This window comes from Amycolatopsis sp. M39 (genome assembly GCF_001651785.1).
Taxonomy (GTDB): domain Bacteria; phylum Actinomycetota; class Actinomycetes; order Mycobacteriales; family Pseudonocardiaceae; genus Amycolatopsis; species Amycolatopsis rubida.
Genome location: NZ_LWSF01000024.1, coordinates 148782 through 205817, shown reverse-complemented (window position 1 = coordinate 205817; position 57036 = coordinate 148782). Strand labels below are relative to the sequence as shown.

Genomic DNA, 57036 nt, shown 5'->3' with positions numbered 1-57036 from the left:
CCTCGCGCACCTCGATCAGCTTCGGCCGCTGGCGGTGTTCCTTGGCCTTGGCCGCGAGCAGCGCGTTGGTGAAGCGCGAACCGTAGATCGGGACGTCCGGGCGCAGCCGGAGCAGGAACGGGACGGCTCCGATGTGGTCCTCGTGCCCGTGGGTGAGCACGAGGCCGTCGATGTCGTCGAGCCGGTCCTCGATCGCGCGGAAGTCGGGCAGGATCAGGTCGACGCCCGGCTGGTCGTCCTCGGGGAAGAGGACGCCGCAGTCGACGATCAGGAGCCTGCCGTCGTATTCGAAGACGGTCATGTTGCGCCCGACCTCGCCGATGCCGCCGAGCGCGACGACGCGCAGGGCTCCCTCGGGAAGGGCGGGCGGGAGGTGCGTCGGGCCGGGTCCGGCGGGAAGTGAGGTCACCGGGGCATTGTCCCAACGCTGGTGTGCGAGGTGGGGGCGGTGTAGGCCGCCTGCGAATCTGCTTGTGCCACCCGTGCACCATGCCAGTCCGAGGCCGCGCTGTCCTCCAGCGGCACGCCGCCCTGGGCGAGATCGGCCGCGATCTGCTCCAGCTGGTCGTCGAACGGGGCCACGATCGGCAGCCGCGGGTCGCCGATGTCGAACCCGCGCAGGCGCAGCGAAGCCTTGCTGAACGCGACGCCGCCGACGCGCGACATCGCCCGCAGCACCGGCAGCATCCCGCGGTGGTTCGTGCGCGCGGTGGACGTGTCGCCCGCCTCGTAGGCCTCGATCATCGCGCGGATCCGGCCCGCCACGACGTGCCCGACCACGCTGACCACGCCGACCGCGCCGACCGACAGCCACGGCAGGTTCAGGCCGTCGTCGCCGGAGTAGTAGGCGAGGTGGGTGTTCGCGATGACCTCGGAGCCGGCGATCAGGTCGCCCTTGGCGTCCTTCACCGCGACGATCCGCGGGTGCTCGGCCAGCCGCTGCAGCGTGTCGACCTCGATCGGCACGATCGAGCGCGGCGGGATGTCGTAGAGCATGACCGGCAGCTCGGTCACGTCCGCGACCGCGGTGAAGTGCGCGTACAGCCCGGCCTGGCTCGGCCGCGAGTAGTAGGGCGTGACGACGAGCAGGCCGTGCGCGCCCGCCTCGGCGGCGGCGTGCGCCTGCTCGATGCTGTGCGCGGTGTTGTTGGTGCCCGCCCCCGCGACGACGGTCGCGCGGTCGCCGACCGCCTCGACGACGGCGCGGACCAGGGCGGTCTTCTCCTGGTCGGTGGTGGTCGGGCTCTCGCCGGTGGTGCCGTTGACGACGAGGCCGTCGTTGCCGAGGTCCACGAGGTACTCGGCCAGTTCCTGGGCCCGCTTCACGTCCAGCGCCCCGGCCCGGTCGAAGGGGGTCGCCATCGCGGTGAGCACGCGGCCGAACGGACGTCCGGGCGCGGCGGCAGGTGAGGTGGACATGGCCACGACGGTACCTCGTCGAACCGCCGAACCCGGCCTCGACCTGGTGTGGCATGCGGCAACTTCGGAGAATTTCCGCCGCCGCGCCGGTTCGCCCGGAACTTCTCGCGCGGCTACTTGACCTTGGCGGTGATCTGCGCCGGGATCTGGTCGTTGTTCGAGCGCGAAAGGACGCAGTAGACCTCGCGCTCCGGCCCGCCGCTGCTGTCGCTCTCCGGCTGCAGCTGCCACTCCTGCTGGGTCGGCACGATCGCCCGGTAGGTCAGTCCCGCGCGCTGCTGCTCGGGCACCACCGCGGAGTGGAACGCCGCCGCACACCGCGCCTCCGCCGCCTTGGCGACCACGTCGAGCCCGGGGTACGGGGCGACCGCCGAATCGGAGTCGCTCCAGCTCTCCAGCGGAATCGGATCCCCGCTGGCGTAGATCTCGAGCGTGTGGTTCTTCTTGCAGTCGACGTTGTTGTCCGAGCTGATCACGACGCCCGGCTGGACCACGGCGTTGTAGCAGATCGAGGAGGAGGAGATCGACGTCTTGAGGTAGCCGTCCGGACCGTAAGTGACGGTCTCGGCCTGCTGCTCGTCCTTCTTCGGCGACCACACCGGCTTGCCGAGGAAGAACCCGCCGGCCAGCGCGGCGATCACCAGCACCGCGATCGCGCCCGCCCACCAGCCGCGGCGGATCTTGCTTTCCGGCTTCGCGGCCGTCCGGGTCGGCTGTCCGCCGACGCGGGTCTCCTGCTGCGGCAGCACCGCGGTGGCCGGACGTTGCTGCGGACCGGTGGCGTGGGCGAGTTGCGCCCGCGCCTGCGTCGCGGTGAGCCGCGCTTCCGGGTCCGCCACCAAGAGGCCGAGGATGACCGCGCCGAGCGGCCCCTGCACGCGGGTCAGGTACGGCACTTCGGTCATGATCGCGTGCAGCGTGGCGGCCGTGGTGGGGCGTTCGAACGCGACGATTCCCTCGACCGCGAAGTACAGCGTCGCGCCGAGCGACCACAGGTCCGATTCCGGCATCGCCTCGCGGCCTTCGACCCGCTCCGGGGCCATGAACGCGGGCGAGCCGACGATCATCCCGCTCGTGGTGAGCCGCGGGTCGTCGATGGCGTGCGCGATGCCGAAGTCGGTGAGCTTCACCCGGCCGTCCGGCGCGACCATGATGTTGGCCGGCTTGACGTCGCGGTGCACGATCCCGGCGGCGTGCGCGGCCTGCAGCGCCGACAGCACCCGCTCCCCGATCACCGCGGCCTGCTGTTCGGGCATCGGGCCGTACGCGCGCACGAGGTCGGCGAGAGTGGGCGCCTCGACCAGTTCCATCACGATCCAGGTGGTGCCCTGGTCGGTGATGACGTCGTAGACCGTGACGACGGCCGGGTCGTTGAGCCGTCCGCCCGCACGCACCTCGCGGAGGATCCGTTCGGAAAACACCGCGGCGCCTTCGGCTTCGGGCAGCCGCAATTCCTTGATCGCGACGTGCCGCCCGATCACCTGGTCCTGCGCGCGCCACACGATGCCCATGCCGCCGCGGCCCAGTTCGCCGAGCAGCAGGTAGCGGCCGGCCACCACGCGGCCGGCGGGGGCCGTGCGGTTCGGGTCGTGCGGGCGGGTCTGTTCGTCGGTCACGGGGTCGGGCTCCTCGGTCGGCTTCGCGCAGATGCTAGTCCGACCGTCCGGCAGCCTCGCCGGTTCCGTCCGGCCGGGACTGCTTCAGCCGGTGAAGGTGAGCACGATCAGCACGACGTTGAGCAGGATGATCACCGCCGCGACGACGGCGGCGAGCACCGTGGTGATCCGGCGGTTGACGTCCGGGCCCATGACTCCGCGGTCGGCGGTGAGCCGGATCAGCGGCACGAGCGCGAACGGGATGCCGAACGACAGCACCACCTGCGAGACCACCAGCGCGGCACTCGGATCGGCGCCCAGCGCCAGCACGACAATCGCCGGGGCGAGCGTGACAAGCCGACGCACCACGATCGGAATCCTCTTGCGCAGCAAGCCTTGCATGATCATCGCGCCCGCGTACGCACCCACGGATGTCGAGGCCAGCCCGGAGGCGAGCAGGCCGATCGCGAACAGCAGCGCGACCCCTGGCCCGAGCGCGGCGGCGACCGCGCCGTGTGCGCCTTCGATGGTGTCGACGCCTTGCTGGCCTTGGAGATTCGTCGCGGCCACAAGCAGCATGCCGAGGTTCACCGCGCCGGCGAGCAGCATCGCGAACCCGACGTCGTAGCGGGTCGCCCGCAGCAGCCGCCGGCGCTGCCCGGGTTCCGGTTCGCCGTGCCGGTCGCGGACCAGCCCGGAGTGGAGGTACACCGCGTGCGGCATCACCGTCGCGCCGAGCATCGCCGCCGCGATCAGCACGCTGTCGCCGCCGCTGAAGCGTGGGATGAGGCCGTTCGCGATCCCGGCGGCCGACGGCGATTCGACGAACAGGCTCGCCAGGAACCCGACCGCGATCACCACCAGCAGACCGGTCACGACGCGTTCGAACGGGCGCTGTCCGCCGCGGTCCTGCACCGCGAGCAGCACCAGCGACACGAGCCCGGTGACGAGCCCGCCGGCGACCAGCGGGAGTCCGAAAAGGAGGTTGAGCGCGATCGCGCCGCCGACGACCTCGGCCAGGTCAGTGGCGACCGCGACGATCTCGGCCTGCGCCCAGTACGCGAGCCGCGACCGGCTGGACAGCCGGTCGCGCAGTGCCTCCGGCAGCGACTGGCCGGTGACGAGACCGAGCTTCGCCGACAGGTACTGCACCAGCACGGCCATCAGGTTCGCCGCGACGATCACCCACACCAGCAGGTAGCCGTAGCGCGCGCCGGCGCTGACATTGGCCGCGACGTTGCCCGGGTCGACGTACGCGATCGCGGCGACGAACGCCGGTCCGAGCAGCGCCCAGCCCGCCCGCAGCCGGGCCACGCCGCGCGGACGTGCCGCTTCCGCCACCGCCATGTGCGCCCACTCCCTGATATCGGTAACCCCAACTCGAAGTTTAGGCATGCCGAACTTTACCGGGCAAGGGTGTGCTGCACCACGCCACTCCTGCGGACGGTCAGGCAGGCAAGAGCACTTCGTGACCGGCTTCGCGGAACGCCGCCACCGCGCGGTCGAGGTCGTCCGAGCGCACCAGGATGTGGTCGGTGTCGAAGGTGGACAGCGAGAACAGCGCGACGCCCGCCGCCGCCAGCTCCGAGGCGAGCGCGGAAATGATGCCGGTGAGAGTGAATGCCAGCGGCCCGCGCACGGTGAACAGCCGCCATCCGTCCTCGACGGTGCCGCCCTCGGGCTCGCGGCCGGTCGGGCAGATCACCGACAGCTCGTCGGGCGTGCGGGTGACCGAGACGAGCGCGGGCTCGCCGGGTTCGAGCAGCTCCGCGGGAACGGCGGCGTCGGCGGGCAGCCGCACGACCGAGAACGGGGCGGGACGGAGGTCGATCGTCAGGTGTTTCATCAGTGCGTTGTCAGCCTTCCAGCACTTTCGGGCTCGACGCGATCTCGGTGCCGTCGGGCAGGGTCGAAATCGTGAAGTCGGCGAACACGTTGGCCGCCGCCTTGTGCAGCTGCCGCAGGCATTCGATGGCCAGCGAACGGATCTCGACGTCCGCGTGCTCGGTGGCGCGCATCGCGATGAAATGCCGCCAGGCGCGGTAGTTGCCGGTGACGACGATGCGGGTCTCGGTCGCGTTCGGCAACACGGCGCGGGCCGCCTGGCGGGCTTGCTTGCGGCGCAGGGTGGCGCTGGGCGTGTCCGCGAACTTCTCCTCCAGCCCGGCGAGCAGCTCGTCGTACGCGGCCGCGCTCGCCTGCGTGGCCTTGACGAATTTCTCGTGCAGCACCGGGTCTTCGGCGATGACGTCCGGCTCGACGAACTCCGCGTCGCGCTCGGGAACGTAGCGCCGGGACAGCTGGGAGTAGGAGAAATGCCGGTGCCGGATCAGCTCATGGGTCAGCGAGCGGGAGATCCCGGACAGGTAGAAGGTGACCGATCCGTGCTCCAGCACGGCCAGATGGCCGACGTCGATGACGTGCTCAAGGTACCCGGCGTTGGTCGCGGTCGCGGGATTCGGCTTCTCCCAGGACTGGTAGCAGGCGCGCCCGGCGAACTCGGCGAGCGCCTCGCCTCCGTCGGCGTCAGTGGACCAGGGCACGTCCTCGGGCGGGAAGAACTCGGTTTTCGCGATCAGCTGCACCTTGGGCGGCACCGGTCTCGCTCCCCTCATGTCGGCTCCGCCAGCCTAGCCCGGCAGCATGGGTGACATCACCGTGCCTTGACGTGACGTCACCGGTGACGCCATAGTGATGTCATGGACTTGACGCCGTATATCGCGAACCTTCGCGAAGACCTCGCGAACACGGCCTCCGCCGGGGACGAGCAGACCCGGCGGGCGGCCGCACTGCTGTCGTCTGCTCTGGAACCGGCAGTCCGGCTCACGCTGATGAACGCGCTGGCCGACCTGGCGGCCGAGGTGACCGCCGCACTGCCCGGCCAGGTCGTGGACGTCCGGCTCGACGGCCGGGACGTGCGCGTGGTCGTGACCGGCGGCGAGGACCGTTCTTCGTCCGCGCCTCCCCCGCCGCCGGTCCCTCCGATCGACGGCGGCGACATCTCGCGGATCACGTTGCGGCTGGTCGAGCAGATCAAGGGCCAGGCCGAGCAGGCAGCGGCCGCGCAAGGGGTTTCGCTGAACACGTTCGTGGCGCAGGCCGTGCAGGGGGCGCTCGGCCAGGCGCAGCAGCACCAGCAACGGCACCAGCGCTGGCAGGACAGCGGCAGCGGCGGGGGCCACACCGAGACCAAGCTGCACGGCTGGGTCGAAGGCTAGGAGGGGGCACCACCATGGGCGAAAACCGGGAAGACCAGGGGAAGAACACCGAAGGCCGGGTTGGGGAAGCTGGCTTCGGGACGGAAGGCGCAGGCGGGGCGGACGCAGGGGCCGTGGCGGACGGAACCTCCGCCGGAGCGGATGCCGCGGCAAGCGGAACCCCTGCGGGAGCGGATGCCGCGGCAAGCGAAACCCCCGCCGGAGCGGACGCCACGGCAAGCGAAACCCCTGCGGGAGCGGACGCCACGGCAAGCGAAACCCCCGCCGGAGCGGACGCCACGGCAAGCGAAACCCCCACCGGAGCGGACGCCGCGCCAGCGGGCACCAGGCACGGCGGAGGTCCCTCGGGGTCCGCGTCCGCGTCGAGCGAGGCAGGCAGTGAAGCTGGATCCGGCGGTGCCGAGTCCGCTTCGGACAGCTCGGCGGCCCGCTCCAGCGCTTCGGCAAGCAGCGGTTCGGATTCCGCGGAACCGGGTCCGTACGTGCGGCTGCAGGACTTCGCGGCGGACGGTCCGGTCGAACTGGACCTGGGCGTCACGATCGGGCGGGTCGAGGTCGTGCTCGGGCGGGAGTCCGGGGTGACGGTGCGGCTGCAGCACGACGCGGGCGAACAGCCGTCGTGGGTGAACGGGGTCAGCAGCCTGCTGTCGTGGGTCGGCGAGAAGTTCGGGGACCAGTTCGGCGGCGTGCCGGAGTTCTCGGTCGCCGACGCGGTGCGTCAGGCGCGGATCGAGAAGACCGGCAACCGGGTCGTCGTGCGGGCGGCGAAGGCGTGGCAGCTGCGGAATGTTCCGGTGGCGGTGACGGTGCACGCGCCGGCCGGGTCGCATCTCGAAGTGCGCGCGGGTTCGGCAGACGTCGCGGTGACCGGTGCCGCGGGCCGCGCGGACATCCTCACCGGATCCGGGGAAGTGTCGCTGGAACGCGCGGACGGCGCGGCCACCATCCGGACCGGCACCGGAGCCGTGAAACTCGGCCCGACCCTGGCCGGACTTCAGTTGCGGAGCGGAAGCGGTTCGGTCGAGGCGGCGTCGATCGCCGGACCGGCGACGCTCGGCACCGGCACCGGAAACGTCTGGCTGGGCGCGGTCGAGGGCGACGTGATGGCCCGCACCGGCAGCGGCGACCTGTCGGTGGCCGATGCGGCGTCCGGCTCGCTCGAACTGATCACCGGCTCGGGCGAGGTGCGAGTCGGCATCCGCAGCGGGGTGCGGGCGGAAGTGGAACTGGCGTCGGCAGCCGGGCGGGTTTCGAGCGAGCTGGCCGTCTCGGACACGCCGCCGGAGGACGCGGTCGCGCTGAAAGTCCGCGCCCGCACCGGAACCGGCAACGCGGTGGTCACCCGCGCGGCCGGCTGACGCGGGACCATCCCGTCTGCTCCGGCCTGCACACCCGTTACTCCGCTACCCCGGGTGCGCCGAGCAGACGGATGCAAGGGGGAGGCGGCGGGCCGCACCGGGAATTCCGGGTGGCCCGCCGCTTCGTGCGGTGGCCGGGAAGGCGCTTCGTGCGGTAGCTGGGAAGCCGCTGTGCGCCATAGCAAGTCGTCTCGGCGCGGATTTCCCGCACGCCAAATCACAGCCGCCGCAACGACTTCCCCACGCGCCGAACCCCTCACCGCCCCCGCGCGCGTCGTGAGTGACGATGCCGGTACTAACCGGCACAGGCACTCACGAGCCCCGCTCACCTCACCGCACGCCGCAACGCCCGGGCCAGATCACCTCGCTCCCCCACCACGACGCCGCCCAGCCCCTGCCATTCCGCCATCGTCCGCAGTTCCCCGGCCAGCTCCGCCGCCACCCGCGGCTGGTCGACGCCGGGCTCGGCGAACGCACCCTGCACCCGCAACACCCCGGCCGCCCGGTCGGACTTCAGGTCCACCCTTGCCGACAGCGCCCCGTCCAGCAGGAACGGGAACACGTAATACCCGTGCACCCGCTTGGCTTCCGGGACGTAAATCTCGATGCGGTACCGGAAACCGAACAACCGCTCGGTCCGCGCGCGTTCCCAGATCAGCGGATCGAACGGGCACAGCAAAGCCCGTCCGGACACTGCCCGCGGCGTCCGCGCTTCGGCGTGCCGGTAGGCGACCGCGCGCCAATCGTCCACCTGGACTGGCTCCAGGACGCCTTCCTCGACCAGCTCCTGAACAGCCTGCCGGGAGACGGCCGGGCCAAGGCGGTAGTAGTCGCGCAGATCGGTTTCCGTTGCCACGCCCAGTGCCCGTGCCGAGCGGTCGATCAGGCCGCGGGCGCCTTCCTCCGCGGAAACCTTGCGGGACAGCACCTCCGGCGGCACGACTCGCTCCGTCAGGTCGTACAGCCGCTCGAAAGACCGCCGCGTTCCCGTGCTCAGCTGGCCGACGCCGAACAGGTACTCGCACGCCTTCTTCACCACCGAGCGTTCCCACCACGCACCCGGCCCGCGCCGGACCGCCTCGCTCTCCAGTGCTTTCTCGATCGCCCCGGCGCCGATCGGACCGTGTTCTTTCACCACCGCCAGCACGTCGTCGAGCAGGCCGGGCACCGTGTCGACCACCCGGGTGTAGTTCCGCCACCAGCCGTCCCGCTTGGCCCCGGACCGCAGCAGCGGCCAGTCTTCGACCGGCAGCAGGCTGGCCTCGTGCGCCCACGACTCGACCAGCAGCCGCGGCCGCCGTGCGCGGTGGCTCCACGCGGCGTCGTCGACCAGCGCCGGGTCGTACGCGCCCAGGCGCGAGAACAGCGGCATGTAGTGCGCGCGCACGGCGACGTTGACCGAGTCCAGCTGCAGCAACTGGACCCGGGACAGCACCTTGGCGAGGTGCCGCCGGGTCGGGTCGGCGGAGGGCCGGGGGTCGGCGAACCCCTGCGCGGCCAGAGCGGTGCGGCGGGCGGCGGAAAGGCTGATCGTCTGCATGATCCCGCCATGGTGCCAGCCACCCCCGACAGTTTCGGTACATTGCCCGCGTGAGTGCCGCCGAAGTCCGTCCCGCGAACCCGTCCGACGCCGCGGAGATCGCCCGCATCCAGCGGCTGACCTGGCGAGCCGCCTACGCCGGTCTGCTGGGCGACGAAGCCATCGACGACCTCGACCGGGCCGACCTCGAAGGCACCTGGGCGGAGACGATCGAGTACCCCGATTCCCGCGTCTACCTGGCCGCCGAGGGCTCGTTCACGGTCGGCTACTGCGTCGCGGGCCCGGCCCCGCGGGACGAAGCCGCCGCGGCCGACGGGTCCGCGCCCGAGGACGCTCCCGGCCTGATCGCGTCGCTGGTGGTCGAGCCGCGCTGGGGCCGTCGCGGGCACGCGGGGCGACTGCTCGCGACCGCCGCCGCCGACCTGCGCGCGAACGGGCTCAGCCGCGGCATCACCTGGGTCGCGCAGTCCGACCACGCGACCCTCGGCTTCTACCGTCGCACCGGCTGGTCCCCCGACGGCACCGTCCGCACCCTCGACACCGGCCGCGGCACGCTGCGCGAGGTCCGGCTCACCGGCACACTGGAACTAGAACTCACGCACTGACCGGCTCTTCGCGCTTCGCGAACACCACCCAGCGCATCACCGAGTACATGAACACGCCCTCGCCCGCCCCGGCGATCAGCCGCGACAGGTGGTACTCGACGCCCAGCGCGGCCAATCCGGCGCCTAGCCCGAGCAGGAACACCACGTAGTTCACCGCGATCGCCGCCACGTACAGCACCGCCTGGCGGCCCACCGGCGCGTGCGAACGGAAGTTGAGCGCGCGGTTGAGCACGAAACTCAGCCCGAACGCGACCAGGTACGCGACGCTGATCGACAGCCACACCGGCCACTTGAGCCCGCCGTGGAACACCGTCAGCAGCACTAGATCGACGCCGAAGGTGAAGCCGTTGATCACCGCGAAACCGAGGAAACTCGGCGCGACGATCCGGGACAAGCCGAACGGCAGCACGCGCACGACGGCGGCGCACAGCCCGGCGAAACGGTCGGCGATCGGCACCTCGGGCACGGGTTCGAGAGTGGCAGCAGAAGGTGTCCGAGACCGGTCGGCCAGGTGATCTTCTGGGGTTGGCGCCAGGGAAAAGAGTGGGGTTAACCCCCGTGATCTTTTCGTGATGGCTGATAGCTTGGAGTGAGCACGGACACGGAGGGGGTGACGCAATGGGATGGGTGCTCATCACCCTCGGCGTCGCCTTCGGCTCGGCGATCGTGCCGCTGGTCAATGCCGAGCTCTTCGTCATCGGCCTCTGCGCGAGCCAGCACAGCGTGCACTGGCTGTGGCTCGGCGGCGCGGTCGCGGCCGGGCAGATCGCCGGGAAACTGCTGTACTACCTGGCCGCGCGCGGCTCGATCCGGCTCCCGAAGTTCCTGCACGACCGGCTGCACCGCGAACGCCCGCTGACGCCGCGGCGGGTCCGCTGGCAGCTGCGCACCAAGGTGATCCGAGGCAAGATCGAGGCGCTGCGCGAACGCTGCCAGCGCCATCCGCACTGGATGACCGGCACCTACGGGGTCAGCTCGCTCGTCGGGCTGCCGCCGTTCATGGCGACGAGCGTGCTCGCCGGGATGGTCCGGATGCGGCTGTCGACGTTCCTCGCCGCGGGCCTGGCCGGGCGGTGGGTGCGGTTCAGTCTGCTGGCGGCTTCGCCCGCGATGTTCGCCGGCTGGCTGCAGTAACCGGCTAGAAGTCCATGAGGGGAACTCTGCGGGAATCTGCTTCCCGCAGAGTTCCCCTCACGGACCTTTGTCCAGCGCTACTGGCGTTCGGCGGCTTCCAGCTCGATCGCCTTGCGCATGGTCGCCCGAGCCCGCCGCCGGTCGCCTGCGATGTCGTACGCGTAGGCCAGCCGGTACCAGGGCCGCCAATTTTCCTGGTCCGCCTCGACTTCCGCGCGGCGTTCGTCGAACCACGCGTCCGCGGCGTCGCGGTCCACGCGGCCGGACGGGCGGCGCGGCAGCTCCGACACGTCCGGCAGGCCGCCCTCGGCGTCCAGTTGCCGGGACAGCCGCTGGATCTGCATGCCGGAGCGCCAGGTCACCACGACGATCCACACGCCCAGCAGCGGCAGCAGGAACACGCCGATGCCCAGCGCGATCCCGGCCGGCGTCCCGGTGCCGAGCAGCGCCACGGCCCGGTCCGCCAGCAGGACCAGGTACACCACCAGCGCCGCCGTCATCAGCAGCGCGAAATTACGGGCTTTCACAGGTCGAGCACGTTCTCCAGGCCGACCGTCAGGCCGGGTCGCGACACCACCGAGCGCACGCCGAGCAGCACGCCCGGCATGAACGACGTCCGGTCCAGCGAATCGTGCCGGATGGTCAGGGTTTCGCCCTCGCCGCCGAACAGGATTTCCTCGTGCGCCACCAAGCCCGGCAGCCGGACGGAGTGCACGTGGACGTCCTCGACGGAAGCGCCGCGGGCACCGTCCAATTCGGCCGTCGTGGCGTCCGGGCCGGGCGTGACGCCAGCGGAAGCGCGCGCGGCGGCGATCATCCGCGCGGTGTGCGCGGCGGTGCCGGACGGGGCGTCGGCCTTGCGGTTGTGGTGCAATTCGATGATCTCGGCCGAGGCGTAGAACTTCGCCGCCTGCGCCGCGAACCGCATCGCCAGCACCGCGCCCAGCGCGAAGTTCGGGGCGATCAGCACGCCCACCGACGGCTTGTCCGCCAGCAGCCCGCGCAGTTCGGCCAGCCGTTCCTCGCTGAAGCCGGTGGTGCCGACAACCGCGTGCCGGTCGTGCGCGATCAGCCAGCGCAGGTTGTCCATCACCGCGTCCGGGTGCGTGAAGTCCACGACCACCTGCGCGTTCTCGAGCGCGGCGAAATCGTCGCCCGCGTCCAGCGCGGCCACCAGTTCCTGGTCCGCGGCGCCATCCACGGCTTTCACCACGGTGGCGCCCATGCGGCCGCGTGCGCCCAGCACGCCGACGCGGATCGGGGACTCGGTCATGACGCGATCACCTCGTGCAGATCGTCCGGCAGGTCGTCGGCGTGAGCGTACGGCCCCACCACCGCCGCGGACGACACCCCGCCGGGACGCCGCAGCAGAGTGCGAGCGAGCGCACACACGTCTTCGGTCGTGACCGCGTCGATCCTCGCGATGGTGTCGTCCACGCCCAGGTACCGGGCGTAGTTCAGCTCGTTCTTGCCGATCCGGGACATCCGCGACGACGTGTCCTCCAGCCCCAGCACGAGCCCGCCGCGCAGCTGTCCCTTGGCCCGCGCGACCTCGGCGCCGGACAGCCCGTCCGCGGCGACCGAGTCGAGCACCTCGCGGATCACGCCGGCGACCTGGCCCAGCCGCTCCGGCTGACAGCCCGCGTACACCGACATGTGCCCGAGATCGGCGTAGCTCGCCACCGACGAATACACCTGGTACGCCAGGCCCCGGCGCTCGCGGATCTCCTGGAACAGCCGCGAACTCATGCCGCCGCCGAGCGCCGCGTTGAGCACCGACAGGGTGAACCGGCGCTCGTCGTGCCGCGGCAACGCGCGGAAGCCGAGCATCACGTGCGCCTGCTCGGTGTCGTCCGGGTGCAACGCCAGCTTCGGCACCGTCTTCAGCCGCGCGCGGCCGGACCTCGGCGCGACCGGCGTGGCGGTGCCGCCGAGGCGGTCCTTCAGCGCGCGTTTGACCAGGCGCAGGACCTGGCCGTGGTCGACGTTCCCGGCAACTGCGAGCACCATCCGCGGCAGGGTGTAGCGACGGCGGTAAAAGCCGCGCAGCGCGACCGGCGACATCTCGGTGATGGACTTTTCCGTGCCCAGCACCGGACGGCCCAGCGGGTGGTCGCCGAGGATCGCGCTGACGAATTCCTCGTGCAGCAGGTCTTCCGGATCGTCGTCGCGCATCGCGATCTCTTCGAGGACGACGCTGCGCTCCATGTCCATGTCGCGGTCCGTGCACTGCGCTTCGAAGACCACGTCGGTGACGAGGTCGAGCGCCAGCGGCAGATCCGCGTCCAGCACCTGGGCGTAGTAGCAGGTGTGTTCCTTGGCGGTGAAGGCGTTGAATTCGCCGCCCACCGCGTCGATCTCTTCCGCGATCCGGGTGGCGTCGCGGTGGGCGGTTCCCTTGAACAGCAAGTGTTCCAGGTAGTGCGCCGCGCCCGCGACCGGCGACGGCTCGTCCCGCGAACCGACTCCGACCCACAGCCCGACCGTCGCCGACCGGGACGCGGGGACGTGCTCGGTGATCACCCGCAGGCCGCCGGGAAGGACACTCCGCTTGACGACCGCACCGTCCGAAGTGGACTCCAGCGTACGGGTGGTGCCGACGGGCTGCTCGTGCCCGGAAACCTGCCGTGCCAATGAAACCTCTGTGTTTGAGTGCGCCGGCTCTGCCGTCGCGGCGGGATCGCCGTCAAGTCGGCGATCCCGCGGTTCGCTTGGGTGAGCGGCGAAGCGCCGGGGCGGGCTGGGTCGCAGCGAGGGCCTCCTGCCCGGGTTCGGGTCAGGAGGCCCTCGATGGAACTGCGGGGCGAACCTTACTTGGCTTCGGCGGTCTCGGCCGGAGCGGCGTCGCCTTCGGCGGGCTTCGCGTCTTCTTCCTTGACGACGATCAGGCTGATCTTGCCGCGGTTGTCGATGTCGGCGATCTCGACGCGGATCTTGTCGCCGACGTTCACCACGTCCTCGACCTTCGCGATCCGCTTGCCGTTGCCCAGCTTCGAGATGTGCACGAGGCCGTCCTTGCCCGGCAGCAGCGAGACGAACGCGCCGAACGCGGCCGTCTTCACCACGGTGCCCAGGAAGCGCTCGCCGACCTTCGGCAGCTGCGGGTTGGCGATGGCGTTGATCTTGCCGATCGCCGCCTCCGCCGACGGGCCGTCGGCCGCGCCCACGTAGATCGTGCCGTCGTCCTCGATCGAGATGTCGGCGCCGGTCTCCTCGGTGATCGAGTTGATCATCTTGCCCTTCGGCCCGATGACCTCGCCGATCTTGTCGACCGGGATCTTCACCGACGTGACGCGCGGGGCGTACGGGCTCATCTCGTCCGGGCCGTCGATCGCCTCGGCGATGACTTCCAGGATGGCGAGGCGAGCGTCCTTCGCCTGCTTCAGCGCGGCCGCGAGCACCTCGGACGGGATGCCGTCCAGCTTGGTGTCCAGCTGCAGCGCGGTGATGATGTCCTTCGTGCCGGCGACCTTGAAGTCCATGTCACCCAGCGCGTCCTCGGCGCCGAGGATGTCGGTCAGCGCGACGTAGCGCGTCTCGCCGTCCACCTCGTCGGACACCAGGCCCATGGCGATGCCCGCGACCGGAGCCTTCAGCGGCACGCCGGCGTTGAACAGGCCCATGGTGGACGCGCAGACCGAGCCCATCGAGGTGGAGCCGTTGGAGCCCAGCGCCTCGGAGACCTGGCGGATCGCGTAGGGGAACTCGTCCCGCTTCGGCAGCACCGGGACCAGGGCGCGCTCGGCGAGCATGCCGTGGCCGATCTCGCGCCGCTTCGGCGAACCGACGCGGCCGGTCTCGCCGGTGGAGAACGGCGGGAAGTTGTAGTGGTGCAGGTAGCGCTTGTGCGTCTCCGGGGAGAGCGAGTCGATCTGCTGCTCCATGCGGAGCATGTTCAGCGTGGTGATGCCCAGGATCTGGGTCTCGCCGCGCTCGAACAGCGCCGAGCCGTGCGCCCGCGGGATCACCGCGACCTCGGCCGAGAGCTGGCGGATGTCGGTCAGGCCGCGGCCGTCCATCCGGATCTTCTCGGTGAGGACGCGGGTGCGCATGATCTTCTTGGTCAGCGCCTTGAACGCACCGCCGACCTCCTTGTCGCGGCCTTCGAAGGCTTCGCCCTCGCCGAGGCCGAGCTTCTCCAGGACGGCCGCCTTGACCTCGTCGGTCGCCTTGTCGCGGTCCTGCTTNTCCTGCTTGCCGGCGATCTGCAGCGCCTTGGCCAGCTCGTCGGACGCGATCGCGGCGACGGCCTCGTAGATGTCCGGCTGGTAGGCCGGGTACACCGGGAACTCGCCGGTCGGCTTCGCGGCGTCGGCGGCCAGCCGTTGCTGCGCCTCGCACAGCACGCGGATGAACGGCTTCGCGGCCTCAAGGCCCTGCGCGACGGTGATCTCGTCCGGCGCGGTGCCGCCGTCGGCGATCAGGTCGAGCGTGTGCTCGGTCCCCTCGGCCTCGACCATCATGATCGCGACATCGTCACCGACGATGCGTCCCGCGACCACCATGTTGAAGGTGGCCTTCTCCAGCTGCGACCAGGTCGGGAACGCGACCCACTGGCCCTCGATCAGCCCGACGCGCACGCCGCCGACCGGGCCGGAGAACGGCAGGCCGGCGATCTGGGTGGAGGCCGACGCGGCGTTGATCGCCAGCACGTCGTACGGGTCGTCCGGGTTGAGGCTCTGGACGGTGATGACGACCTGGATCTCGTTGCGCAGGCCGTCGGCGAAGGACGGACGCAGCGGGCGGTCGATCAGGCGGCAGGTGAGGATCGCGTCGGTCGACGGGCGGCCCTCGCGGCGGAAGAACGCGCCCGGGATGCGGCCGGCGGCGTACATCCGCTCCTCGACGTCCACGGTCAGCGGGAAGAAGTCGAAGTGCTCCTTCGGGTGCTTCGACGCCGTGGTCGCCGACAGCAGCATGGTCTCTTCGTCCAGGTACGCGACGACGGCGCCGGCGGCCTGCTTGGCGAGCCGGCCGGTCTCGAACCGGACGGTGCGGGTGCCGAACCGGCCGTTGTCCAGAACGGCTTCGGTTTCGAACACGGTGACTCCGGTGGAGTCGGTCATATGGTCAATCTCCTCTTTGGTTCCATCGCAGCAGCGCGAGTCTCCCACTGTGGGACCCGGTTCGCCCGAGGACGCTTGAGGAGGTGTGAGGCCGGTCTTCGATCGAAGCCCCCGGGTCCGTTGCCCGGGAACCACTACCGAGGACCGGCGAGATCGTTCCTCCAGCGCGCTCGCGCCGTGTGGGGGGGGTGTGCTTGCGGCGAGGGGGAGCGGCCGGAGCCGCTCCCCCTCGTCAGCACGCTATCGGCGCAGGCCGAGACGCTTGATCAGGTCCCGGTACCGCGCCACGTCCACCTTTTCCGTGTAGTTCAGCAGCCGGCGGCGACGGCCGACCAGCAGCAGGAGACCGCGACGGGAGTGGTGGTCGTGCTTGTGGGTCTTCAGGTGTTCGGTGAGGCCGATGATCCGCTTGGTCAGCAGCGCGACCTGGGCCTCGGGGGATCCGGTGTCCGAGTCGTGCAGCCCGTACTCGGCGAGGATCGTCTTCTTCTCATCGGTGGACAGCGCCACTGGTGGTGCTCCTTGTGCATCTAGTGCCGTGAGGCCCGCACCGCGCCACGCGGCCGGGTGAGACGGTCGCGGCCGCCACGGACTGCAGCCGGACCCGATTACCGAGGTTACCAGCCGGTTGAACTGCGGCTTCAGCCGCGTGCGGCTACCCGGGCGGCATCGGCTCACGCGCGGCGCAGCGGCCAGGACGCCAGCGTGCGATACGGGCTGCCGCCGCCCAGCAGCTCGACCCGGTCCGCGGTCCAGACGCGGCTGCGGAAACCGGCGAGCTGTTCCGTCCACGCCGTCGGCGGTCGCGTGCGGGAGCATCGCGCCAGTGTCAGGTGCGGGCGGTAGGGGCGCTCCTCGTCGGGGCCCGCGGCCGCGGCGAGCGCGGCGAGGTCCTCCCCCGCCACTCCCAGCCACAGCACTCCCGGAAATGTTCCCGAACTCCGGAGCTGGACGTCAACGGCTTTTCGCCCGTCCAGCGCCCGGTCGAGGACCGCACTGCGTCCGGCGGGGTCCGCCTCGCCGTAAAAGGCCAGCGTGATGTGCCATCCGGCCGGATCGGACCAGCGCAGCAACCGGTCCCGGGCGCCGAGCGCGTCGGCCACTTCCGCCGCGACGTCGGCGGGCGGGCGCAGCGCGGAGAACAGCTGCATCGGCTACTGGCCCGAAGCTCCCGCGCGGCGGAGCAGGTCGGCGATCGCCGGGAAGTCCTCGTCGAGCAGCTTCGCCGCTTCGGCCAGGTTCTCGTCCTCGGCGGTGTCCCGGATGCCCGCGAGCACGATCTTCTCGTCCGAGTTGACCGGGATGTTGTCGCGGCCGACAGTGGGCCGCGAATCGCGCACGTCCTCCAGCGCGGCCTGCATCGCGTCGCGGTCGCCCGCGGCGACCTCGGGCACCAGGATCTTGCGTTCGAGCATGATCATCCGGGCCAGCACGACCGGATTGCCGATCTTCGCCCGCCGCCCGCTCATCACCTGGCTCAGCATCGGCGCGCTGATCCCCAGCACCTCGGCCAGGAACGCCTGCGACACGTCGAAGGCCACGACCAGCCTGCGCACCCGATCGCCCAGCGGCTCCCCGTACCACTCCCGCTGCAGCGCGATGTTCCGCTGGACGATCTTGTGGTCCTCCACCTGGCTCCGCTCCCCTAGCGTGTCGTCCGGCGGCTCCGGCCGCGGGACCTTGCTCCTCCGGCCCGGTGCCGCCGGCCCATCTTGCCACTCCGGACGCCCCCGGCGGGCCGGAACGCCCGATTCGCCCCGGGCCCGGCCTGCCCCGGCGCCGGGTCCGCTCAGCTGTCCGAGCCGAGTGCTTCCCTGGTCCGGGCCACGTCCTCGTCGATCTTCCGGACGAGATCGGCCGACCCGCCGAACCGCGCCTGATCCCGCAACCGGGTGACGAAGTCCAGCGCGACGTGCTGGCCGTAGAAGTCCTCGTCGACGTCCAGCACGAACGCCTCGACGGTGCGTTCGCGGCCGGAGAACGTCGGGTTCGTGCCCACCGACACCGCCGCGCGCAGCCGCCGGTCCGGGTCGGACAGCCGGGTGAACCAGGCCGTGTAGACGCCGTCCGCGGGCACGGCGGCGAACCGCGCGGTGGACAGGTTGGCGGTCGGGTAGCCGAGGTCGTGGCCCCGTCCGTCGCCGCGGACGACGATGCCCTCCAGCCGGTGCGGGCGGCCGAGCGCGTCGGCCGCGGCCACCACGTCGCCCGCGTCGATGCACGAGCGCACGTAGGTCGAGGAGAAGGTGATGTCGTTGGCGCCGCGGTCGTCGTCGAGCGAACGGCCCTGCAGTTCCGCGCCGTAGGCGACGAACCCGAAGCGGCGGCCGAGTTCGCGCAGCAGCGCGACGTTGCCGGCCGCCTTGGCCCCGAAGGTGAAGTTGTCGCCGACCAGCACGGCCGCCGCGTGCAACCGGTCGACCAGCACCTCGTGCACGAACTCGTGCGGGCTGAGCCGGGACAGTTCCAAGGTGAAGGGCAGCACGCAGAACACGTCCACGCCGAGCCCCTCGACCAGCTGGGCCTTGCGCCGCAGGGTGGTCAGCTGCGCGGGATGGCTGCCCGGGCGCAGCACCTCGGACGGATGCGGGTCGAAGGTGAGCACCACGCTGGGCACGCCGCGTTCGGCGGCCGTCGCCACGGTGCGCTTGATCAGTTCCTGGTGCCCGCGGTGCACGCCGTCGAACACGCCGATGGTGACCACGCACCGTCCCCAGCCGCCCGGGAGGTCCCCGAGCCCACGCCACCGCTGCACTGTTGTCAACTCTCCCCGAGCGAGGTGCCTTTGCCTCCCACCCTATGCGGGCAGGAGGACCACCACCGAACGGGTCACTCCCTCGGCGTCGGAGGCCAGCGCGAGCACGTGGCCGTCCGGCGCGAACAGGCCGTACGTGCCGGTGATTCCGGCGGCCGGAATGCGCCTGCCGTACTGGACCGCCTTGGCGGTGGCGGCGTCGAGATCCCGGCGCGGGAACGCGGCGGCGACGGCGGCATCGAGGTCAAGCGACAGTTCCGGCTTTTCTTCGAGCTGGTCGAGCGTGCGCGCGCGGGCGAGCGTGAACGGCCCGACTGTGGTGCGGCGCAAGGCTTTCAGGTGCCCGCCGACGCCGAGTCCGGCGCCGAGGTCGCGAGCCAGCGCCCGGACGTAGGTGCCGGACGAGCATTCGACGATCGCGTCGAGTTCGATCCGGTCGTCCTCGCGGCGGAGGCCGAGAACGTCGAACCGGTGCACGGTCACCGGCCTCGGCGGGAGGACGACGTCTTCGCCCGCGCGCACCCGGGCGTAAGCGCGCTTGCCGTCGATCTTGACCGCGGAGACGGCGCTGGGCACCTGCTGGATGTCGCCGGTCAGCGCGGCGATGCCGCCGGCGATCTGCTCGTCGGCGACGGCGGCCAGGGTTTCCGGCGCGGCATCGGTTCCGGAGAGCGGTTCGCCTTCGGCGTCGTCGGTGGTGGTGGACCGGCCGAGCGACAGCGTGGCGAGGTAGGTCTTGCGGTCGAGGGCGAGGTGGCCGAGCAGTTTGGTGGCGCGCTCGATGCCGAGCACCAGCACGCCGGTCGCCATCGGGTCGAGCGTGCCGGCGTGGCCGACCTTGCGGGTGCCCATGATCCGCCGCGCCCGCGCGACCACGTCGTGCGACGTCATGCCCGCCGGTTTGTCGACGATGAGCAGTCCGGGAGGAGGGGCGGGACGACGCGGTTCTTTCGGGCGGGACACGGCGGAAACCCTACCTAGGACGGGATTCGCGGGCGGAGCCTGGTTCGGGAGGGGCGGGTGCGGGCGGGCTTGGTGCCGGACAGGTGCGGCGGGCGGGAGGGCTTGGTGCCGGACAGGTGCGGCGGGCGGGAGGGCTTGGTGCCGGACGGGCACCGGACGGGCACCGGACGGGCGCTCGTGAGTGGCTGTGCCGGTTAGAACCGGCACAGCCACTCACGAGCAGCGGGAGCGGTCAGGCGGCCACGGCCTCTTCCGGGGCGCGGTCCCAGCGGTGCCGCCGGATCCGGACCGGGACTTCTTCCCCGCGGGCCGCCGCGGCGAACACGTGGGCGCGGGCGCGCCGCCACCACACCAGCATTCGCGACGCGCCTGCCGCCAGCACGGCTACGACGACCAGCAGCGCGATCCGGAAGTTGCCGCCGGTGGCCTGGAGGAGGATGCCGATCAGCAAGGCCGTCACGGTGGTCGCCAGGAAGCCGCCGACGTTCACTACTCCGGTCGCGGTGCCGACGCGGGACAGCCGGTTGTAGTCGCGGGCGATGGCGAAGCCGATCATCGACGCCGGGCCGCCCAGGGTGAGGAACCCGAACGCGGGGACGAGGACGCCTACCGGGACGTGGCCGTTCCAGCCGAGCAGCACCGCCCACACGATCGCCGCTCCGGCGAGGTAGCCGATGACCAGCGGCACCCGCAGCGCCGGGGCACGGCCGATCACCGCGCCCAGCAGCGGGCCGCCTGCCATGGAGCCGAACACGAAGACGGTCAGCAGCGCGCTGGCGGTCGCCGCGGGCAGGCCTTCGCCTTGCACCAGGAAAGGCATGCCCCACAACAGGGTCAGCACGTTCGGCGCGAACATCGTCGAGAAGTGCACCCAGAATCCCAGCCGGGTGCCGGGAGTTCGCCAGGCCAGTTTGACCTGCCTGGCCAGTTCCGCCGGGCGCACGGGTTCGCGCTCGCGTTCCGGCACGCCGCCGGGAGTGTCGCGGACGCGCAGCGCGACCGGCACCGAATAGAGCACCGTCACCGCGCCGACGGCGAGGAAGGTGACTGTCCATCCTGGACCGTCGAGGAGCAGGGTGAGCGGGACTGTCGCGGCGAGGTTTCCGAGGTAGCCGACGCAGGAGGTGAAGGACGCGAGCAGCGCGTACCGGTGCGCCGGGAAATGCGCCGCGACGAGGCGCAGGACGCTGACGAAGGTGAGTGCGTCGCCGAGGCCTAGGACGCCGCGGGCCACCAGGCCGAGTGCGTAGGTGTCGGCGAGTCCGAGCAGCAGCTGCCCGGAGCCGAGGATCAGGACGGCGGCGGTGAGCACGCGGCGCGGGCCGTAGCGGTCGACCAGCACGCCGGTCGGGATCTGCATGGCCGCGTATACGCCGACCTGCAAGACGGTGAAGATGCCGAGCGCGGCGGACCCGACGCCGAAGCGTTCGGCTGCCTTCAGCCCGGCGACGCCGAAGGAGGTGCGGTGGAAAACGGCGAGCAGGTACACCGTGACCGCGGTGAGCCAGATGAGCCAGGACCGGACAGGGGCGCGGCCGGCGGGCGTCAAGAGTTCCTCCAGAAATCAGGCGAGCGTCGGACAGCGGAGGACGACGACGCTGCCGCCTCGATACTTGTATCGCCTCAGCAACCTCGATACATAGCCGTAACCGGGGTGTGCTTCACCACAGGTCCGCTTCGCCCCGGATGCCGACGACCGTTTCGCCGCCGACCCACACGTCGTCGCCGTCCCGTTCGACGTGCACCCGCCCGCGCCTGCCGAGCCGCGTGCCCTGCGCCGCGACGTACGACTCGGGCGCGAGGCCGTCGCCGATCAGCCACTGGCCGAGCGCCGCGTTGAGGCTGCCGGTGACCGGATCCTCGACGACGTCGCTGAACGCGCGGACCTCGAAAGCCGTGTCGGATCCGGCCGGCTGCGCACCGGCGACGCCCGCCTTGTACGAGCCGAGCGCACCGAAGTCCGGCTCGATCGCGAGGACGGTCGCCGCATCGCGCAGCAGCAGCGCGATCCAGCCGGGGCCGTTGTCCGCCCAGCGCGCGTCGAGGACGTCGGCGTCGCCGAGATGCAGGCCGCGTTTCACCGCGGCGAGGTCGGCGTCGTCCACCGGACCGCCGCGGCGCAGCGGAGGCGCGGCGAACGCCAGCCGGCCGCCGTCGCGGCGCACCCGGACCAGCCCGGCCCCGCATTCCTGCACGAGATGCCCGGCGTTCGGCTCTCCCCCGGCGGCCAGCCACGCCCGCGCCGACCCGAGCGTCGGATGCCCGGCGAACGGCAGCTCGCCGTGCGGGGTGAAGATCCGCACGCGGTAGTCGGCGGCCGGGTCGGACGGCTCCAGCAGGAACGTGGTCTCGCTGAGGTTCGTCCAGCGAGCGAACGCGGCCATCCGCTCGTCGGACAACTCGTCCGCGGCGTGCACCACAGCGAGCGCGTTGCCTCGGGTGAGCTCGCCGGTGAAGACGTCGACCTGGGTGAACTTCGGCATGTGCCCACCCTCGCATCCGCCGGGCGCCGGCGGCGAGCGGGTTTCGCCGTTATGCCATCACGCCTCCCGCACCGCGCCGACCACGGCCCACCGCCCGGACCGCCACCGCGCCACCACGGCCGCCAGCCGGAACACCATGAACAGCGACAAGCCGCTCCAGATCCCGATCAACCCCCAGCCCAGCGCCAGCGACAGCCAGATCAGCGGCAGGAAGCCGAGCCCGGCACTGACGAGCGTGGCGGTGCGGAGGAAGGCGGCATCGCCCGCACCGAGGAGAACACCGTCGAGCGCGAACACCACGCCCGCGATCGGTTGCAGCGCCACGAAGAACCACCAGGCGTGCGGGATTTCGCCGAGCACTCCCGGATCGGACGTGAACGCGTGCGGCAGGACGCTCCACAACGCCGCGAACAGCACGCCGAGGAAACAGCCGAAAACCAGGCCGTATCCGGTGATCTGCGTGGCCACTCCGCGTGCCTGCCGCGCCGCTCCGGCACCGAGCGCCGCGCCGACGAGCGACTGCGCGGCGATCGCGACCGAATCGAGCACCAGGGACAGGAACGTCCAGAGCTGCAGGACCACCTGGTGCGCCCCGACCGCCTCGGTCGAAGTGCGCGCGGCCACCGCGGCGGCCGACACGAAGCACGCCTGGAACGCGAAACTGCGCAGCACCAGGTCGCGGCCGAGACCCAGCTGCGCCCGCATCACCGGGAAATCCGGCCGCAACGGCGCCTTTTCCCGTACCAGCGCCGCGACGAACATCGACGCGGACACGACCTGTGCGACGACGTTCGCGATCGCCGACCCCTCCAGCCCGAGACCGGCGGCGTACACCAGCACCGGGCACAGGACGGCGGAGATTCCGTTGCCCGCCAGCACATAGCGCAGCGGACGGGTGGCGTCCTGCACGCCGCGCATCCAGCCGTTGCCCGCCATCGTGATGAGGATCAGCGGCGCGCCGAACAACGCGATCCGCAGCCACGACACGGCCGCCGCGGCGATCTCGTCGCTGCCCGAGAGCGCGCGGGCGATCGGCCCGGCCAGCAACTGCCCCGCCGCCAGCAGCACCAGCCCAACCAGCACGCCCAGCCAGGTGGCCTGCACGCCTTCGCTGACCGCGTCGGCGCGCCTGCCCGCGCCGTGCAGCCGCGCGGTGCGCGAGGTGGTGCCGTAGGACAGGAAGGTGAGCTGCGTGGAGACCTGCGACAACACCACGCCGCCCAGCGCGAGGCCGGCGAGCGGCAACGCCCCGAGATGGCCGACGACGGCGGTGTCGACCAGCACGTAGAGCGGCTCGGCGGCGAGCACGCCGAGCGCGGGCACGGCGAGGCCGAACACTCGGCGGGGCGGGATGCGGTCACCGCTTACGGCGGTGGTCGTGGCGTTTTCGGACACGGGAATGAGAGTAGCCACCGGGACCGACAATTCCGGCGGCCCGGACCGCGAGGACAGCCGGAGGCGAGCGATCGGGGTACGGGATTCGCTTATGCGGCAAGGGAAGCAGGCTGATCTTGAGAGGCGGAAGTCCACTGTGGCGTGATCCGGCACGGGCGGCCAGCCAGCCGCGGGCGGCCTCGGGCGGACACCGGATCGGACAGCAAGCCCAGCGGCGGCCGGGCAGCGAGATCTTCGCGCCGCACCTCGTGCGGTACGATCGAAGTGGAGACAATCTCCACTTGCCGACGGGAGGGCCGCGCATGACCGCGGGCAAGCCGCTGCGGGCCGACGCCCAGCGCAACCGCGACCTCCTGGTCGCCAAGGCACGGGAGATCTTCGACGCCGGCGAATTCTTCGACCTGCGCTTCGACGACTTCGCCAGCCTGGCCGGAGTGGGCACCGGCACGCTGTACCGCCACTTCCCCACCCGGGAGGCGCTGGCCGAGGCGGTCTACCACGGGGAAGTCGCCGCGCTGTGCGATCGCGCCCGCCAGCTGCGGGCCACGCTGCCCCCGGCGGAGGCGCTGGCGACCTTCCTGCGCGGCATGGTCGACCACATCGACGCCCACGAGGGCCTGGCCCGGACGCTGGCCACGCTGATGGCCGAACGCTCGAACGCCCTCGCCGGAGGCAGCCAAGCGCTTGAGCAGGCGGTCACCGACCTGGTGGCCGCCGCGGCAGAGGACGGCACCGTTCGCGACGACGTGGACGCCGGTGCCGTGCTGATGGCGCTGCACGGCATCGGCGCGGCCCATGACCGTCCTCGTTGGCGGGCCGAGGCCGACGATCTCATCACCCTCGTGCTGGACGGGCTGCGTCGGCCGGTGTGACCAGGCGCGAAGGCTCCGGTCAGCAGCACGGCGGCGATGCGGCCCCGGCGATCACGCGGGCGCACCGGCGAAGCTTCCGGACGCGGCTTCGCCAATCCCGCCAATCCCGCCGCTCCCGCCGAACTCCGCCCAAGTCCCGCGCTCATCCGCCGGGACCGGGCCGCGCACCGCCCGGCCCGGTCAGGAAGCCCGCAACAGCGGCGCCCTCCCCAGCGCCTCCCGCAGCCGGTCCAGCACCTCCTCCGCCGGACCCTCCGCCGTGCATCCCGCCGCCATCCGGTGGCCTCCCCCGCCGAACTCCGCGGCGGCCGCGGACACGTCGATGTCGCCGGCCGAGCGCAGCGAGACCGTCCACACTGGACCGGGCCCGGCTTCCTTCAGCACCGCTGCGACGCCGGCCTCCCGGGTAGCGCGCACCACGTCGATCACCGACTCCACCTCTTCGAGCCGCACCGTCGCCGCGGCGGCCGCGCGCACTACCGTGTGGACGAAGCCGAATCCTTGCGCCCCTTCGGGTTCCAGACGGGCCTCCGACAGGACCGTCGACAGCATCGGCAGCCACGCGAACGGGTGGTCGTCGACGATTCGGCGGGCCACCTCGCCCGGGTCGGCTCCGGCTTCCAGGAGGCGGGCGGCGATCCGGTGCGNCCCGCCGGAAGCCGCTGGTATCGGTGACCACCCCGGCGTACAGGCAGCGCGCGGCGGCCGCGTCCAGTTCGGCCCCCATCGCCTCGACGATCCGCGTGACCAGGATCGCCGTCGCTTCGGCGGTGTCGTCCACGACGTGGTGGGTGCCGTAGCGGGCGTTGGTCGCGTGGTGATCGACGACCAGGACCGAACCGCCCGCGTCGCGGACCGCGGCGACCCGCGGGGCGAGCCTGCCCAGGCGGGCCAGGGCCGGGGTGTCCAGCGCGACCAGCAGGCCGTCCGCCGGAGGGAGGGCGTCGACGGGAGTGATCAGGCCGTCGACGTCGAGCCAGGCCAGTGTTTCGGGGGCCTCGTCCGGCTCGCCGAAGGCGACTCGCACGCGCGCGCCGCGGCGATGCAGCACGTGGCCGAGGGCCAGCGCGCTGCCGAGGGCGTCCGCGTCGGGGCGGACGTGTCCGAGCAGCGTCACGTCGGTGGCCCGGGCCAGCACTGCGGCGGCGGCCTCGATGTCCTGTACCAGGGAAGCTGTCACAAAGTGTCACGCTACGCTCTGCGGGATGCCTGAGTACGTGATCCTCGTTCTGCCTTCCGCCAACCGCGTGTACGCCGCCTCGTCGCCGGCGCTGCTGCGCGCCGAACTGGCGGCCTTCGGCACCGCTCTTTCCGCCGAGGTGTCGGCGATCGAAGAGATCGAACTCGGCGGGGTCGGGTACGTGAAATTCGCCTGCGCGGCCCCGCTCGGCGAGCGCGACCTGGCGTTGCTGTCGAACCTGTCCTCGCTGTACGCCCTGTTCGAACTGGGCGACGGCGTGCTGCGGCCGGTCGCCGTGCATCCGCTGGCGAAGGCGGACTCCGACCTGCTGACCATCCAGAAGTACCCGGGCAAGACCAACGAGCAGTTCACGAAACTGCTGCTCAATCTCACCCTGCTGGCGACCTCGCGGCCCGCGGACTGGCCGGACCGCGAACTGCACGTGCTCGACCCGCTGTGCGGCCGCGGGACGACGCTGAACCAGGCCGTGATGTACGGCTTCGACGCCACTGGCCTCGACGTCGACGCGCGCGATTTCGAGGCGTACGAACAGTTCGTGAAGACGTGGCTGCGCACGAAGCGGGTGAAACACACCGCGGAGTCCGGGCAGCTGCGCCGCAACAAGGTCCGCCTCGGCCGCCGGCTGGACATCGAGTACGCGTTCGACAAGGACGACTACAAGGCAGGCCGCACCCGGCGGCTCAGCTACCTGAACGCGGACACCCTGACCACCGACGAGGTCCTCCGCCCGGCGTCGGCGGACCTGATCGTGACCGACGCGCCGTACGGCGTGCAGCATGGCAGCCACCGCGAAACCGGTCTGGCCCGCAGCCCGCGCGACCTCCTCGCCGCGGCGATCCCGGTGTGGAACCGGGTGCTGCGGCCGGGCGGGGCGCTCGGGATCTCGTGGAACACGCATGTGCTGCCGCGGGAGGACCTGGTGGCGGTCCTGGAACGGGCGGGGCTGGCGGTGCGGTCGGGCGGGCCGTACGAGGAGCTGGCGCACCGGGTGGACCAGGCGATCGTGCGGGATCTCGTGGTGGCGGGAAAACCGGCCTGAATCGATCGCGGAATAGCGTTACCGCGCGCAAGAATTGTTCACCGAAATGAGTGAACGAGGATTCGGCGCGAGCGAATTTCGCCGCTCATTGAACCCCCGGAGCTGACCGTTCACCGAAAGCACGGGACGGGAGTGGCGCGGCCGCGGCCAGGTCCGGCAGGCTCGGGCGAGAGATGGACACCACAGCGCACCCCACCCCGGCCCCGCTCTCCATACCCACGGCCGACCTGGCGACCCGCACTCCGGATCAGCTCGGAATCTTTCCCTTGAGCGACGACGGCCGGCACGGCCGCACGGTGCCGGAAACGACGATCTACTTCCCGCGCAAACACGACGCGGAGCTGGAACCCGTCATCGCGGCGGCCGCGGGCGGGACGAGCCGGATGGCCATCCTGGTCGGCGATCCGGCGACGGGGAAGAAACGTGCGTTGTGGGAGGCGATCCGCGCGAACGACGACGGGTCATTCCTCCTCCGCCACTGGAAGATCTGGCCAGGACTCAGCCCCTGCACGCCGGAAGAGCTGCTGGCGAACGAGAGCGGCCTGTCTCCCCGGACGGTGGTGTGGCTTCCGGCCGCCGAGCGGTGCCTCTTGTCCGGCGACAGCGAACTCGACGACCGGGTCGCCCGCTGTCTGCGCAATCTCCTCGGCGACGAAACCCGCGCCCCCTGCCTGATCCTGATCACCCTGACCCGCGAGAGCTGGAAAACGCTCAACGCGCCGTCCGGCCGGACACCGCCGGGCCTGCACCGTCCCAACGTCCAGCTGCTCCCGCGGCAGGGAACCGTCATCCGGGTGGACGAGTCCTTTACCAAGACCGAACTCGGCAAGGCGCGCGATTCCCCTGAACCGAGGCTGGCCGAAGCAGCGGCGAGCGCACCGGACGGCCGCGTGATCCAGACTCTCGTCGCCGAACCGGAACTTCGCGCACGGTACCGCGACGCGGGCCCGGAATCTCGCGCGCTGCTGGACTTCCTGATCGCGGCACTGCACGCCGGACACGGCCGATGGTTTCCGCGCGACGTCCTGCGTCAGGGCGCGCAAGCTTTTCTCGGAAGCCGCGCGCCCGATTCAGCCGAGTGGTTCGCCGAAGCGTTGAGCGAGGTGACTGAGCAGGTACCCGGCGGGGCCGCGATCCTGATCCGGAAATCCGGCGAGACGGCGGACTCGTACTGCCTCGCCCCCTCGCTCGAGCGGCATTTCGTGACCGGGGCGGCGAAGCTGGTCCTGCCGAACGAGCTGGTGTGGCCGGTGCTGCGCGAGAGAGCAGATCCTGAAAACTGCCGCGCCCTGGCGAAAGAATGCGAAAAACGCCATCTGCTGGAATTGAGCGCTCACTTCTTCTCCAGAGCGGCTGAGAACGGATGCCCGCGCGCACGCGCCGAACTCGCCGCGATGCTGGCCAGGGCCGGCCGGATCGACGACGCGATCAGCCAGTACGAAACAATCGCGCGGACCAGCGTCGATCCGGACCGCGTCGAGGACGCCGTCCGCGAAGGAGCCAGGATACTTTTCGCCGCCAAACGGCCCAAAGACGTCCTCGACTGGCTCGGCCCGCGCGCCGCCGAAGGAAACCGTTCCGCCGAGGTACTGGTCGCGGTAGCGCACACCCAGCTCAAGCGGCCGCGCAAAGCGCTGGCTATTCATCAGCGGCTCGCCGAGAAGGGAGATCTGCATTCGGCGGCGGTCGTGGCCGAGGGCATCGCGTCCCGGGAGGACTCCCCCCGGCAACGGCCTCGCCGGGTCCCGCTGACGCCGAAGGAGCGAGCCGAGGACCGGCAGTGTCGGCAGGCGCAGCTCGACGAAGCGGTCAGCTACCTGAGCGAGCTGGGCGAACGCACCGGGCTCGACCTGCTGCCGATGATCACGGACCTGACGGTCGACGCGGCCGGCCCCGAAGCCGCGGTCAGGATGCTCTCGGCGAAAGCGACCGAGCACGGCCGGCACGACGCCTATCTCCTCGGCGCTCAGGTGCTGGCTTCGGCCGGCCAAGTGGAAGACGCGCTCGACTGGGTCGCGACGGCGCGACAATACAACGTCCCGGGCGCGATGGCCGCCGCGGTGCGGGTGAACCTGAGCACAGATCTGATGACCGCACAGCGACTCGCCCTCGCCTGCGCGGCCGACGGCGATGCCGCACCGTTGATCGCCGTCGGCGACGCCTTCTCCGCCTCGGATCGTCCGCGGAAAGCACTCGACTGCTACTACGAGGCAGCCGAACACGAACCCCGTGCGCTGGGTGCCGCGGCCCTCGCTGCCGCCCGGCACGGTCTGTTCGACGACGCCGCCGGCTGCTACCGGACCGCCCAGCGAGCGGGCGGCGCCCCGGACCCCGCCGAGATCGCCCTGTTGCTCTGCCGCTTCGGGGAGGCCAGGAAAACCTCGGATTCCGAGTATTCCGAGCCGATCGCTCAAGCACTGAAGTGGTATGTCGGCACCGCCCCGCTGGTCGCCGGCGCGCTGGCTCCGGTCGCTCGGTACATCGCAGATGTCTACGCCAAGGACCTGGTCACGGCTTATCGCACGCGCGAGGACGTTTCCTGGAACCACGCGCTGCTCTGGGTCGCCGACGCGCTCGTCGACGCCGACAGCGTCCGCACCGACGGGACCGACCGGGCGACCGTGAGCGGATCCGGCGTGGAACTCGCGTCGTCGACCCTCCTGGTCGTGGCTTCCGGCCTCTACTCCGAAGCAGCCACCGCGGGATCGGTGCTGGCCAGAGAACGGGCTGTGCGCCTCTTGATAAAGCGGCAGAGCTTCGCGGAAGCGGCCCGGCTGCTCGATTCCACGAGCACCTGTCCACCGGCCCGGCTGCCCGGCCTTCGGGCGGAGGCTCTTGCCGGGCTGGGAGACCTGGCCGAAGCGGAGCGGATGATCGAGCAGCAGATCGCGGACGATGATTTCAGCTCCGCAGCGGGCGTCGCCCGTGGCTTTCTCTTGCACGGAAGACTCGACACAGCACCAGAAAACCGCGACAAGGCCCGGAAAAACCGCGACAAAGCGTGGGAACTCGCGGAGCGCGGAGTCCGCGGCGGCGACATCGAATGCCATGTCCTGCTGGCCGATCTCCGCCGCAACGCCGGCCAGCCGGGGAGGGTGCTCGACCTCTACTGCACCGCACTGGCCTACGGTCATCCGCGGGCGCGCAGACGCATCGAACACTACCTCGCGTCCTCGGAAAGCCCGGACTGGAACCACAAACAGTTCCGCAAGTACGGGCTCGATCCGCGTGGGGAAATCGCGGGAGGCTGGTCTGTTCCGGACTCCCGCGAGGCCGGGCGGTGAGGGGGGCGCGGCTCCCGATTCGCCGCCGCCTCCGGACGTTAGCCGTTGCCGGGGCCGCAGCGGCCGGGGCTGTCGCCGTGCTGTGGTTCCTGCTCGGGCCGTTCGCGTCCTGGGTCGGCGGTGCCGACGTCGCACGCCTCGCGGTCGCCGAGCGGGCCGCTGCCCTGAGCGGCATTCGCGGCCAGATAGCCGGCTTTCTCGCCCCGCTCGGCATCAGCGTCCCGGCGTGGGCGGCGGTCCGGAAACTTCTCCTCGACCGCGACAAGCAGGTCACCGATATCTACGCCACGGCGATCGGCCACCTCGGCTCCGAGCGCGCTTCGACGCGAGCAGGCGGGGTCCGGACGTTGGAAAGAATGTACGAGGATTCTCCTCGCGACCGGGCCCGGGTTGTCGAAACGCTTACGGACTTCCTGCGCAGTCACGGCGGAACGGGACAACCGCTCCCGCTGGACGTCAGAGTCGCACTGCGGGCGCTGCGCACTCATCCTCCTCCCCAGGGAGCACGGCTCGATCTCGTCCGCGTGCAACTGCCCGGCGCCGAGCTGAGGCTGACCGACCTTCGTCACGCGAACTTCGCCGCGGCGAAGTTGACCGACGCGGACTTTGCCGAGGCGCGGCTCGACTGCGCCGATTTCACGGGGGCGATCCTGACCTCGGCGGAGCTGGCAGGGGCGAAGTTGCCCACCGCGGCGCTCGATCGGGCCAGCTGCCGTCGGGCGAACCTGCGCGGCGCGGTGCTGACCCGTGCCAGTCTCCGCGGCACCGATCTGACCGAGGCCGTCCTGTCGGACGCCGACCTCAGCAATGCCGACCTGACCGGGGCGATCCTGGCCCGCGCCGACGTATCCGGCGCGGCGTTCGCGCACGCCGTGCTCGTCGGCGTCGACCTCGGATCGGTGCGCGGGCTCAACCGGGACGCGCTTCGGCTGGCCGTCACCGACGCCACCACGAAGCTGCCGCCGGAACCGGCTGCCGGGTAGCGCGCCGGCTCCCGGCGCTCGATCGCTGTCCACACCGGCAAGTAGCCGTGTTACCAATTGCCTACACAACCCCGGCTACCCGAACCGGCGATCCCGCTACGCCAGCCGCGGCCCGAGGAACCGCAGGACCTCCGGCAGGACTCCCCGCCAGTACTCCGAAGTGTGCTCCCCCGGCGTGATCCGCGAGACCTCCGGGCCGGCGCCGGCGATCAGCTTCCGGTTGGCCGCCAGGAACGGATCCCGGTCGCCGCACCACACGCCGAGGCCGCGGGTCGGGAGTTCGTCCGCGTGCCGCAGCGGTTCGGCGGCCGTCCAGTCGTTCTGGGACGCGAAGATGTGCCGGGACCGGGCTTCCGGCCAGGTGCGGAACAGGGCCGCGCTGCAGGTGGCCACCGCCGTCACGTCGCGGCGGTGGCGGGCGAGGTTCAGTGCTCCGAAGCCGCCCATGGAGATGCCGAGAAGTCCGGTCATCGGGCGGAGACCCGACTCGGACAGCCAGCCGGGGAGTTCGTCGGTGAGCATGCGGTGCGGGTCGTCGTCGCCGTCGGGCATCCAGTAGTGGCTGCCGTCGACCGCGGCGACCGCGAACGACGGGATGCCGGACCGGACCGCGGCGGTGAGGGCCGCGGGCAGGCCCAGGTCCAGGAACGTGCGGGCGTTCGACCCGCGGCCGTGCAGTGCGACGCAGACCGGCAGGCCGGTGCTCGGGACGCCGTCGGGCGTCATGAGCACCACGTCGACATCCCGGCCGCGGGCCGCGGAGTGCCTGCGGTGGATCGTGATGGACGCCTTCAGGGACGACGGGCTGGAGGCCGGGGCAGCCGGGGTCGGCGCAGCCACCGGGGCGGAGCGCCCGGTGCAGGCGGAGACGAGCGCCGCGGCACTGCCGAACAGCAGACCGCGTCGCGTGACACCGGGCTTTGACCGCATCGCTTCAGCCGCGCGTCTCCTCTTCTGCTTGCTCCTCGTCCTCTTCGGCACGAGGGGCCTTGTACGGGTCCGCCTCGCCCGCGGGCTGCGCTCCGGTCGCCCGCCGGGCCACCTCGGCGTCCGATTCGCGGGCCTTGGCGAGCAGCTCTTCGATGCGGCGGGCGTCGTCCGGGACGCTGTCCGCGACGAAGGTGAGCGTCGGGGTGTAGCGGACGCCGGTGCCCTGTCCCACCTTCGTGCGCAGGACGCCGCGCGCGGCTTCCAGCGCGGCCGCGGCGCTCGCGAAGTCCGGCTCCGCGTCGAGGCTTTCGCCGAGCACCGTGTAGTACACCGTGGCGTCGTGCAGGTCCGCAGTGACACGGGCGTCGGTGATGGTCACCGCGCCCAGTCGCGGGTCCTTGACGTCGTGTTCGATCGCCGAGGCCACGATCTGCGAGATCCGCTTGGCGAGCTTGCGTGCCCGAGCGGGATCAGCCATGGCTGAGGTCTCCTTCTCCGGATTTCCGGGTGTTCTAGTCGTCCGGGCCGAGCAGCCGGCGGCGCGCCGACAGCAGTTCGACCTCGGGGCGGCCCGCCGCGAACCGCTCGCACGCGTCGAGCACGTCCCGGATGTGCTCGCCGTCGGGGGCGACCGCGGCGACGCCGATGAGCGCGCGCCGGTGCAGGTCCAGATGTCCCGCCTCGGCGACCGAGACGGCGAATCGCTTCCGCAGTTCGGCCACCACCGGCCGCACCACGGATCGTTTCTGCTTCACCGAATGCACGTCGTCGAGCAGCAGGTCGAGCTCCAGGGCTCCGACAAACATAGGCAGCGAAGTTGTGCCGCGAGGGCGGTCCGGGGTGCGCGCCTGGCGCACCCCGGACCGGTCACTCACGCACGGGGCTTCTCCCGCTGTTCGTAGGTCTCGATCACGTCGTCGACCTTGATGTCGCTGTACGAGCCCAGCGTGAGACCGCACTCGTACCCTTCCCGGACCTCGACCACGTCGTCCTTGAACCGGCGCAGCGAGTTGATCGGCAGGTTCTGCGCGACGACGTTGCCGTCGCGCAGGAGGCGGGCCTTGGCGTTGCGCCGGATCTCGCCGGACATGACCAGGCAACCCGCGATCGTGCCGATCTTGGAGGACTTGAAGACGTCCCGGACCTCGGCGCGGCCCAGTTCGACCTCTTCGTACTCCGGCTTGAGCATGCCCTTCAGAGCCTGCTCGATCTCCTCGATCGCCTGGTAGATGACCGTGTAGTAGCGCACGTCGACGCCCTCGCGGGTGGCCCGCTCGGTCGCCTTGCCCTGCGCCCGGACATTGAACCCGAGCACGATCGCGTCGGACGCGGTCGCCAGGTCGATGTCCGATTCGGTCACGCCGCCGACGCCGCGGTGCACCACGTTCAGCTCGACGTCTTCGCCGACGTCCAGCTGCAGCAGCGCCGCTTCGAGCGCTTCGACGGTACCCGAGTTGTCGCCCTTGATGATCAGGTTGAGGCTGCTCGTCTCCTTCAGGGCGGAGTCGAGGTCCTCAAGGCTGACCCGCTTGCGGCGCGACGCGTTGAGCGCGTTGCGGGTGCGCGCGGAGCGGCGCTCGGCGATCTGCCGGGCGACGCGGTCCTCGTCGACCACCAGGAAGGTGTCGCCCGCTCCCGGCACCGAGGTGAACCCGATGACCTGGACCGGACGCGAGGGCAGCGCCTCGGTGACGTCCTCGTTGTGCTCGTCGACCATCCGGCGGACGCGGCCGTAGGCGTCGCCCGCCACGACCGAGTCGCCGACGCGCAGCGTGCCGCGCTGGACCAGGACGGTGGCCACCGGGCCGCGGCCGCGGTCGAGGTGCGCCTCGATCGCGACGCCCTGTGCCTCCATGTCCGGGTTGGCCCGGAGGTCCAGGGCCGCGTCCGCGGTCAGCAGGATCGCCTCGAGAAGCCCGTCGATGTTGATGTTCTCCCGCGCGGAGATCTCGACGAACATCGTGTCGCCGCCGTATTCCTCGGCGATGAGGTTGTACTCGGTGAGCTGCTGCCGGATCTTGTCCGGGTTCGCGCCCTCCTTGTCGATCTTGTTGATCGCGACCACGATCGGGGCCTTCGCGGCCTGCGCGTGGTTGATCGCCTCCACCGTCTGCGGCATGACGCCGTCGTCGGCCGCCACCACGATCACCGCGATGTCGGTCGAGTTCGCGCCTCGGGCACGCATGGCGGTGAACGCCTCGTGACCCGGGGTGTCGATGAAGGTGATCAGCCGCGGCACGCCTTCGAGCTCGGTCTCGATCTGGTAGGCGCCGATGTGCTGGGTGATCCCGCCGGCCTCGCTCTCGCGGACCTTCGTCTTGCGGATCGTGTCCAGCAACCGGGTTTTACCGTGGTCGACGTGACCCATGATGGTGACGACCGGCGGACGGACCTGCAGGTCCTCTTCGCCGCCCTCGTCCTCGCCGTAGGTGATGTCGAAGGTTTCCAGCAGCTCGCGGTCCTCCTCCTCGGGGGAGACGACCTGGACGACGTAGTTCATCTCGCCGCCGAGCAGCTCGAGGATGTCGTCCGACACCGACTGCGTCGCGGTGACCATCTCGCCGAGGTGGAACAGCACCTGCACCAGCGAGGCCGGGTTGGCGTCGATCTTCTCGGCGAAGTCGGTCAGCGAAGCGCCGCGCGGCAGCCGGATCGTCTCGCCGCTGCCCTTGGGCAGGCGGACGCCGCCGACGCTGGGCGCCTGCATGTTGTCCATGTACTCCTGGCGCTTCTGCCGCTTCGACTTGCGGCCCTTGCGCGAGGGCCCGCCGGGACGGCCGAAGGCGCCGGCCGTGCCGCCGCGGCCACCGGGGCCGCCGCGACCGCCGCCGCCGCGGAAACCGCCGCCGCCGGCCGGGGCGCCACCGCCGCCGCCAGGACGGAAGCCGCCACCGCCGCCACCGCCGCCAGGACGGAAGCCGCCGCCACCGCCGCCGCCACCGGGGCCGCCGCGGAAACCGCCGCCACCGCCGCCGGGACGACCGCCGCCGCCACCGGGACGACCGCCGCCGCCACCAGGACCGCCGCGGCCGCCTGCCGGTCCGGCCGGACGGGCGCGGCCCGGCATCATGCCGGGGTTCGGGCGCGGAGGCATGTTGCCCGGGCTCGGCCGGTTGCCGCCGCCCGGCCCGCCGGGACGCGGCGGACGCTCTCCGCCGCCCTGGCCGCCGCCCGGACGCGGGGGACGGTTGTCGCCGCCCTGGCCGGGGCCGGGGCGCTGGGCGGGCGGACGCGGGGCCGGGGAACCGGACCCGACGCCGAACGGGTTGTTGCCGACCCGCGGGGTGCGCGGACCGGGCTTCGGGCCGCCGGGCTTGGGGCCCTGCGGCTTGGGCGGCACGACCGAACCGGCGGACGACGAGTCCTGCTGCTTCGGGGCCGGCGTCGGCGCGGCGGGCTCGGCCTTGGCGGCCGGGACCTCCTGCGCCGGGGCCGGCTGGGCCGGGGCGGGCGGACGCGGACCGGGACGCGGGCCGCCGGGCTTCGGGCCCGGGGACGCCGGCCTGGCGGTCTGCTGCGGGGTCGGCTTCGCGGCCGGGGCCTGCTGCGCGGGAGCCGGCTGGGCCGGAGCCTGCGGAGCCGGGCTCTGCTGCTGGGCGGGCGGCTTCGGAGCCGCCGGAGCCGGCCGAGGTCCCGGAGTGGGACCGGGCTTCTTCCCGCCCTTGGCGGGGTAGGCGTCGCGGAGCCGGCGGGCGACGGGCGCCTCGACGGTGGACGACGCGGACTTCACGAACTCGCCCTGCTCCTTCAGCTTGGCGAGAACTTCTTTGCTGGTGATGCCGAGCTCCTTAGCGAGCTCGTGTACACGGGCCTTGCCTGGCACAGCTCTCCTCATCTAGGGGAGGCCAGGCGGGGACCCGCTGACCTCGTCCTTATCGTCGCGCGTTCATGGCTTCAGCTTCACGGCTGACTCATGACGGGTCGACCTGCTTCCTTGTTTCTCGCGACCCCGGGGTTGTCCCGGAATCGTTGTCCGCGGCGAACGCAGTGTGGTCGCGCAGCCCCGCGGTCTCGAGCGCGCCCTGGGCCCGAAGAGCCCGGGGGAACGCCCGCTTCCGCTCGGCTTTGGCCAGGCAGCCCGGCCCCGGGTGCAGCCACGCACCCCGGCCCGGCAGCCGCCGACGTTCGTCGACGACCAGCCGCCCGTCCGCCGCGACCACGCGCAGCAGTTCGCCGGTCAAGTCCCGTTTCCGGCAGCCGACACACGTGCGCACCGGCGACTGCCGGTGACGCTGGAGGTCGGGGGTGTCCCCAGTAGCCCTTCGCGGGTCTTGAACCGTTGTCGAGTCTAGCGCCTGCACCTTCAGTCGGCCGAACCGGTTGCCGCGGCGGGCCGCGCCTGGCCGGCGTGGTCTTGCTCACCCTCGGCGGGACCGGCCGGCTCGGCGGGGGCCGCGTCGCTGCGGATGTCGATCCGCCAGCCGGTGAGCCGGGCGGCGAGGCGGGCGTTCTGGCCCTCCTTGCCGATCGCCAGCGACAGCTGGAAGTCCGGCACCACGACCCTCGCCGTCTTGGCGCGCTCGTCCACGACACGTACCGAGACAACCTTCGCCGGCGACAATGCATTCCCGACGAACTTGGCCGGGTCGTCGGACCAGTCGATGATGTCGATCTTTTCGCCGGCCAGCTCGCTCATCACGTTGCGCACGCGCGCGCCCATCGGGCCGATGCAGGCGCCCTTGGCGTTGACGCCCGGGATGGTCGAGCGCACGGCGATCTTCGACCGGTGCCCCGGTTCGCGGGCGACCGCGGCGATCTCGACAGTGCCGTCGGCGATCTCCGGGACCTCCAGCGCGAACAGCTTGCGCACCAGGTTCGGGTGCGAGCGCGACAGCATGATCTGCGGGCCGCGGTTGCTGCGCGACACCCCGAACACGAACGCCTTGATCCGGGTGCCGTGCTCGTAGGACTCCCCCGCGACCTGCTCGGCCTGCGGCAGCACGCCCTCGGTGTCGCCGACCTGGATCACGACCATGCCGCGGGCGTTGGCGCGCGCGTCGCGCTGCACCACCCCGGCCACGATCTCGCCCTCCTTGGCGGAGAACTCGCCGTAGGTCTTCTCGTGCTCGGCGTCGCGCAGCCGCTGCAGGATGACCTGGCGCGCGGTGGTGGCGGCGATCCGGCCGAAGCCCTCGGGCGTGTCGTCCCACTCCTCGTCGACCTCGCCCTCGGGCGTGAGGGTGTGCGCGAGGACGCGGACGAGGCCGGTCTTGCGGTCGATGTCGATGCGAGCGTGCGGCTGGTGGCCCTCGGTGTGCTTGTACGCGGTGAGCAGCGCGGTCTCGATGGCCTCGATGACCGTGTCGAAGGGGATGTCCTTGTCCCGTTCGATCGCCCGCAGCGCGGCGATGTCCACGTTCACTTCGACTCCTCCTTCTTGTCCTTGTCGTCCTCGCCGGCGCTGTCGTCCGTCAGGGCTTTGAGGTCTTCGGCGGGCGGTTGCTTGAATTCGACTTCCACCACGGCCTTCGCGACGGATTGGTAGTGCACGTCCTTGATCCGGCCGTCGGCGAGCACGCGCACGCTCTTCTCGCCGGCGTGCCCGACGCGGCCGAGGTAGGCGGAGCCTTCGACGGGCGTGATCTTGACGAGGCGGAACCGGGCGCGCCGCCAGTGCCGCCGCTGGGTGAGCGGCCGGTCGAGGCCCGGCGAGGTGACCTCGAGCGTGTACGCGCTCGCCAGCACGTGCTCGTTCTCGTCGAGTGCGGCCGAGACGGTGCGGCTGACCTCGGCGACCTCGTCCAGCCCGACGCCGTCGTCGGAGTCGACGACCACCTTCACCAGCTGTCGCCTTCCGGCTTGCTGCACCTCGAGCGAGTCGAGGTCGAAACCCGCGGTCGTGACGGCTTCGGCCACGATCGGCTCCAGCCGGCTGGCGAGTTCGTTGGGCACGTGGAGCACTCCTGTTCGGCCTGTTGGTCGGTGAAGGTCAAGCTTATCCTGCGCCCCCGCGAAGACGCGCGAGCGGCGGCGCACCCGGGGGGCCTGGCAGGATGGGCCGACGTGACCGCAGACCTCTCCCGGCGCGCCGTGCTGCGTCTGGGCGCACTGAGCGCCACTGTCGCCGCGGCTGTGCCGCTCGCCGCCTGCTCCGGCGGCTACGACGACGCCCCCGATCCACTGGCCCCGCTGCTGGCGGCGGCCGAGGCGGACGCCGCCGCGGCCAGGAAGCTGCCCGCCGGCGGCGACGCGGCCGGCCAGGTCGCCGACGCCCGAACCGCGCAGGCGACCGCGCTGAAGGCTGAAGTGGACCGGCTGAACCGGCCCAAGCAGGCGGCGGAGGTCCCGGCCGCGCCCGCCGGCCTCGCCGGGTTCAAGGACCGGCTCGCCGCCGCGCGCAAGCAGGCCGAGGACCTGGTGCCCGCGCTGCCGGCGTACCGGGCCGGGCTCGTCGCGTCGGTGGCCGCCGGGTGCGCCGGGCTGCAGCGGGTCGCGCCGGAACTCGGTCCGGGGGCCGACGCGAAGGCCGCCGCCGCGCCGTCGCCGGTGCCGACGGAAGCGGTGGATTCGCTGCAGAAAGCGCTGGCGGCCGAGCACGCGTCGCTGTGGGTGTACGGGCTNGTACGGGCTGGTGACGGCGTTCCTGCCGGGCGATTTCGGGGACGCGGTGAAGGCTGGGCGCGCCGAGCACACCGCGCGGCGCGATGCGGTGACGCAGATGATCACTTCGGCCTCGGCGACACCGGTTGCGCCGGAAGCTGCGTACGTGCCGCCTAAGCCGGTTACGGACACGGCTTCGGCTGCTGCGCTGGTGGCGAACGCGGAGGCGGATACGGCGGCGGCTTGGCTGGCCGTGCTTACGCATACCGACGATTCGGGGTTGCGCGGGATGGCGTTGCAGGCGTTGATCGCGGCGGCGCGGCGCGGGATGCCTTGGCGGCAGGAAGCCGGGCAGAAGCCAGCTGCGGTGGCGTTGCCTGGGCAGGCGGCTTAGGGACCTCGTGAGTGCGTATCGCGGTTCTCACCGGGATACGCGCTCACGAGGCCGCGAGCCCGCGCGGGCCGGACGAACCCGGCCCGCGCGTTCTCAGCGGAGCTTCCCGGACAGCTTCAGCGCGTTCTTCGCGATCCGGTTGAGCAGCTGCTTGTCATGGTGGCCGTAGTAGAAGTCGGTCAGCACGATGGTCACCTCGGGGCCGCTGGCCTTCGACTCGTACTCCGCCTCGTCGCCGCTCAGTTTCGGGGCGTCGGTGTCGTGGAAGGTGCCGTCGCGGACGAGGTCGCTCACGTTGCCGGTGCCGTCCCGGTCGGTGAGCTGTTTCAGCTCGGTCGCCTTCGCCGCGTCCGGCATCGTCACCAGCACGACCGACACCAGCGCCTTCGCGTCCCCGGACTGCACCGTGTACAGCGCCCGCGCCAAGGAGGTGCACTGGTTGTCCTGGAAGAACTTCTTGGCGCCCGAGTAGGCGTTGGCGGCGCAGTCGGTCGCTTTGACCGGGCCTTCGGCCAGTTTGTAGTCGAAGGCGGGCTTCGCCGTGGTCGCCGGGGATTCGGCGACCGGCTCGTCCGGCGTGCTGTCGTGCCGGATCAGGTACCAGACGAGCCCGGCCACGACGGCGATCGCCACGAGCCCGGCGCCGCGCAGCAGCAGGGCGCGGTTGCGCGACGGCCCGGGCGGCGGACCCGGCTGTCCGGGCACGGCCGGGATCGGGGCCGTGTCCGAGGGACCGGGGGTGAAGTGCGGATGGGACACGCGAACACCGTAGTTCACCGCCTCCGCGGGTTTCAGCCAGACGCCGCGCCCAAGGCGTCCAGAACGCGTTCGACGTCGTCAGGGCCGTTGTAGAGATGGAAACCGACCCGTACCCGCCCGTTGCGGACGCCCGCGACGATCCCGGCTTCGGCGATCCGCGCCGGATCGGCTTCCAGTGCCACGATCGCGCTCCCCCGCGGCTCCAGTCCGGCCGCGGTGCGCAGGGAATCGGCAAGACCGGCGTTGTGTTCGCGCACCGCGGCGAGGTCCAGTGACGCGAAGTAGTCGAACGCTTCCGCTGCGCCAACGTGCGACAGCCACACCGGCGAAAGGTCGAACGCGCGCGCGTTTCCGGCCAGGCGCAGTGGCATGCCGTATACCGAGGACCACGGATCGTCGCCGGCGTACCAGTTCGCGGCGACCGCGCGGGTCCGTTCCCGCGCCCGCGGATGCACCGCCAGCCAGGCGCAGCCGCGCGGCGAGAACAGCCATTTGTAGCCCGCGCAGACGATCCAGTCCGCCCATGCCACCTCCAGCGGCAGCCAGCCCGCGGCTTGCGTGACGTCGATCAGGACCGGCACGCCCGCGGCTTCGGAGGCGGCCCGCAGCGCGGCGGTGTCGAGGAGCGCGCCGTCGGCGGACTGCGCGAGGCTGACCGCGACGAGGTCGTGGCCTTCGACGTGCTGCGCCAGCTTGGCCAGCGGCGCTTCGGTGACGTTCGCCCGCTGCGCGAACGGGAACGTGACGCTGGTGAATTCGTTCTCGGCGACCAGAACGCGGGCGTCCGGGGCCAGCCCGGCGGCGACGTTCGCCGTCAGCTGCGACACCGACGCGCCGATCGCCACCCGCTCCGCCGGGACCCCGGCGAGCCGGGCGAATCCGCCGCGGGAGCGGGCTACCGTCTCGTCGAAGTCCGACGGGGTGTTCTTGCCGGTGCGCCACCGGCCGACCGCGGCTTCCACCGCTTCGGCGACCGGCGCCGGCGGGATCCCGATGCTGGGGGTGTTGAGGTATCCGGCGGGGACGGCGAAGTCGGTGTTTCCTCCGAAGATCATGTCGTCCAGGTTACGGGAGCAATGCCGTGACATCCCCGTACGAAGGCGGCTTCATCGGCAGCTCCGCCCCTTCCCGGACTGAGTCCACTGTGGATAAAGCGGCGGAAAGTGCCACGCGGTAAGGCGTCGAGCCGAGACTGACCCTCGCCACGCCCAACGAAGCCAATTCGGAGAAAGTGGTTTTCCCTGGCAGGTGCAGGAGGTTCACCGGCACTTCCACCGCTTCGGCCAGCTCCGCCACGTCCGCCGGCTCGTGCAGGCCGGGGACGAAGACGCAGTCCGCGCCGGCGTCGGCGTACGCGCGGGCCCGGGTGATGGCGTCCGCGACCGGGCCGGTGCCGAGCCAATGGGTGTCGGTGCGGGCGTTGAGGAACATGCCCGGGACGCGTTCGCGCACCTTGGCCAGCAGCGCGGTCTGGACGACGGCCGGGGCGAGGACGTCGGCTCGGCCGTCTTCCAGGTTGATCCCGGCGACTCCCGCATCGGCGAGTTCCGCGACGAGGTCAGCTACTGCCCCGGGGTCGGCGCTGAAGCCGTCGGCGAGGTCGACGCTGACCAGGATGTCCAGCGGTGCCAGCGATTTCGCCAGTGCGACGGTCGCGGCGCGGGACTCCGGGGCGCCGTCGGCGAGCCCGGCGGCGGCCGAGACGCCGAGGCTGGTCGTGCCGACTGCCGGATGGCCCGCGCCCGCGAGCGCGGCGGCGAAGCCGAACTCCCAGGCATTCGGCAGCAACAGCGGACGGCCCGGGACGTGCAGAGCGGCGAAGGAGGTCATGTCCGCCACGGTAGAACGGCCACGCTTCGGCGGCGGCCGAACTGTCGCCTCAGCCCCTCGGCTGAGGCGGCAGCTCAGCCTCCGGAACCGCCGGAGAACGCCGCGATCCGCGCCGCGCGCCGGCCCGCTACGGCCTTGCGCAGTGCGGGAAGCACCGGTCCGGCGAGCTTCTCCAGTTCCTTCAGCCGGTCGACGTGGTGACGTGCGTCCGAGCGGGACATCCCGGCTCCGGACGCCGCGGCCAGGGAGGCCAATGCCGCGGCCGAGGCGTCTACTTCGGACAGCGGGGCGGTCAGGGCGTGGTCGAGTCGCGCGTGTGCGTCGCGTACTCGCGTCGGATCGGAAGGGACCACAACCTTGCGGTGCAAGATCGAGCTGCTGCCTTCCTCCAGCAGCCCCGCCGCAGAGAGTTGCGTTTCCAGCGACTGCAGCGTGTCGTTCTTGCCCCGGCGCAGCAGCGCCCGCCAGGACGCCGGGCTGCGCGTGCGGAGGTCGGCGAGCAGATCGTCGAGCAGGAGGTCGCCGGTCGGGGCGGCGCCGGTCGGTTCGGCGTGGCCGCGCTGGTCGCGGAGGTTGCCGCGCAGCACCAGGTCGGTCACCGCGGCCGCGCGGACCAGCAGGGCCGCTCGGGGGCGGCGGGAGACCGGGCCGCCGTCGGGGTCGCAGGCGAGGAAATACGCTCGCGCGGGCAAGGAGTCGCTCATTGTTTCTTCACCTCTGGCCAGATTGTTTCCCAGGACTGCTTTCGCCCGGTGTACAGCCACATCAGCCCGGGCACCACTTCAGTCACCGAAGAGAAGTACGGGCGCAGCAAAGCCGGATCGAAGCCCGCGAAAAGCACGTTGCGCGCGGAGTCCGGCGGCCGGTCGAAGTACCAGTATCCTCGGTGTCCACTGTAGACAGTGTTGATCCCGTACCGCGGTCCGTAGTATTCCACGGCCGCGGCGAACGGGTAGATTTCCCCGTATACGGCGGTTTCCCGGCGCACCGGATCGGGCAGCGACTGATACGTCCGCCCGACCCCGTCCGCCAGCCGCTGTTGTGCGGTCTCCCCGGCCGCGAACACGGTGCCGAGCGGAAAAGGCCCGAACGACGCGGCTTTCATCGACGCGGGCCACACCGGCAGCCCGGCAATGGTGACCGCGGCCGAAAGCACGAACGCGATTCCGGCCGGGATCTTCCACCACCGCGGCAGACGCCGTCGCGAAAGCTCCGTCGCGGCGACGGCGAACGGCAGCGAATACAGGCTCAGCAAATAGTACGAGCGGCCGTGCGTCCCGATGATCACCGCCACGACCAGCAGCAACGCCACCGCGAGGTACCGGTAGGGCACCAGGTCCGGCGAACGGAACAGCCGCCACATTCCGTAGAGCAGGGCCAGCACGCCGATTCCCATTCCCGCACCGAGCAAACCGTCGCGGGCGAAAGCGAGGTAGCCGGGGAATTCGGCCGCGACGACTTCGCCCATCCGGGTGTAAGCCCAGCCGTGCGTGGCTTGCCAGAGGAACGTCGGCAGGGTGGCCACGACGGCGATCAGCGCGCCCAGCCACAGTTTCGGCCGGGACGCCAGCTCGCGCGGACCGAAGACGAGCGCGGACACCAGCACCGCGCCCCACAGCGCGGGAATCAGGAACTTCGTCTGCAGCGACACCGCGGTGACCGCCCCGGCCCACACGAGCAGGCCGTCGCGCCGGGTCCGGGTCCAGCGCACGAGGAGGAACACCACGAGCGTCCAGAAGAACGGGTCCAGCGCGTAGGTGGCGACCCAGTGGCTGATGATCATCAGCCCGGAAGTCGCGTACGCCCCGGCCGCCATCGCCTGCGCTCCGCGGCCGCCGCCGAGTTCGCGGGCGGTCAGCGCGGTCACGATCGCCCCGGTGCCGGCCGCGAGCGCCATCGGCAGCCGCACCGCGACCAGCGAACCGGGGAACCACTGGTCGAGCGTGCCGGCCAGCAGCGGGACGAGCGGCGGCTGGTCGAAATACCCCCAGGCCAGGTGATCTCGACCGGCCACGAGGAAGTACAGCTCGTCGAAGCCGTGCGCGTACCGGGTGCTCGTCGCCACCAGCAGCGCGACGGCGGCCGCCGCGACCGCCAGCACCGGCAGCCGGGCGAACCGCGGGATTCCTTCGCTCGTCATGGCGTCGAGTCCACCGCGCCGGCCGGGTGCGGCGTAAGCGTGCCCGGTAGCGGTTCGGGGCGACGAAAGTGGATCGTTTCCGCCCGAGCCGCAACTTTCGGCGGTAGTCCGCCATCCGGGCGGCGCGGATCCGGCGCGGCCGGGCGGCGAGGCGGATACCGTGGCCGGGTGACCAGCACGAGCCGTCCCTGGCCGCGGTCGTCCGACTGGCTCTGGCTGGCCGGCACCGCGCTGGTGTTCGCCTGCCTCGACTTCGGGCTTTTCCTCGCCGCCGGGCCCGCCACCGGCTTCCTCGGGCCGTACGCGACGCTCGTGCTCGAACTCGTCTGCGACGCGTCCCTGCTGCTCCTGGCGCGCTTCCCGAACGGCGTGGCCGGCCTGCTGATCGTGGCCTCGCTGGCGATGCTGGCGTCCGACCTGTTCTCCCCCGGCCTGCTCGTGCCCGTCGACCAGCCCACGCTGATGACCGTCCCCACGATCACCCCGGTCGTGCTCGCCCAATCGGTCCGGCAGGTGGACCGGCGGCGGCTGCTGTGGATCGCCGGAGTCCTGGCGCTGCTGGCGACGCGACCGTGGAATCCGGCCTGGAACACGACGCCGTTCGGGCTGCTGAGCACCGCGCTGCCGGTGGCGGTCGCGCTGTATTTCGAGGCTCGGCGGCAGCTGCTGAGTTCGTTGCGCGACCGGGCCGAGCGCGCGGAACGCGAGCAGCATCTGCTCGCCGAACAGGCGCTGGCGGCCGAGCGCCGACGATTGGCGAGCGAGATGCACGACGTCGTCACGCACCGGCTGAGCCTGATGGTGCTGCACGCGGGCGCGCTCGGCGTGACCTCTCCGGATCCGTCCGTGAAATCGGCCGCCGAGGACATCCGCCGCGAGGGTGCGCATGCCCTGGACGAGTTGCGCGACCTGGTCGGCGTGCTGCGCGACGGCACCGGGGCCGAACCGCCGGTGCCGAATCCGCCGCTGCCCGGCGAAGTGGCGGACCTGGTCGCCGAATCGGTGGCGGTCGGGATCGCGACCGAGCTTTCCGTGACCGGTGACCGGACGTCGGTGTCGCCGACCGTCGCGCGCACCGCGTACCGGGTGGTGCAGGAGGCGCTGACCAACATCCGCAAGCACGCGCCGGGCTGCTCGGCGACAGTTTCGCTGCGTTATCACCCGGGCGGGCTGGACGTGGCCGTCGCCAACACCCGCGGGACCCGGCCGCCGGACGCGGCGCTCGCGGGAAGCGGCTCCGGTGCGGGGCTGAGCGGGCTGCGCCAGCGGGTCGAACTCGTCGGCGGCACCTTCGAAGCGGGTGCGGTGCCCGGCGGCGGGTTCAAGATCGGTGCGATACTGCCCGCCTACGTCCCGACCACGGAAGGTGCTGCCCGGTGATCACGGTCGTGGTGGCCGACGACGAGCCGATGGTGTGCGCACATCTGCGCACGATCCTCGGTTCGGCCGGCGACATCGAGGTAGTCGCGCAGGCGCGGGACGGCGCGGAGGCGGTCGAGGAAGTCGTCCGGCACCGGCCCTCGGTGGTGCTGATGGACCTGCGGATGCCCGGGGTAGACGGGCTCGCCGCGATCGAACGGATCTGCGCCCTGCCGGAACCGCCCGCCGTCGTGGCGTTGACGACGTTCGACGCGGACACCTACGTCATCCGCGCGCTCCGTGCGGGCGCGGCCGGTTTCCTGGTGAAGTCGACGCCGCCGGAGGACCTGATCGGCCTCGTCCGGGTCGCGGCGGACGGGCACACCGTGCTGTCGCCGTCGGCTGCGCGCCGGTTGGTCGCGCTGTCCTCGGACGGCCACCGGCGCGAGGACGAAGCCCGCCGCCGGACCGCCGGGTTGACGGAGCGGGAGCGGGATGTGCTGGCGTGTCTGGGCGAAGGACTGTCCAATGCGGACATCGCCGTCCGGTTGCATCTGGCGGAGGCGACGGTGAAGAGCTACGTGTCGCGGATGCTGGTGAAGCTCGGCTGCACGAACCGGACGCAGGCCGGGCTGCTCGCGCACGAAGCCGGTCTTGTCGGCCGCTAGCCCGGCATCAGCACTCACGACCCCCCGCGCTTCGCCCGCAGATCACTTCAGCAGCGAACCCAGCCGCTGCGCCGAGGCCACCACCAACCGGCCCAGCTCGTCCGGGTCCGGCACCTCGAACAACGACAGCCCGATGCTCGTGCCCGGCGCGTCCCGGCCGGTCGGCACCACCGCGGAGATCCCGGTGATCCCCGGCGCGATCTCCCCGACTGACACCGCGTAACCCCGGCTCCGGGCGCGAGCGATCTCCTCGCGTTCGCCTTCCACCGGCGGCTCCGCCGACAGCAGCGCGAGCCCGGCCGAGCCGCGTCCGATCGGGTCCAGCTGGCCGCTGCGGAACGACACGTGCATCCGCGCCTGCCGCGGTTCCACGATCATCAGCATCCGCACCTGCTCGGCGTTCTCGCGGACCACCAGGTGCGCCGACGCTCGCCCGGCGTCCGAAAGCTCCTCCAGCACCGGGCGCGCGAGCGTGCGCAGGTCCTGTTCCACCGGCTCGGCCAGGCGCACCAGACCGGTGCCGAGCGAGATCCGCTTGAACCGGTCGCGCCGGCAGAGGTGATGCGCCTCCAGCGTGCGCACCAGCCGGTGCGCGACCGTGCGGTGCACGCCGATCCCCTCGGCGATCTCGGTCAGCGTGAGCCCCTGCGGGTGCTCCACCAGCAGCTCCAGCACCTGAAGCCCGTGGCTCAGCGTCTTCGACGTCCCCGATTCGGACACACGACTCCCTTGACGACAGCTTGTCCGGCGACCTACTGTTCCTACATATCGCACGGTGCGTGCGAATATAGCACGTTTGCCGTAACAGGCAACTCCCCGCGGATCGAGGTTCGGACATGAGCGAGGTACCCGTCGAGGACGTGCTGGCGGTGCATCAGCTCTACGGCCGCCAGAGCCACGCCATCGACTCCGGGCAGGCCGCGCGCTGGGCCGGCACGTTCACCCCGGACGGGGAGTTCGTCTCGCCCAGCTACCCGGAGCCCGCCGCGGGCACCGCCGCGCTGACCGCGTTCGCCGAGCGGTTCCACACCGGGTGCGCCGAGTCCGGCGAACGGCTGCGGCACGTGGTGTCCACAGTGGAAGTCCGGTCAGGACAGTCCGGGGACGCCTTGCGAGCGCTGGCCTATCTGCAGATCGTCGGGACGCCGGAAGGCGGCTCCCCGCGACTGCACCGGCTCACCGTGCTGGACGACGAACTCGTGCGCACCACCGGCGGCTGGCGCGTGCGCCGCCGCACCGTGCATCGCGAGCCCTGACCGCTCACTAGACCCCACCACCCACCCACCGTCACCCGAGGAGCCCCCTTGCCCGCCCCGCTGCCCCCTCTCGCCCCCACCGGTCCAGGCCGGGTGCTGCACCAGCCCGCGACCGCGCGCTATCCGGAGATGCCGGGCAAGGTCGCCGTGGTCACCGGCGCGGCCCGCGGCATGGGCGCGCGGTTCGCCGCCGGTCTCGCCACCCGCGGGGTGCACGTCGTGGGCGGCGATCTCGACGCCGCCGCGATGACCGCCACCGCCGACGAACTCGCCGTCGCGCTGGCCGCCGAGTCCGTTGAGGACAAGCCGGGCCGGATCGTCGCGTCCGCCTTGGACGTCACCCGCGCCGAGGACCACGTCGCGCTCGCCCAGCGCGCGATCGACGAGTTCGGCCGCATCGACTTCTGGGTCAACAACGCCGGGATCTTCCCCTACGCCGAGGTTCCCGACATCACCCCGGAGCAGATCCGGTCGACGCTTTCGGTGAACGTCGAGGGTGTGCTGTTCGGCGCGCAGGCCGCGGCCGCGCGGATGGAACCGGGCAGCGCGATCGTCAACATGGCGTCGGTGTCCGCGGTCCGCGTGCGCAAGGGCCGCGCGGCGTACTGCAGCTCGAAGGCCGCGGTCGCGCACCTGACCGAATCGCTCGCGGTGGAACTCGGCGACCAGGGCATCCGGGTCAACGCCATCGCCCCGGGCTACATCGACACCGAGATGACCCGCTGGATCCAGGACGACGCACCCGCGCTGGCGAAGGCGCTCGACGCGGTGCCGCTGCACCGGATCGGCTCGCCGGAAGAGGTGTGCAGCGTGCTGCTGTTCCTGCTTTCGGACAGCTCGCGGTACGTGACCGGGCACAGCCTCGCGGTCGACGGCGGCTCCCGGCATGTCTGACGCCACCGAAACCGTGCGCTACCCGGATGTCGTGCTCGTAACGGGCGCGGCGAACGGGATGGGCGCGGAACACGCCCGCGCGCTCGGCGAACGCGGTGTGCACGTCTGCGTCGCGGATTTCGCCGGTGCGGACGAAATCGCGGACGAGATCCGCGCGGCCGGCGGTGCGGCGACTCCGTACACCATGGACGTTGTCGAGCCGGCACAATGGACTCGCGTGCTCGACCGGATCCGCGCCGAACACGGTTCGCTCGGCGGGCTCGTGAACAACGCCGGGATCTCGCGGCGGCTGGAATTCCAGGACACCACCGCGGAAGTCTGGGACCGCGTGCTCGCGGTGAACCTGTCCGGGCCGTTCCACGGGATGCGCGCGGCCGCGCCGCTGATGCGCGATTCGGGCGGCGGTTCGATCGTGAACATCTCCTCGATCTCCGGCCAGATCGGCTACTTCTCCCCCGCCTACTCGGCGAGCAAATGGGGCTTGACCGGACTGTCGAAGTCCGCCGCGGGCAATTTCGCGAAGTGGCGGATCCGGGTCAACTCCGTCCACCCCGGACTGGTCGGCACCGGGCTGCTGGCCGGCGCGGACGCGTTCGTCAAGTCCGCTGTGGACAGTGTGCCTGCCGGAAGGATGGCCGACCCCAGGGAAATCACCGACACGGTGCTGTTCCTGCTCTCGGACCGGTCCACCTACTTGACCGGAAGCGAGGTCACGGTGGACGGCGGTCTCGTCTCCAACGGTCTCTACCATCGCATTCTCGCCGAAACCGGAGGTGATCTGGGATGAGCGTCGACATGGGCGTCGTGGTGATCGGCGGTGGCGGCGCGGGACTGGCCGCGGCGGTGTCCGCGGCCGAGCACGGTGCCTCGGTGATGCTGTTCGAGTCGGAAAAGGAACTCGGCGGCTCGACCCAGCTGTCCGCGGGCATGCTGACCGCGGCAGGCACGAGCGTGCAGCGCGAACTGGGCATCGAGGACACGCCGGAGCGGTTTTTCCAGCACTACCTCGACCTCAACCAGTGGCAGCTGAAACCCGGGCTGCTCAAGACGTTCTGCCATGCGGCCGGTCCCGCGGTCGAATGGCTGATCGGGCTCGGCGCGGAAATCCCGGCGAAGGTGTCGCACGACGCGCACACCCCGGGCCTGACCCGCGCGGGAGTCGAGGACGTCTGGCGCGGGCACGTGCCGAAGGACCAGGGTTACGGCCTCGTCCAGGTGCTCGACCGCGCGCGTCGCAAGGCCGGTGCCGAAGCGGTGCTGAACACCCGGGTCGAACGGCTGCTCGTGGAGGACGGCCGGGTCGCCGGCGTGGTCGCCGACGGCATCGAGGTCCGCGCGAACTCGGTGATCGTGACCAGCGGCGGGTTCGCGCAGGACCCCGCCTCGCGCTCGCGGTATTACCCGGACGCGGACGCGGCGGGCGAGGATCTGTTCGTCGTCGCCGCGCCCGGCTCCCGAGGCGACCACTTCGCGTTCGGCGAGCAGGTGTCCGCGTCGATCACCGGCGAAGGCTGGGGGCTGCTGCTGCCGACCGCGTATTTCCAGCGCCTGCACCACTGGCAGTCCGGTTTTCCGCCGCGCTCGCGCGTGCTGGTGAACGCGCACGGCCGCCGGTTCATGGACGAGGACGCCTCCTACGCGGTGTCCAGCGGCATCATCTCGGCGCAGGACGGTCCGGTGTGGATGGTCTTCGACGACCGAGCGCGTCGCGACCTCCCCCCGGGCTACGCGCACTGGAACGCCGACCACGTACTGTCCGAAGCGGACGCCGGCCGCACTCTTCGTGCTGCCACGCTGGAAGAACTGGCAGGCAAGATGCACGTTCCCGCCGCCGCCCTCCAGGCCACTGTGGACAGATGGAACTCCCAGCTCCCCACCGGCGAAGACCCGGAGTTCCTGCGGCACGAAACGCTGTCCGCCAAGGGCGCGTCCGAGCCGCCCGCGAAAATCGCCACCGGACCGTTCTTCGCCGCGCGCACGCTGCCCGCCGAACTGGTCTGCACGCACGCCGGGCTGGAGATCGACTCCGGCGCCGCTGTGCTGGACGTCCGCGGCGACCGCGTGCCCGGGCTGTTCGCCGCCGGCGAGGCCGGGGCCGGAGTGCTCGGCTTCCGCTACGTCGGCGGCGGCAACGCGGTCGCCAACGCCGTCACCATGGGCCGCATCGCCGGCCGCTCCGCCGCTGCCTGACCCTCCGACTCGCTGATCCGGGCAACCCGGCCCGGCAGGTAACCGTTACCGCGAAGCCGTCAGGCCGTGGCCGGATCAGCAACGATCGGCACAGTACTGCTCACCGTCGAGGAGAACCCCATGTCCGTCCCCGCCGCAGCCGCCGCCACGGCGGACTCCCCGCTGGCCAGACGAACCGTCCGCAAGGTCGGCGTCCGGGTCATGCCGATCGTCCTGCTGCTCTACATCTTCAACTACATGGACCGGGCCAACATCGGCTACGCCCAGCTCGGCATGGCCAAAGAGCTCACCATCACGGCCGCGACCTTCGGCGTCGCGTCGGCGATCTTCTTCCTCGCCTACGTGGTGTTCGAGGTTCCCAGCAACATGATCATGAAGAAGGTCGGGGCCCGGCTGTGGCTCAGCCGGATCGCGGTCAGCTGGGGCATCGTGACCGTGCTGACCGGGTTCGTCGCGAGCGTGACGCACCTGATCATCGCGCGGATCCTGCTCGGCATCGCCGAAGCGGGCCTGTTCCCCGGGCTGCTGCTGTACCTGACCTTCTGGTTCCGCGGCAAAGAACGCGGCAGGGCCATCGCGACGCTCGCGCTCGCGCAGCCGATCGCGCTGATCCTCGGCAGCCTGTTCGGCGGCTGGATCCTCGACCACGTGCACTGGTTCGGGATGAGCAGCTGGCAGTGGGTGTTCATCCTGCAGGGCGCGCCCGCCGTGCTGATCGGCCTGCTGACCTTCTTCTGCCTGCCGAACAAGCCCGCCGACGCGAAGTTCCTGACCGCCGCGGAAAGCTCCTGGCTGCAGGCCGAGATCGACCGCGAATACGTGCCGGAGGAGAAGGAGACGTTCCTCGGCCAGCTGCGCGCGGTGCGCGAGGGCAAGGTCATGCTGCTGGCGATTTCCAACCTCTTCATCGCCTGCGGCCTGTACGGGCTCACGTTCTTCCTGCCGCTGATCGTGAAGCAGCTCGACCCGAAGTACTCCTCGACCAACATCGGCCTGCTCGGCGCGATCCCGTACGTCGTCGGCGCGGTCGGCATGCTCCTGCTGGCCCGCAACTCCGACCGCACCGGCGAGCGCAAGGGCCACGTGATCGGCACCGTGCTGGTCGCGGCGATCGGGTTCTTCGGCGCGATCCAGTTCAAGACCGTGCCGACGTGGTCGCTGATCAGCCTCTCGCTGGCGGCGATCGGCGTGCTCGGCTACCTCGCGCCGTACTGGGCGATGGCCGCGCGCGTGCTGTCGAAGGAGCACACGGCGGTCGGCCTGGCCGCGATCAACTCGATCGCCGCGCTCGGCGGGTTCTTCGGGCCGTACGCGATCGGGCTCGCGGCGAGCGAGAGCGACGTGACGATCGGGCTGTACTTCCCGATCGGCTGCCTGGTCGTCGCGGCGGTGATGCTGGCGTTCCTGAAAGTGCCGCGCGACGCGGGCGCCCGCCTGTCTCGTCCGGTGAAGTAGTTTCGAGTTTGATTATCCCGGCGGCGCGGGTACCGTGCTGTCCATGCAGGACCCCGCCGCGCCGCCGGACCCGGACTCGCTCGACTTCTGGTCGTTCATCGCGCTGGCCAACCGCAGGCTGGCCGGCGAATTCGGGTTCCGCCACCAGCTGGCGACCGAGGTGCTGCTGACGCTGAACCGGGCGTCGAACCTGGTCACCTACGACCTCGAGGCCGCCGTGCACCGGCCGCGCGGGCGGTCGTGGTCGGCGTTCCGGGTGCTGTTCGTGGTGTGGCTGGCCGGGCCGCTCGAACCGTCGGCGGCCGCGCGGCTCGCCGGGATGAGCCGGGCGGCGGTGTCGAATCTGGCGAAAACCCTGGTCAGCGAGGGTTTGCTGACCAGGACACCGGGCGAGACAGACGGCCGTTCGGTGCGGCTGTCGCTCACCGAGGCCGGGCACGCCGAGATGCTCCAGGTGTTCGAGGCGCAGAACGAACGCGAGGCCGGGTGGGTCGAGGTGCTCACCGAGGCCGAGCAGCGCGTGCTGGTGCTGCTGCTCGACAAGCTCATCTCCGGCCGGGCGGGCTTCGCGACCCGCCGTTGACCCTTCCGCTGTTCTGACTGGTGGACTACGCTGGCCAGAAAGTAGTACATACTTTAATTACTTCGCGCCGAGGAGGCGACCCATGGCCTACTACCGCAGCGCGGGCAGCATCCCGCCTAAGCGGCACACCCAGCACCGCACGCCCGAAGGCGGGCTCTATTCCGAGGAGCTGATGGGCGAGGAGGGCTTCTCGTCGGACTCGTCGCTGCTGTATCACCGCGGCATCCCGTCCGCGATCGTCGACGCGACGCCGTGGGAACTGCCGGACCAGACGCTCACCGAGAACCGGCCGCTGAAGCCGCTGCACCTCAAGCTGCACACACTCTTCCCGGGCGAGGAATGGAAGAGCGCGGACGTCGTGACCAACCGGCGGCTCGTGCTCGGCAACGGCGACGTGCGGATCTCCTACGTCGCCGCCGGCGAGGCTTCTCCGTTGTACCGCAACGCGATCGGCGACGAATGCGTGTACGTCGAGTCCGGCGAAGCGGTCGTCGAGACGGTGTTCGGCGCGCTGCCCGCCCGCACCGGCGACTACGTGCTCCTCCCCCGCGCCACCACGCACCGCTGGGTGCCGAAGGGCACGGAACCGTTGCGCGCCTATGTGATCGAGGCGAACTCGCACATCGCGCCGCCGAAGCGCTACCTGTCGCGCTACGGCCAGTTGCTGGAGCACGCGCCCTATTGCGAGCGCGACCTGCACGGCCCGGCCGAACCGCTGCTCGCCGAAGGCACCGACGTCGAGGTCCTGGTGAAGCACCGAGGCTCGCGCGGCGTCGTCGGCACGCGCTATGTGTACCCGACGCATCCGTTCGACGTGGTCGGCTGGGACGGCTGCCTCTACCCGTACACGTTCAACGTCTCCGACTTCGAACCCATCACCGGCCGCGTGCACCAGCCGCCGCCCGTGCACCAGGTGTTCGAGGGCAACAACTTCGTCATCTGCAACTTCGTCCCGCGCAAGGTCGACTACCACCCGCTCTCGATCCCGGTGCCGTACTACCACTCCAATGTGGACTCCGACGAGGTGATGTTCTACTGCGGCGGGAACTACGAGGCGCGCAAGGGATCCGGCATCGGCCAGGGTTCGATCAGCCTGCACCCCGGCGGCCACAGCCACGGCCCGCAGCCGGGCGCGGTGGAACGCTCGCTCGGCGCGGAGTTCTTCGACGAGCTGGCGGTCATGGTCGACACGTTCCGCCCGCTGGAGATCGGCGAGGGCGGCCACGCGAGCGACGACCCCGGTTACGCCTGGACCTGGGCAGGACGGGGACCGCAGTCGTGACCGACGCCTTGACCCGTGGTCTGCTGGACGACGCCGCGGTCTTCCCGCCCGGCCTCGCGCCGCTGCCGGACGCCGTCGCCGCCCACGACCGGCACACCGCTTCGCCGTACGCCGCGATGGTCGGCCCGCTGGTTGTCGCCGCGTCCGGTTTGGCGGAGCTGGCCGAGGTCGTCGCTGGCCGCGAAGCCCCGTTGCCGCTCACCGTCACGTTGCCTGCCGGGCCGAGCGGGATCGCCGACGTGCGCAAGGCGGCCGACGGGCTGCCGGTGTCGATCGAATCGCTGGAAATCGCGGTGCCGCAGGAAATGGGCGTCGCCGATTTCCTGTCCGCAGTGGACGGTTGCCCGGTCCCGGTCGCCGTGGAGATCCCGCGCGACGAACGCCGGGTTCCGTTGCTGCGGGCGCTTTCCGGCACCCCGCACAAGGCGAAGTTCCGCACCGGCGGCACGTCGGCCGAGTACTACCCGGACGAAGCCGAACTCGCCGCCGCGATCCGCGCGACCGGCGAGGCGGGCGTCCCGTTCAAGGCGACCGCGGGCCTGCACCACGCGATCCGCAACACCGACCCGCACACGGGTTTCGAACAGCACGGATTCCTGAACCTCTTGCTCGCCGCCGAGGCAGTCGACCGCGGTGCCGAGGACGAGGAAGTCGTCGCGCTGCTTGCCGAACGCGACGGTGCCGCGGTCGCCGGCCGGATCCGCGCGCTGGCCCCGGAACGCCTGGCCGCGGCCCGTGCCGAGTTCACCTCGTTCGGGACCTGCAGCATCACCGACCCGCTCACCGAACTGACAGACCTAGGCCTGATCGGAGCCCCCGCATGACCGTGCTCGACATTCCCGCCGGCTCCCTCTTCGGCGTCGAAAACCTGCCCTACGGCGTCTTCTCGGCAGGCGAGAGCGGTCCCCGGGTGGGCGTGCGCGTGGGCGAGCACGTGCTGGACCTGTCGATCGCACTCGGCGACGCAGTGTTCGCCGAGCCGACGCTGAACGCCTTCATGGCGCAGGGTTACGACCGCTGGGTCGAGGTCCGCACGCGGCTGCAGACGCTGGTGACCGGCGAGGTGCCCGCCGAAGCCGTGCACGCGGTCGCCGACGTCCAGCTGCACCTGCCCATCGACGTCGCCGATTACGTGGACTTCTACGCCTCGGAACACCACGCGTCGAACGTCGGCCGCCTGTTCCGTCCGGACGCGGAACCGTTGCTGCCCAACTGGAAACACCTCCCGGTCGGCTACCACGGCCGCTCCGGAACGGTCTACGTGTCCGGCACCGACGTGGTCCGCCCGAGCGGCCAGCGCAAGGGCGAGGACGGCCCGGTCTTCGGCCCGAGCACCCGCCTGGACATCGAGGCGGAGCTGGGCTTCGTCGTCGGCGCGGGCACCCCGCCCCACAGTCCGATCCCGCCGGACGACTTCCCTCGCCACGTGTTCGGCGCGGTCCTGCTGAACGACTGGTCGGCGCGCGACATCCAGGCCTGGGAGTACGTCCCGCTGGGCCCGAACCTGGGCAAGAGCTTCGCGACGTCGATCTCGCCGTGGGTGGTCCCGGTGCTGGCGCTGGCCGGGGCCCGGGTGCCGCTGCCCGGCCAGACCTCGCCGGAACCCCTGCCCTATCTGCGGGAATCGTCTCCGTGGGGCTTGGACATCACGCTGGCCGTGGAGTGGAACGGCCAGGAGGTGGCCCGCCCGCCGTACCGCGAGATGTACTGGTCTCCGGCCCAGATGCTGGCCCACCTGACCGTCAACGGAGCTTCCGCCCGCACCGGCGACCTCTACGGCTCCGGCACGATCTCCGGTGCGGAGCCAGCGGAACGGGGCTCGTTCCTGGAACTGTCCTGGGGCGGCCGGGACCCGCTGACCGTCAACGGCGAATCCCGCACCTTCCTCCAGGACGGGGACGAGGTCGCCATCACCGGCGCCGCCACCGCCAGCAGCGGCGCGAAACTGGGCTTCGGCGAGGTCCGGGGCCGCATCCTTCCCGCGCAGTAGCCCGGCCGAAGTACGTGAGGGGAACCCTGATTCCGTCAGGGTTCCCCTCACGTACTTCTTCGCGGCGCGCCGGCGCTTACTCCGCGATCGGCGCCCCGGTCTTCTCCCGCACCTCGGCAAGGGACACCCCGGGCGCAAGCTCCACCAGCTTCAACCCGTCCAGGGTCACATCGAGCACAGCCAAATTGGTGATGATCCGATTCACCACTCCGGCCCCGGTCAACGGCAGGGTGCACTTCTCGACGATCTTGGGCGTCCCGTCCTTGGCAGTGTGATCCGTGATGATCACCACCCGGCGAGCCCCGGCGACGAGATCCATCGCGCCGCCCATCCCCTTGACCAACGCACCGGGCACCGTCCAGTTGGCCAGATCCCCGTTCGCGCCGACCTGCAACGCCCCGAGCAACGCCACGTCGATGTGCCCGCCGCGGATCATCGCGAACGACTCCGCGGAATCGAACAAACTGGCCCCGGGCCGCAACGTCACCGTCTGCTTGCCCGCGTTCACCAGGTCCGGGTCTTCCTCGCCTTCCCACGGAAACGGCCCCAGCCCGAGAATCCCGTTCTCGCTGTGCAAGGTCACCTGCACACCGTCGGGAATGTGGTTCGCCACCTGGGTCGGAATCCCGATCCCGAGGTTCACGTAATCGCCGTCCCGCAGCTCGCGAGCCCCGATCGTGGCCATATCGTCCCGGCTCCAGCTCACGCCGACGCCTCCTCACGCACGCGCACAGTCCGCTTTTCGATCTGCTTCTCCCGGGCGGCGGCCTGGATCAGCCGCTGCACGTAAATTCCCGGCGTGGTGATCCGCTCCGGATCGAGATACTCGTCCGAAACCTGCTCGGCCTCGGCGACGGTCACCTTGCCGCAGGTCGCGACGAGCGGGTTGAAGTTCCGCGAGGCGTACCGGTAGATCAGGTTCCCGGCCGGGTCCGCGACATACGCGTGCACCAGGGAAAGATCCGCGACGATCCCGCGCTCCTGCACGTAGGCGACCCCGTCGAACTCGGCGTGCGGCTTGCCCTCGGCGATCGGCGTACCGACCCCGGACTTGGTGTAGAACGCCGGGATCCCCGCGCCGCCCGCCCGCATCCGCTCGGCGAGCGTCCCCTGCGGGGTGAACTCGACCTCGACGGTCCCGTCCAGGTACTGCTGCGCGAACAGCTTGTTCTCGCCCACGTACGACGCGACGACCCGGCGCACCTGCCGGTTGTCGAGCAAGATGCCGAGCCCGGCCCCGTCGACTCCCATGTTGTTCGAGACGATCGTCAGATCGCGCACGCCCGAGTCCCGGACCGCCTCGATGAGGTCGTTCGGGTTCCCGGTGAGGCCGAAGCCCCCGACCGCGATGGTCAGCCCGTCCTCGAGCAGCCCGTCGAGGGCCTCCGCGGCGCTGCGGTACTTCGTCGGCACGGCATCCTCTCCACTTCGTTCGGTGAGTGGTCAGTACCCGCATTCCACCCAGCGCGGGGGAAACGGGTCAACCGACACGCCGGGATCCCCGGCAAACCTCTCGCGCACCGAACACCCGCGCCCGATGCGTCCACTGAGCGGACGTACCCTCGGTCCCGTGCCCTCCTCGCCTCCTGACCACGTCGTCGGACGGGTGTCCGCGGTCCTGCGCGCATTGTCCGCCTACCGCGACGGAGCGTCGACCTCGCAGCTGGCGCGCCAGTGCGGCCTGGCCCGGCCGACGGTCCACCGGCTGCTCGCGTCGCTGGCCGCCGAGGGCTACGTCGACCGTGACCGGCAAACCGGCCGCTGGTACCTGGGCCCGGAGCTGTACCTGCTGGGCGAAGCGGCCGCGCCGCGCTACGACGTGACGCACCAGGCGCGCGCGAGCGTCCACCGGCTGG

55 protein-coding genes and 2 pseudogenes (1 of these 57 cut by a window edge) are annotated in these 57036 nt (G+C 71.3%); 21 read left to right on the top strand and 36 right to left on the bottom strand.

Annotated elements, in window-relative coordinates; all coding sequences use genetic code 11:
* The 6 genes from A4R44_RS35730 to thyX all read right to left on the bottom strand — a co-directional run.
* On the bottom strand, window positions 1-409 hold the 5' portion of the coding sequence (locus A4R44_RS35730; protein WP_067590797.1) for a ribonuclease J. The gene continues 1289 nt to the left of window position 1, outside the view; 409 of the gene's 1698 nt are visible here — the first part of the coding sequence; it begins with the start codon at window positions 407-409; its stop codon lies off the left edge, out of view.
* Window positions 406-1419, bottom strand: coding sequence for a 4-hydroxy-tetrahydrodipicolinate synthase (gene dapA / locus A4R44_RS35725; protein WP_067590794.1), 1014 nt, complete (start codon window positions 1417-1419; stop codon window positions 406-408). The genes A4R44_RS35730 and dapA overlap by 4 nt, the downstream gene beginning before the upstream one ends.
* Window positions 1420-1532: 113 nt before the next feature.
* A complete protein-coding gene (locus tag A4R44_RS35720; protein ID WP_067590792.1) occupies window positions 1533-3035 on the bottom strand; it encodes a serine/threonine-protein kinase in 1503 nt (500 codons plus the stop codon).
* Window positions 3036-3119: 84 nt separating this feature from the next.
* Window positions 3120-4361, bottom strand: coding sequence for an Nramp family divalent metal transporter (locus A4R44_RS35715; RefSeq protein ID WP_067590789.1), 1242 nt, complete (start codon window positions 4359-4361; stop codon window positions 3120-3122).
* A gap of 100 nt (window positions 4362-4461) precedes the next feature.
* Window positions 4462-4860 carry an ACT domain-containing protein gene (locus A4R44_RS35710; protein ID WP_067590786.1) on the bottom strand — a complete coding sequence of 133 codons (399 nt, stop codon included), beginning with the start codon at window positions 4858-4860 and terminating at the stop codon, window positions 4462-4464.
* Window positions 4861-4870: 10 nt separating this feature from the next.
* Window positions 4871-5629, bottom strand: coding sequence for an FAD-dependent thymidylate synthase (gene thyX / locus A4R44_RS35705; RefSeq protein WP_037812497.1), 759 nt, complete (start codon window positions 5627-5629; stop codon window positions 4871-4873).
* Between the two features lie 84 nt (window positions 5630-5713).
* On the opposite strand from thyX, the gene A4R44_RS35700 reads away from it, so the two are divergent.
* Entirely contained in the window at window positions 5714-6232 is a 519-nt protein-coding gene (locus A4R44_RS35700) for a toxin-antitoxin system HicB family antitoxin (protein ID WP_067590783.1), read from the top strand.
* 482 nt (window positions 6233-6714) lie between these two features.
* On the top strand, window positions 6715-7590 hold the full coding sequence (locus A4R44_RS35695; protein ID WP_067590780.1) for a DUF4097 family beta strand repeat-containing protein: 876 nt from the start codon (window positions 6715-6717) through the stop codon (window positions 7588-7590).
* A gap of 325 nt (window positions 7591-7915) precedes the next feature.
* On the opposite strand, the gene A4R44_RS35690 is transcribed toward A4R44_RS35695, so the two are convergent.
* A complete protein-coding gene (locus A4R44_RS35690) occupies window positions 7916-9130 on the bottom strand; it encodes a winged helix-turn-helix domain-containing protein (protein ID WP_067590778.1) in 1215 nt (404 codons plus the stop codon).
* 50 nt (window positions 9131-9180) lie between these two features.
* On the opposite strand from A4R44_RS35690, the gene A4R44_RS35685 reads away from it, so the two are divergent.
* Complete coding sequence (locus A4R44_RS35685; protein WP_067590775.1) at window positions 9181-9735, top strand: GNAT family N-acetyltransferase; 555 nt, start codon at window positions 9181-9183, stop codon at window positions 9733-9735.
* Here the strand turns inward: A4R44_RS35685 and A4R44_RS35680 are convergent.
* Window positions 9725-10201 carry a GtrA family protein gene (locus A4R44_RS35680; protein ID WP_198545560.1) on the bottom strand — a complete coding sequence of 159 codons (477 nt, stop codon included), beginning with the start codon at window positions 10199-10201 and terminating at the stop codon, window positions 9725-9727. The two genes, A4R44_RS35685 and A4R44_RS35680, sit on opposite strands and share 11 nt — an antisense overlap.
* Before the next feature lie 152 nt (window positions 10202-10353).
* On the opposite strand from A4R44_RS35680, the gene A4R44_RS35675 reads away from it, so the two are divergent.
* The gene (locus A4R44_RS35675) at window positions 10354-10869 is read left to right on the top strand and encodes a hypothetical protein (protein WP_067590772.1); all 516 of its coding nucleotides are present in this window, start codon (window positions 10354-10356) and stop codon (window positions 10867-10869) included.
* A gap of 77 nt (window positions 10870-10946) precedes the next feature.
* On the opposite strand, the gene A4R44_RS35670 is transcribed toward A4R44_RS35675, so the two are convergent.
* The 12 genes from A4R44_RS35670 to A4R44_RS35615 all read right to left on the bottom strand — a co-directional run bounded on the left by A4R44_RS35670 (window position 10947) and on the right by A4R44_RS35615 (window position 23531).
* Window positions 10947-11396, bottom strand: a complete 450-nt coding sequence (locus A4R44_RS35670) for a tetratricopeptide repeat protein (RefSeq protein ID WP_067590769.1) — start codon at window positions 11394-11396, stop codon at window positions 10947-10949.
* Window positions 11393-12142: a 4-hydroxy-tetrahydrodipicolinate reductase gene (dapB, locus tag A4R44_RS35665; protein WP_067590766.1), complete on the bottom strand. Its 750-nt coding sequence runs from the start codon at window positions 12140-12142 to the stop codon at window positions 11393-11395. The genes A4R44_RS35670 and dapB overlap by 4 nt, the downstream gene beginning before the upstream one ends.
* Window positions 12139-13503: a pitrilysin family protein gene (locus tag A4R44_RS35660; protein ID WP_067590763.1), complete on the bottom strand. Its 1365-nt coding sequence runs from the start codon at window positions 13501-13503 to the stop codon at window positions 12139-12141. The genes dapB and A4R44_RS35660 overlap by 4 nt, the downstream gene beginning before the upstream one ends.
* A gap of 176 nt (window positions 13504-13679) precedes the next feature.
* Window positions 13680-15935, bottom strand: coding sequence for a polyribonucleotide nucleotidyltransferase (locus A4R44_RS35655; protein WP_067590760.1), 2256 nt, complete (start codon window positions 15933-15935; stop codon window positions 13680-13682).
* Window positions 15936-16175: 240 nt separating this feature from the next.
* On the bottom strand, window positions 16176-16445 hold the full coding sequence (rpsO, locus tag A4R44_RS35650; protein WP_037812514.1) for a 30S ribosomal protein S15: 270 nt from the start codon (window positions 16443-16445) through the stop codon (window positions 16176-16178).
* A 164-nt stretch (window positions 16446-16609) separates the two neighbouring features.
* On the bottom strand, window positions 16610-17086 hold the full coding sequence (thpR, locus tag A4R44_RS35645) for an RNA 2',3'-cyclic phosphodiesterase (RefSeq protein ID WP_067590757.1): 477 nt from the start codon (window positions 17084-17086) through the stop codon (window positions 16610-16612).
* A gap of 3 nt (window positions 17087-17089) precedes the next feature.
* Entirely contained in the window at window positions 17090-17566 is a 477-nt protein-coding gene (locus A4R44_RS35640; protein WP_067590753.1) for a helix-turn-helix transcriptional regulator, read from the bottom strand.
* A gap of 158 nt (window positions 17567-17724) precedes the next feature.
* On the bottom strand, window positions 17725-18690 hold the full coding sequence (locus A4R44_RS35635; RefSeq protein ID WP_093573664.1) for a bifunctional riboflavin kinase/FAD synthetase: 966 nt from the start codon (window positions 18688-18690) through the stop codon (window positions 17725-17727).
* 42 nt (window positions 18691-18732) lie between these two features.
* Window positions 18733-19653 carry a tRNA pseudouridine(55) synthase TruB gene (gene truB / locus A4R44_RS35630; RefSeq protein WP_093573663.1) on the bottom strand — a complete coding sequence of 307 codons (921 nt, stop codon included), beginning with the start codon at window positions 19651-19653 and terminating at the stop codon, window positions 18733-18735.
* Between the two features lie 232 nt (window positions 19654-19885).
* On the bottom strand, window positions 19886-21202 hold the full coding sequence (locus A4R44_RS35625; RefSeq protein WP_067590739.1) for a nitrate/nitrite transporter: 1317 nt from the start codon (window positions 21200-21202) through the stop codon (window positions 19886-19888).
* Between the two features lie 112 nt (window positions 21203-21314).
* Window positions 21315-22136 carry a PhzF family phenazine biosynthesis protein gene (locus tag A4R44_RS35620; protein ID WP_067590737.1) on the bottom strand — a complete coding sequence of 274 codons (822 nt, stop codon included), beginning with the start codon at window positions 22134-22136 and terminating at the stop codon, window positions 21315-21317.
* Between the two features lie 57 nt (window positions 22137-22193).
* Window positions 22194-23531 (bottom strand): MATE family efflux transporter, encoded by a 1338-nt coding sequence (locus tag A4R44_RS35615; protein WP_067590734.1) that lies wholly within the window; start codon window positions 23529-23531, stop codon window positions 22194-22196.
* Between the two features lie 302 nt (window positions 23532-23833).
* On the opposite strand from A4R44_RS35615, the gene A4R44_RS35610 reads away from it, so the two are divergent.
* Complete coding sequence (locus tag A4R44_RS35610) at window positions 23834-24403, top strand: TetR/AcrR family transcriptional regulator (protein WP_067590731.1); 570 nt, start codon at window positions 23834-23836, stop codon at window positions 24401-24403.
* A 180-nt stretch (window positions 24404-24583) separates the two neighbouring features.
* Here the strand turns inward: A4R44_RS35610 and A4R44_RS35605 are convergent.
* Window positions 24584-25583 (bottom strand): annotated as a pseudogene (locus A4R44_RS35605) (bifunctional oligoribonuclease/PAP phosphatase NrnA).
* A gap of 25 nt (window positions 25584-25608) precedes the next feature.
* Between A4R44_RS35605 and A4R44_RS35600 the strand changes: the two are divergent.
* From A4R44_RS35600 to A4R44_RS49510, 3 genes are all read left to right on the top strand, one after another.
* Entirely contained in the window at window positions 25609-26643 is a 1035-nt protein-coding gene (locus A4R44_RS35600) for a TRM11 family methyltransferase (RefSeq protein WP_067590728.1), read from the top strand.
* 266 nt (window positions 26644-26909) lie between these two features.
* Window positions 26910-29927 (top strand): hypothetical protein, encoded by a 3018-nt coding sequence (locus A4R44_RS49515; RefSeq protein WP_161269410.1) that lies wholly within the window; start codon window positions 26910-26912, stop codon window positions 29925-29927.
* A gap of 77 nt (window positions 29928-30004) precedes the next feature.
* The gene (locus A4R44_RS49510; RefSeq protein WP_067590724.1) at window positions 30005-30910 is read left to right on the top strand and encodes a pentapeptide repeat-containing protein; all 906 of its coding nucleotides are present in this window, start codon (window positions 30005-30007) and stop codon (window positions 30908-30910) included.
* Between the two features lie 96 nt (window positions 30911-31006).
* On the opposite strand, the gene A4R44_RS35585 is transcribed toward A4R44_RS49510, so the two are convergent.
* The 7 genes from A4R44_RS35585 to rimP all read right to left on the bottom strand — a co-directional run bounded on the left by A4R44_RS35585 (window position 31007) and on the right by rimP (window position 37732).
* Window positions 31007-31840, bottom strand: a complete 834-nt coding sequence (locus tag A4R44_RS35585; RefSeq protein WP_067590722.1) for an alpha/beta hydrolase family protein — start codon at window positions 31838-31840, stop codon at window positions 31007-31009.
* Window positions 31841-31844: 4 nt separating this feature from the next.
* A complete protein-coding gene (gene rbfA / locus A4R44_RS35580) occupies window positions 31845-32318 on the bottom strand; it encodes a 30S ribosome-binding factor RbfA (RefSeq protein WP_009080499.1) in 474 nt (157 codons plus the stop codon).
* Window positions 32319-32352: 34 nt separating this feature from the next.
* The gene (locus A4R44_RS35575; RefSeq protein WP_067590720.1) at window positions 32353-32646 is read right to left on the bottom strand and encodes a DUF503 domain-containing protein; all 294 of its coding nucleotides are present in this window, start codon (window positions 32644-32646) and stop codon (window positions 32353-32355) included.
* Window positions 32647-32711: 65 nt separating this feature from the next.
* On the bottom strand, window positions 32712-35663 hold the full coding sequence (gene infB / locus A4R44_RS35570; RefSeq protein ID WP_067590716.1) for a translation initiation factor IF-2: 2952 nt from the start codon (window positions 35661-35663) through the stop codon (window positions 32712-32714).
* A gap of 88 nt (window positions 35664-35751) precedes the next feature.
* Window positions 35752-36021 carry a YlxR family protein gene (locus A4R44_RS35565; protein WP_369806006.1) on the bottom strand — a complete coding sequence of 90 codons (270 nt, stop codon included), beginning with the start codon at window positions 36019-36021 and terminating at the stop codon, window positions 35752-35754.
* 122 nt (window positions 36022-36143) lie between these two features.
* Window positions 36144-37202: a transcription termination factor NusA gene (nusA, locus tag A4R44_RS35560; RefSeq protein WP_067590710.1), complete on the bottom strand. Its 1059-nt coding sequence runs from the start codon at window positions 37200-37202 to the stop codon at window positions 36144-36146.
* Entirely contained in the window at window positions 37199-37732 is a 534-nt protein-coding gene (gene rimP / locus A4R44_RS35555) for a ribosome maturation factor RimP (RefSeq protein WP_067590915.1), read from the bottom strand. Before rimP ends, nusA begins: the two co-directional genes overlap by 4 nt.
* A gap of 138 nt (window positions 37733-37870) precedes the next feature.
* On the opposite strand from rimP, the pseudogene A4R44_RS35550 reads away from it, so the two are divergent.
* Window positions 37871-38774 (top strand): annotated as a pseudogene (locus A4R44_RS35550) (ferritin-like domain-containing protein).
* Window positions 38775-38867: 93 nt separating this feature from the next.
* Here the strand turns inward: A4R44_RS35550 and A4R44_RS35545 are convergent.
* The 5 genes from A4R44_RS35545 to A4R44_RS35525 form a co-directional block, all read right to left on the bottom strand.
* Window positions 38868-39533, bottom strand: coding sequence for a hypothetical protein (locus A4R44_RS35545; RefSeq protein WP_093573850.1), 666 nt, complete (start codon window positions 39531-39533; stop codon window positions 38868-38870).
* 32 nt (window positions 39534-39565) lie between these two features.
* A complete protein-coding gene (locus A4R44_RS35540) occupies window positions 39566-40588 on the bottom strand; it encodes an aminotransferase class V-fold PLP-dependent enzyme (RefSeq protein WP_067590708.1) in 1023 nt (340 codons plus the stop codon).
* Between the two features lie 10 nt (window positions 40589-40598).
* Window positions 40599-41363, bottom strand: a complete 765-nt coding sequence (locus tag A4R44_RS35535) for an isocitrate lyase/phosphoenolpyruvate mutase family protein (protein ID WP_067590706.1) — start codon at window positions 41361-41363, stop codon at window positions 40599-40601.
* Between the two features lie 74 nt (window positions 41364-41437).
* Window positions 41438-42067: a GPP34 family phosphoprotein gene (locus A4R44_RS35530; protein ID WP_067590701.1), complete on the bottom strand. Its 630-nt coding sequence runs from the start codon at window positions 42065-42067 to the stop codon at window positions 41438-41440.
* A complete protein-coding gene (locus A4R44_RS35525; RefSeq protein WP_067590698.1) occupies window positions 42064-43503 on the bottom strand; it encodes a glycosyltransferase family 39 protein in 1440 nt (479 codons plus the stop codon). The genes A4R44_RS35530 and A4R44_RS35525 overlap by 4 nt, the downstream gene beginning before the upstream one ends.
* A gap of 168 nt (window positions 43504-43671) precedes the next feature.
* Between A4R44_RS35525 and A4R44_RS35520 the strand changes: the two genes are divergently transcribed.
* Both A4R44_RS35520 and A4R44_RS35515 read left to right on the top strand, forming a co-directional pair.
* The gene (locus tag A4R44_RS35520; RefSeq protein ID WP_067590695.1) at window positions 43672-44883 is read left to right on the top strand and encodes a sensor histidine kinase; all 1212 of its coding nucleotides are present in this window, start codon (window positions 43672-43674) and stop codon (window positions 44881-44883) included.
* On the top strand, window positions 44880-45530 hold the full coding sequence (locus tag A4R44_RS35515) for a response regulator transcription factor (RefSeq protein ID WP_067590693.1): 651 nt from the start codon (window positions 44880-44882) through the stop codon (window positions 45528-45530). The genes A4R44_RS35520 and A4R44_RS35515 overlap by 4 nt, the downstream gene beginning before the upstream one ends.
* Before the next feature lie 42 nt (window positions 45531-45572).
* On the opposite strand, the gene A4R44_RS35510 is transcribed toward A4R44_RS35515, so the two are convergent.
* Window positions 45573-46250 (bottom strand): IclR family transcriptional regulator, encoded by a 678-nt coding sequence (locus tag A4R44_RS35510; RefSeq protein WP_067590685.1) that lies wholly within the window; start codon window positions 46248-46250, stop codon window positions 45573-45575.
* Window positions 46251-46366: 116 nt separating this feature from the next.
* On the opposite strand from A4R44_RS35510, the gene A4R44_RS35505 reads away from it, so the two are divergent.
* From A4R44_RS35505 to fahA, 9 genes are all read left to right on the top strand, one after another.
* Window positions 46367-46786 carry a nuclear transport factor 2 family protein gene (locus A4R44_RS35505; protein WP_067590679.1) on the top strand — a complete coding sequence of 140 codons (420 nt, stop codon included), beginning with the start codon at window positions 46367-46369 and terminating at the stop codon, window positions 46784-46786.
* A gap of 60 nt (window positions 46787-46846) precedes the next feature.
* Window positions 46847-47680: an SDR family NAD(P)-dependent oxidoreductase gene (locus tag A4R44_RS35500; protein ID WP_067590910.1), complete on the top strand. Its 834-nt coding sequence runs from the start codon at window positions 46847-46849 to the stop codon at window positions 47678-47680.
* Window positions 47673-48467: an SDR family NAD(P)-dependent oxidoreductase gene (locus A4R44_RS35495; protein WP_067590672.1), complete on the top strand. Its 795-nt coding sequence runs from the start codon at window positions 47673-47675 to the stop codon at window positions 48465-48467. The genes A4R44_RS35500 and A4R44_RS35495 overlap by 8 nt, the downstream gene beginning before the upstream one ends.
* A complete protein-coding gene (locus A4R44_RS35490; RefSeq protein ID WP_067590669.1) occupies window positions 48464-49870 on the top strand; it encodes an FAD-dependent oxidoreductase in 1407 nt (468 codons plus the stop codon). The genes A4R44_RS35495 and A4R44_RS35490 overlap by 4 nt, the downstream gene beginning before the upstream one ends.
* Window positions 49871-49990: 120 nt before the next feature.
* The gene (locus tag A4R44_RS35485) at window positions 49991-51325 is read left to right on the top strand and encodes an MFS transporter (RefSeq protein ID WP_067590666.1); all 1335 of its coding nucleotides are present in this window, start codon (window positions 49991-49993) and stop codon (window positions 51323-51325) included.
* A 43-nt stretch (window positions 51326-51368) separates the two neighbouring features.
* A complete protein-coding gene (locus A4R44_RS35480; protein ID WP_067590663.1) occupies window positions 51369-51908 on the top strand; it encodes a MarR family winged helix-turn-helix transcriptional regulator in 540 nt (179 codons plus the stop codon).
* Window positions 51909-51990: 82 nt separating this feature from the next.
* Complete coding sequence (locus tag A4R44_RS35475) at window positions 51991-53190, top strand: homogentisate 1,2-dioxygenase (RefSeq protein WP_067590660.1); 1200 nt, start codon at window positions 51991-51993, stop codon at window positions 53188-53190.
* Entirely contained in the window at window positions 53157-54014 is an 858-nt protein-coding gene (locus A4R44_RS35470) for a hypothetical protein (RefSeq protein WP_095213827.1), read from the top strand. The genes A4R44_RS35475 and A4R44_RS35470 overlap by 34 nt, the downstream gene beginning before the upstream one ends.
* Complete coding sequence (fahA, locus tag A4R44_RS35465; RefSeq protein WP_067590655.1) at window positions 54011-55180, top strand: fumarylacetoacetase; 1170 nt, start codon at window positions 54011-54013, stop codon at window positions 55178-55180. Before A4R44_RS35470 ends, fahA begins: the two co-directional genes overlap by 4 nt.
* Before the next feature lie 76 nt (window positions 55181-55256).
* Here fahA and A4R44_RS35460 read toward each other — a convergent pair whose 3' ends face one another.
* Together A4R44_RS35460 and A4R44_RS35455 are read right to left on the bottom strand one after the other, a co-directional pair.
* On the bottom strand, window positions 55257-55886 hold the full coding sequence (locus A4R44_RS35460) for a CoA transferase subunit B (RefSeq protein WP_095213820.1): 630 nt from the start codon (window positions 55884-55886) through the stop codon (window positions 55257-55259).
* Window positions 55883-56593, bottom strand: a complete 711-nt coding sequence (locus A4R44_RS35455) for a CoA transferase subunit A (protein ID WP_067590650.1) — start codon at window positions 56591-56593, stop codon at window positions 55883-55885. Before A4R44_RS35455 ends, A4R44_RS35460 begins: the two co-directional genes overlap by 4 nt.
* A 157-nt stretch (window positions 56594-56750) precedes the next feature.
* Here A4R44_RS35455 and A4R44_RS51155 point away from each other — a divergent pair.
* The coding region (locus tag A4R44_RS51155; protein WP_232791921.1) for a helix-turn-helix domain-containing protein at window positions 56751-57036 on the top strand (286 nt) is incomplete at its 3' end.

Bases quoted from the DNA above. Each gene is read 5' to 3' on its own strand.
- A4R44_RS35485 (WP_067590666.1), top strand. From the start codon at position 49,991: ATGTCCGTCCCCGCCGCAGCCGCCGCCACGGCGGACTCCCCGCTGGCC.
- A4R44_RS35690 (WP_067590778.1), bottom strand. From the start codon at position 9,130: ATGCAGACGATCAGCCTTTCCGCCGCCCGCCGCACCGCTCTGGCCGCG.
- dapB (WP_067590766.1), bottom strand. From the start codon at position 12,142: ATGACCGAGTCCCCGATCCGCGTCGGCGTGCTGGGCGCACGCGGCCGC.
- A4R44_RS35475 (WP_067590660.1), top strand. From the start codon at position 51,991: ATGGCCTACTACCGCAGCGCGGGCAGCATCCCGCCTAAGCGGCACACC.
- A4R44_RS35710 (WP_067590786.1), bottom strand. From the start codon at position 4,860: ATGAAACACCTGACGATCGACCTCCGTCCCGCCCCGTTCTCGGTCGTG.
- A4R44_RS35490 (WP_067590669.1), top strand. From the start codon at position 48,464: ATGAGCGTCGACATGGGCGTCGTGGTGATCGGCGGTGGCGGCGCGGGA.
- A4R44_RS35610 (WP_067590731.1), top strand. From the start codon at position 23,834: ATGACCGCGGGCAAGCCGCTGCGGGCCGACGCCCAGCGCAACCGCGAC.
- A4R44_RS35675 (WP_067590772.1), top strand. From the start codon at position 10,354: ATGGGATGGGTGCTCATCACCCTCGGCGTCGCCTTCGGCTCGGCGATC.
- A4R44_RS35495 (WP_067590672.1), top strand. From the start codon at position 47,673: ATGTCTGACGCCACCGAAACCGTGCGCTACCCGGATGTCGTGCTCGTA.
- fahA (WP_067590655.1), top strand. From the start codon at position 54,011: ATGACCGTGCTCGACATTCCCGCCGGCTCCCTCTTCGGCGTCGAAAAC.
- A4R44_RS35600 (WP_067590728.1), top strand. From the start codon at position 25,609: ATGCCTGAGTACGTGATCCTCGTTCTGCCTTCCGCCAACCGCGTGTAC.
- A4R44_RS35540 (WP_067590708.1), bottom strand. From the start codon at position 40,588: ATGATCTTCGGAGGAAACACCGACTTCGCCGTCCCCGCCGGATACCTC.
- A4R44_RS35480 (WP_067590663.1), top strand. From the start codon at position 51,369: ATGCAGGACCCCGCCGCGCCGCCGGACCCGGACTCGCTCGACTTCTGG.
- A4R44_RS35525 (WP_067590698.1), bottom strand. From the start codon at position 43,503: ATGACGAGCGAAGGAATCCCGCGGTTCGCCCGGCTGCCGGTGCTGGCG.
- thpR (WP_067590757.1), bottom strand. From the start codon at position 17,086: ATGCAGCTGTTCTCCGCGCTGCGCCCGCCCGCCGACGTCGCGGCGGAA.
- A4R44_RS35585 (WP_067590722.1), bottom strand. From the start codon at position 31,840: ATGCGGTCAAAGCCCGGTGTCACGCGACGCGGTCTGCTGTTCGGCAGT.
- thyX (WP_037812497.1), bottom strand. From the start codon at position 5,629: ATGAGGGGAGCGAGACCGGTGCCGCCCAAGGTGCAGCTGATCGCGAAA.
- A4R44_RS35505 (WP_067590679.1), top strand. From the start codon at position 46,367: ATGAGCGAGGTACCCGTCGAGGACGTGCTGGCGGTGCATCAGCTCTAC.
- rbfA (WP_009080499.1), bottom strand. From the start codon at position 32,318: ATGGCTGATCCCGCTCGGGCACGCAAGCTCGCCAAGCGGATCTCGCAG.
- A4R44_RS35530 (WP_067590701.1), bottom strand. From the start codon at position 42,067: ATGAGCGACTCCTTGCCCGCGCGAGCGTATTTCCTCGCCTGCGACCCC.
- A4R44_RS35620 (WP_067590737.1), bottom strand. From the start codon at position 22,136: ATGCCGAAGTTCACCCAGGTCGACGTCTTCACCGGCGAGCTCACCCGA.
- A4R44_RS35535 (WP_067590706.1), bottom strand. From the start codon at position 41,363: ATGACCTCCTTCGCCGCTCTGCACGTCCCGGGCCGTCCGCTGTTGCTG.
- dapA (WP_067590794.1), bottom strand. From the start codon at position 1,419: ATGTCCACCTCACCTGCCGCCGCGCCCGGACGTCCGTTCGGCCGCGTG.
- A4R44_RS35700 (WP_067590783.1), top strand. From the start codon at position 5,714: ATGGACTTGACGCCGTATATCGCGAACCTTCGCGAAGACCTCGCGAAC.
- A4R44_RS35575 (WP_067590720.1), bottom strand. From the start codon at position 32,646: ATGTTTGTCGGAGCCCTGGAGCTCGACCTGCTGCTCGACGACGTGCAT.
- A4R44_RS35715 (WP_067590789.1), bottom strand. From the start codon at position 4,361: ATGGCGGTGGCGGAAGCGGCACGTCCGCGCGGCGTGGCCCGGCTGCGG.